Here is a 57,671-nt window from a genome sequence, read left to right as displayed (position 1 = left end):
CAACAAGACAAGAACAGCCAACTTTATTGACCAATCCACAACAGTCAGATGATGTGGATGGTGTGCCATATCAAACCAGTAGCCAAACGTCAGCGCCGATTATCAATAATTATTATATAACTAATAATTATGCTTGCCCTCACTGTATTTGTAAGGTGTCCGATACACCGAGTCGTTATGGTAGTGTGGCAACGACGGTAAATATTGACAGCGCGGCCTCTTTTCAGGCGGCGCCGAGTAAGACGATAGCGCAAAAAACCGCGACACCAGCGGCGGAAACCCCAACAACCTACCGAACTGAATTGCATGTTCAGCTCAGCGGTGACGGGAAAATTGTAAAACAGGATAGCCCGACACCGCCAAATAACGCCACTCAAGTTGATGATAGCGCCTCTCACCAGCCAGCGTTAAAAGATAAATCGAGTGGTGAAACATCAGAGAGCACTGAGCCACAAACAGGGGTCAATGAGGCGATTCTGCTGCAATCCAATCAAGAAAAAGAGGCTCCTGAACTTCCTCCTCGCCATCAAATGGGGGGGTATACACGCACAATGGATGGTAAATGGTTACCAAATACACAACAAACTGCCCCATTTGTGATCACCAGCGGGGGATTTAACCAAAGCACAAACCCTGTAGGCAGGTTGCAGTATAGCGCGAGTGATTCCAAGGTTGAGAGTGCAAAACCGACCGATCAACAGCTCATTGCAGCACAACGACAAAGAGCAGTAGATGGAATCGACTCTCAGTCGTTAGAAGAGCAAGTGACTCAACAGACAGATCATCTGTTTGATGCTCAGATACAACCGAATAGCCATTCACATTTAGTGGATGCGGCAAAGCAAGTGGCAACTGAATTAAGCAATATGCTGGATGTGGCAAATCGCTCTGCCATGGTGCTGAAAGACACGTCATTAGCGGCTGAACAAGCTACGCGCCAGTTAGATACACAACAATCACTAGATGATAAAGAGAAACCGGCTGTTCAATCGAAAGCAAGTTTTCCGTTGAGCAGCCATGCAAGTGGGATTTATCACGCTAAGGTGGCACAGGTTGTGGAAGAGCAGCCAACGGCAACAGTCGTTATTGAAAAAGAGAGTGCCGAACCGGTTGGAGCACTGCCTATTCATGATACTGAAACCACGGAGAAAAAAGCAGATAGCGATGTGACGAAGAAAAATTATCGTTGGCAGGTGAATACGGATAATCGGATATATACGACGTCAGGTGGGCAGGCTAGAGATTTGTCACAGAAAAAACGTTATATCGGCGATGATCAGCGATTTAAATTAGGGAATAGGTCATGAGTACAGATAATTTAATTCATCAAACATGGCTGACGGAGCAAATAAAAGCGATCCGTGCCTATTCGGGGATCCATAAACCCATTACGATGGATTCGACCTTAATTTTAGATCTACATATTGATTCATTGGAAATGCTTGAGCTAATCACCGCCATTGAAGATTACACTGGCCAACGATTAAACGATAATATCTGGGTAAAATGGCATCGATTACAGGATATTGTTGATTACCTTTCTCAAACGAAGACCTGAAATTATTTTTACATCATGACCTGATAACAAGGATGTTCAGGTCATATCCGTGGTAATCGTACTTGTTCTATATACAACATCTTTAACAGTAATTCTGTTTACTGCTTAATGTTAAATTCACATAATATTAGACCATCTGTTTATTCTATTAATACAAACGTCTTTGTGTTTATATTGAAAAATAGCCATCGACGAGTATTTTCTCAAAACAACATATCACAAAATAAATCTGATTTAGCCAGTTAAAGATAATCTCATGGCAAATCCAAAAACCAGTGGTACTTAGGCGAGCCATTAACAAAAGGCTCGTTAGCGTTATCGCTTAAAATCGGCATTGAGTCATCATAAAAAGATTTGTTTTTGGGTTGATTATGAAAAATTTGTTTTAAAAAAACAAAAAATAGAAAATGAAAAATAATGGGGTTAATTTGATAATTTTATTTATGTTCTTTTTACAACAATAAGTTATTAAAAATAAAATATATTTTATAAAATAAAAATTACATTAAATCATCATCTCATGAAATCGATCACAGAATGTACGATTCGTTAAATATATATTTCGAAACATTAATTTCACTATCTGGAGATGGGGATGAATGCGATTTCAGCGAGATATACGTTTATTCAACAAGTCGTTATTGAAGCCGGCAAATTAGCCGTATCTTACTATCATGACCGAAACCAATTAAATATTGAAAAGAAAAAAGAGGATGGGCAGGATTTAGTCACTATTGCGGATAAAAATACGGAACAATTTATTCGTGAGAAAATTCATCAGCAATACCCCCTCGATGCTCTATTTGGTGAAGAAGGGGGTTATACACAAGGCGCATCGCAATATACTTGGGTTGTTGATCCTATTGATGGCACAAGTGCATTTATTTTTGGATTGCCTTCTTGGTGTATTGCGATAGCCCTCTTGGATGAACAACAAAATACACAAATTGCGGTTGTGTATGATCCCGTACAGGAGGAGTTGTTTCATGCAATGGCGGGTCATGGCGCTTATTTAAACCAATCACCTATCCAAGTTAATGCTGTTCAATCCCTGAATAAAGGTTTATTTGGCGTTGGTATTTCAACGCGTCTATCGCCTGAATACATTATTCCTTTTCTCGATAAATTGCTCCACGCAAAAGGAATGTTTATACGCAATGGCTCTGCCGCATTAATGTTGGCTTATGTGGCGGCTGGGAAATTAATTGGTTATTACGAACCTCATTTAAATTCATGGGATTGCCTTGCGGGCTTATTGTTAATTCAAGAAGCTGGCGGTGTCATGAATAACTATAAAGAAAAGGACGATTTCTTGTTAAAAGGGAATTATGTGTTGGCATCTAGCCCTGGGGTATATCAGCAACTCGCCTCATTTAGAGATTAAAATAATAAAATTAGTAAAAGGTCAATAATATGAGTTCTAAATTTTCGTTTTTTGATATTAAAAGGCTACCGGCAGGAAAAATACCCCTCTCTGTACAACGTGATTTATGGTTAAGAAAGTTTATGGAGCCATTCATCGTGATGTGTTTGGCTTATACAGGGATCTATTTTCTTCGCTATAATTTCAAAGCAGCAACCCCATTTATTATTGAACAAACCAGTTTTACATTAAGTGATTTAGGCACAGTTGGCTTTGGGTTCTCTATTACATACAGTCTAGGCCGTGTATTACTCTCGTATTATATTGACGGTAAAAATACCAAGAAAATACTCAGTTTCTTATTAATGCTCTCGTGTGCCTCTTCATTTGCTATCGGGATGTTTTTACTTTCGTCAGGGCATTCTCTCGGGATCTTTATTTTCTTATGGGCGCTAACGGGTCTATTTCAAGCGCCGGGCGGCCCTTGCTCTAATTCAACCATAAACCGTTGGACGCCAAGAAAAAATCGAGGCCGTTTTATCTCTTGGTGGAATGCGTCACATAATATCGGGGCAATTTTAGCTGGGCCGATTGCATTATTTGGTATGGAATATGCCTTTAATGGCAATGTGGCAGGAATGTTTATTTTCCCAATTCTTTTTGCTGGGGTTATTGCTACATTTGGGATGTTTTTCGGTAAAGATGATCCGTCTGAGTTAGGGTGGAATACGCCAGAAGAGATTTTTGATGAACCAATCTCCAAAGATGATACCGCCGCGGAGAGTATGTCAAAATCTGAAATTTTTGTGAAATATGTGCTGAAAAATCCGGCGGTTTGGTTTTTATGTTTTGCCAACCTTTGTGTTTATACCATCCGTATTGGTGTTGATAACTGGAGTGTGGCATATGTCAAAATGGCGCTTGATTGGGATGATATTTCCGCGATAGGTACGATTACGGCATTAGAATTAGGCGGATTTCTAGGATCACTCACTTGGGGTTATGTGTCCGATAAAATGGGCGGTCGCCGCGCATTACTCGGTATGTTATGTATGATTTCAGTGATTTTCCCATTAATCGCTTATCAAAATATGTCCAGCGTATGGGGCATTTATATTGCATTGTTCTTTGAAGGATTCTTTATTTTTGGCCCTGTGATCTTAATCGGCATCTCTATCATTGGCTTTGCACCAAAATGTGCAACCGCGGTAGTGAACTCCATTCCAGGCTTCTTTGGTTATCTGTTTGGCGATGGAATGGCAAAAGTGTTAGTGTCTCGTATCGCTGATCCAACAGGGAAAGGTATCTCAGTGGGGGGCTTCACGTTTCATGGTTGGTCAGATACTTTCTATCTGTTATTTGCCGCAACCGCTGTAGGTATTGTGATGCTAGCGGTAGTCGCCTTCTATGAGGAGCGTAAAATTCGCCGTGACCGTAGCATCGGCCATTAAGTGATGTGTTTTCTACCCCATATACCTATGGGGTAGAGCATCATTCAATATTGAAGAAGCACTCATAGACATGTTGTAAATGGTTATGCATGCATTTGGCGGCTTCTTTAGGGTTTCTATCCAAAATTGCATTCACAATTAATTGATGGTCTTCATTCATGGTTTTGGGTAAATCAATATCCGCATAGTGTGACTCCATGCGAATAAAGCGTGTTGATTGTCGCATATCCCATAAGTGTTCCATCATGCTGTGTAATACTTCGTTGCCTGTCATTTCACTGATTAACAAATGGAAGCGTTTATCCTCGCGCAAAAAGTTTTCATCATTATCTTTTTGTTTGATGAGATCTTTCATAATCTCTTGTAATTCAGCACATTGTTCATCAGTTGCATTGCGGGCAGCAAGTTCTGCAATCATGGTTTCGAAAGATTGCCTCGCCTTCAATAAATCGCGTAAGCTAAATTCTGTTTCATCTTTTTCTGTTGCTGTACTGACCGCCTCTTTTTTGGGCTCAAACTGCGGTAACGGATTTGCCACATAGACCCCATTACCAACCCGAATTTCAATCCAACCCGTCATTTCCAGTGCAATAAAAGCTTCTCGGATGGATGATCGGCTGACTTCCATCTGTTTTGCCAGTTCTCGTTCAGAAGGCAACGGCTCTCCTGCGTTGAAATCGCCACGTTTTATACACTCAATAATAAGGTTTGAGATCTGGCGGTATAATCGTTCAACTTTCAGTGGGGCTAATGCCATGTTAATTCCTCGGTATGCTCATCCATATCGGCACATATCATACGCTTTAATCCTGATTGACTGCTAATCTGAATCACAAAAAAACAGATCTGTGAGCCATATCAAGTTAATTTTTTCTCAATTCAATAACTATAATACCGGCCTGACCACCTGACAATCAAGCCATCAGTCATTCAGGTCACATGACAACTATAATTACTTTTTGAGGATGTAACTATGCAGAGTTCAGCATCTGACATAACACCCGATAATATTGCAAAAACCGCCAGGATTAAGAAAATTCAACGGATCTCGTTACTGCTGCTGTTTCTAGCTGGGATCATTAACTTTCTTGACCGAGGCTCTCTTTCGGTCGCTAACGAAGCTATCCGAGCTGATTTAGGGCTTTCAGCAACTCAATTTGGTGTTTTGTTATCCGCTTTTTCATTATCTTACGGTATCTCACAGCTTCCTTCTGGTTTACTACTCGATAGGTTTGGCCCACGTATTGTGTTAGGAGCAGGATTAATTTTCTGGTCAACGATGCAAGGTATGGCAGGGTTGATCCAAAACTTCTGGCAATTTATTGCGCTGCGTATCGGCCTTGGGGTCGGCGAAGCTCCCTTTATGCCAAGTGGCGTTAAAGTGGTGAATGATTGGTTTAATGCCAAAGAGCGCGGCATTCCCATGGGGATATTCAACTCCTCGACCACAATTGGGCAGGCGTTTGCGCCACCTATCCTTGTGGCTCTCATGTTAGCGTTTGGCTGGCGAATGATGTTTATCATCATTGGTGTGGCTGGAATTTTAATCGGGGTGTGTTGGTATGCTTACTACCGTAACCGTGAATCATTAAAGCTCTCTGAAGAGGATTTGAAATATCTCAACTCAGGTCGTGAGGAGCAGCCAAAACAGAAAGTGACATTGAAAGAGTGGGGTGCTCTGTTTAAGAAACGTACAGTTTGGGGCATGATTTTGGGCTTCAGTGGCGTGAACTATACCGGCTGGTTATACCTTGCATGGTTACCAGGCTATTTACAGGCCGAACGTGGGTTGAGCTTGGCCAATACAGGGTGGGTCGCCGCTATTCCATTTTTATTCGGTTCGCTAGGGATGCTGGTCAATGGCATGGTGGCAGACCGACTGGCGAAAAAAGGTTATTCATTGATGAATAGCCGGAAAATCCTTATCTGCTTAGGGCTGATTTGCTCAGCGGCTTGCACTTTATTGGTCGTGCAATCGACATCTACCGCGATGGCAGTTGCTTTTATCAGCTTGGCGCTATTCTTTGTGCATTTTGCGGGCACTTCTTGCTGGGGACTCGTGCAAGTGGTGACACCAAGCAAAATGGTCGCTTCCGTAAGCAGTATTCAGAACTTTGGTAGCTTTGTTTTCGCATCATTCGCACCGATTGTTACAGGTTGGGTATTAGATACAACTGGTTCATTTAACTGGGCGCTCATTGTTTGCTCAATGGTGACCTTCGCGGGTGCATTAGCTTACTTCTTCATCGTTAAAACTCCGATTGAAGAAACCGTTACACAGTAATTTTTAGGGCACTTGTCTGTGCCCACATATTGAGGTGAGTAATATGGAACAAACATGGCGCTGGTATGGTCCTAACGACCCTGTTTCTTTGAGTGATATTCGCCAAGCAGGGGCGACAGGGGTGGTAACGGCTTTGCACCACATCCCAAATGGGCAAGTATGGACTATCGAAGAGATAGAAAAACGCAAGGCGGAAATCGAAGCTAAAGGCCTTGTCTGGTCAGTGGTAGAAAGTATTCCTGTTCATGAAGAGATCAAAACACATCGTGGTGATTATGAACAGCATATCGCTAATTACCAGCAATCGATTCGTAACCTCGCTGCATGCGGTATTGATACGGTGTGTTACAACTTTATGCCTGTACTGGATTGGACACGAACTGATTTGGAATACGAATTACCTGATGGTTCGAAGGCATTACGTTTTGATCAGATAGCATTTGCCGCTTTCGAACTGTATTTGTTACAGCGCGAGGGGGCTGAGCAAGATTACACGGCTGAAGAGCTTATTCAAGCCAAAGCTTATTATGAAGCAATGAGCCAAGCCGATAAGGATAAATTGGTTGGTAATATTATTGCGGGCCTGCCGGGAGCAGAAGAAGGCTATACCCTTGAACAATTCAAAGCACATTTACAAACTTATGCAGGCATTGATAAGGCTAAGTTGCGTGAGAATATGGCCTATTTTTTACGAGCCATTATCCCCGTAGCAGAAGAGGTTGGCGTGAAAATGGCCGTTCATCCTGACGATCCACCGCGGCCTATTTTAGGTTTACCGCGGATTGTTTCAACGATTGAAGATATGCAATGGCTAAAAGAGACGGTGGATAGCCTTCACAACGGTTTCACTATGTGTACAGGCTCTTACGGCGTGAGAAGCGATAATGATTTAGTCAAAATGATTGAGCAATTTGGTGATCGTATTCATTTTACACACTTGCGCTCGACGTGCCGTGAAGATAATCCAAAAACGTTCCATGAAGCAGCGCATTTAGGGGGCGATGTGGATATGTTTGCCGTGGTTAAAGCAATTTTGGCGGAAGAAGATCGTCGCCAAAAAGTCGGTAATATGCGGCGCATACCAATGCGTCCTGATCATGGGCATCAAATGTTGGATGATCTGCAAAAGAAAACAAATCCAGGTTATTCTGCGATTGGGCGTTTAAAAGGATTAGCGGAAGTTCGTGGTGTTGAATTGGCGATTAAACGAGTCTTTTTCCCTGATTTAAAATAATTCTGAGTACTAAGTGAGTTGGGTCTATCTAGGCCCAACTGGGTAATAAAGAGATTAAATTAGCCCTTCTTCCTGTAATGCGAGATGAAAGTGTTGCACTTCTTCCGGAGTGGCTTGAATTCTTTTTAATGATAAATCCAATATATAAGGAATGTTTTTTTGCGGTTCACAAACGGCTAAAGTATATTTTTTGCCATTTTCTTCGAAGACTATAGGGGATGTTTTTTTATTGCCTGAATAGCCAGTCGATATTTTTTTACCATCTAAATTGAATTTATAAGAAACCATCAATAGGCGGTTAGAATTAACAACTTTGGCAGGAACAGCGATAAGTTTTAGTGGCATTTTGCCGCTAGATAATAATACTTTTCTGATCTTATTGTTCGCTATGTAGCGGTAAATAATAAATACAAGGCTAAAAATTAATAATGCGATGATAATAATTGTAGTTACAAAGCGGAGCATCACATTTTCGACAGCCACATCAACCGTTAAGCGTGATAGATCATTGGCATCGGCGATTGGTTGCACGGCAACATTTCGTGAAGTTCCTAGGAAACCAAAGCTATGTGAAACAGTGTGGCCGCGGTATGTCACCTTAACATTACAATGGGTAATAACCATCAAACTTGATCTACAAGAGCCATTTATATTGGCATTAACAGGAACCGCATTTTGACCAATTTTATAGTCATACGCGATACCAGGTAATTGAAAAGCAACAAAAACGGTTAAACCGATAAGAACGAGAACAAGAAAAATTAAGCGTATTATGCCACCATCCCCTTTTAGTGGGGTTAACTGTAAGTCTCTTGTAGGAAATGCTTTTATTAATTTTTCAGGTAATTGAATATTATCTTGCATAGTAGTAGTGCTCATTGGAAATTAGAGGTATGAATTATAATAATTAAAAGAAACCTGATAATAGGATTACTACCAAAATAGTATTTTTGTGAGTACAAAAGGGATTGCAGATAGGATGAAATAATTTAGTGGCTAGATAAACAAGGGTATTCAATATCTGGTATCAGTTACACTACACATATTTAGCATAGCCGAAAGATAAATAAAAAATAGATTTAAAATAGGGTTAACATAATACAAGAATAAAAAGAGAGCCACATATACGAAACTCTCTTTTTAAGAGTAAAGATGATAGCATCTTAAATTAGCTTATTTGTTTTTTAATCGCGCCTGACGCTAAGCTCCCTTTGTGGAAACTGGCTTGCCTTGGCGAAATTCGGGCGACCGCCTCTGCGGAGCAGGATGCATCGACGAGTACAAAGCTGGCATCATCCCCAACTAATGGCCACACTTGTTTACCTTTGTCATCTAATGGCAACTTATTACCGGTGGCAATTGCCAGTGAACGTGATAGGGATAGTTCATCGGGGCGGGTATAGAGCTGGGCATATAAATTCGCTTTTTCTAACATATCACCGAGGCCAAATGGCGACCAATGATCAACCACGCTATCGGTTCCAGACATCACAAAGACACCGTTTTCATTGAGTGTTTTTAGTGGCATATGTAAGGTGCCAATAGGCACTGTGGTGGCGATAGTTATGTGTTGTTCGGCGAGTCGTTGTGCGGTTTCTTGTGCCTGCTCAGGTGTCAGTGTTGCAAGAGCAAAAGCATGGCTAATAGTCACTTTACCACGAAGAGTGCGGTTTTTATCGACGGTATCAATCATATAGTCGATAGCTGCGCGACCAGCTGGGCTTGTTTCATGCAAATGAATATCGACCCCTTTATTATAATCTAGCGCTATCTGGAACATGGTATCGAGCGATTTTTCCATTGCGCCATCAACGTTCGTGGGATCAAGTCCACCCACATAGTGCGCCCCTGCCTGCATTGCCTCTCGCATTAATGGCTCTGCTTTGGATAACAATAACCCATGTTGAGGAAAGGCAACAATTTCACAAGTTAGGTCTTGCTGGTGCTGATCAAGAACTTGAGTGAGCGCTTCAAGGTTCTTAAGACCGGAAACGGGTTCAATATTACAATGACTGCGGGCTATCGTTGATCCTTTGGATTGGATCAGTTTGATAAGCGCATGTGCGCGCTCTTGAGTATACGGCTGTAATTCCGGCAACAACTTTTGCTCAAGCGCTATCATATCAAGGATAGTTTTACCTTCTCGTGATTCGGGAGCTTGCCAAGGTCCACCATAAAAGGTTTTATCCAAGTGAATGTGCATATCACGAAAAGCGGGTAGCATGAGTTTACCATCTGCACTATAGGCTGCTAATTGCTTATCAATATGCTGTTTATTCGCGAGAAGTGCTGCAATTTTTCCATTTTTAATTTCAAGGGTGTGTAGGGCCGTTTTGGTGCCAATCACGCTCGCATCACGGTAACGAAAGCCTGTTTCCAGTAACACATCATCAAGATAGTAGTGATCATCTTTAATGGTGGTCGTGCTATTTAATGAGGTGGGGCCATTATCTGCGGCAGCAATACCGGATATCGCTCCAAATAGCGTGCAGGTGGCTGCCAGTTTTGCACTCGTTGAAAGAAACTCTCTTCTGTTGGATGGCATAAAAACTCCTTAATGAGAGGGTTGCAAGTTACTCGGCGTAACCTGCAATCGTGTGGGGCTAACCTTGAACAATGTGCGTGCCAGTTTCACCGCGTAAGGCTTGTGGCAATCTCTCAGGCGTTGTAATGATCACGCGTTTGCCACCATTGGCGAGAAATGACAGGCTAGCTTCAATTTTGGGTAACATACTTCCCGCTGGAAAATGCCCTTCACGCATATATTGCAGCATCTCTGTTGTTGTCGCCTCCCCAAGCGCTTGTTGCTCAGGTTTGCCAAAGTGAATACACACTTTCTCTACGCCAGTGGTGATAATCAAAATATCGGCTTTTAACTCTTTTGCTAGCAATGTGGTTGATAAATCTTTATCAATGACGGCGTCGACACTCTGGAAACCGCCATTCGTATTTTTAATAACAGGGATCCCCCCACCACCAGCCGCAATAACAACATAGTTATTTTCACTGAGCGTCCGAATAGCCGCTGATTCGATGACACTCTTAGGCGCCGGTGAGGCGACGACACGGCGGTAACCTCGGCCAGAATCTTCAACAAAATGCCAGTCGGGATTGGCTTTTTTTAACTTCTCAGCTTGTTCTAGGCTGAAAAATGCGCCGATAGGCTTGGTTGGTGAGTGGAAATTAGGATCATTTTTATCGACTTCAACTTGAGTCACAATGGTCACCGCTTGGCGGTGATGGCGTTTTGCCAAGGCGTTTGTCAGGGCTTGCTGGATCAAATAGCCAATACCACCTTGTGTATCAGCGACACAGTTTGCTAATGGTGTGAGTGGTAGCCCTTCAACGGTGTGAGCGATTTCGGCACGGCGTAAATCTAATCCCACTTGAGGGCCATTACCGTGAGTCAGAACAATATTGTAATTACCCTCAAGCATATCACAGACATGGGAAGCGACCTCTTGTACCGCTTTTTCTTGAGCTTCAATCGATTGGCCGTTGTTATCTTTGATAATACTGTTGCCCCCGATGGCAACAACCACGAGTTCTTTCATTGTTATTGTATCCTGATACAGAGTCTATAAGTCGATGTGCTCAGCACATCGACGATCGGAGGTTAATGGCATTACACTGATTTGCTGATTTTCTCAGCGGTTTCAGGTTGTTGCGCTTCTATTGATTTCCCTTTATCTAAGAAGTATTTCATCACAAATAAGCCCGACATCATGAGGTAAGCGTATACAAACATCAAGGCGGGTCCTTGTGCTATCCCTACCATCGGTGAGTGGATAATACCGAAGAATACCAGTAGCGCGCCTACGGCGGCTGTTATAGCCCCACGTAGTGGCTGATTGAGAATGGCAAAGATAGCGATACAGCCCCATAACATACTGGCTAATGGCGCACCATTCCCGAGATGGACTAAACCTTGGTAGTAAACACCTTTACTGAGTAAGACATCTGTGCCGATTTGTGCCGCAGAAGTTCCCGCCGCCCCCATCATGCTGTTCATCATGGTCAGTGCCCAGTTGGCAATCCAAGGGAACAGACAGATAAAGATGACAGGCACTTCCACTTTCGGTGTCTCTCGCACCACTTGGTTAGCAGTGACAACACCAATAAACACTAGGATAGGCACAATAGCCGTCATCGGAATTATGGCTAACATAAAAGCGCCTAGACCGAACAACGGTACGATGAACATGGTAATACCAGAGGCGAGTGTATAGCCGATACTGGCTCCCATAGCTTTCCAACCTGCATGACCCACATAGACAGTGACAGGGAATGGGTTACCCATAAAACAGCCTACAGTAGAGGATAATCCATTAGCTAACATCACTTTACGGGTATTGTATTCATCGCCAGCGGCATGGGCGCTTTCAATATTTTCAAGGTCGAAAATATAGTTTGCTAAGCCTAATGGTACGGCTGAAGCCAAGTAGGGTAAGGCATGTGGTAGACCCTGTAAGAAGCTATCAATATGAATACCGGGCGGGTTAAAGCCAAATGAAGCAACGGAGGCTTTAATGGCTTCAGGACTTTGTAAGCCAAAGACCCACGCCAGCACAGTTCCTGCAATAAGCAGTAATAACCCCGTTGGAATACGCGCAAAGATAGGTTTTTTACCAAACCAGTTGATAAAAATGAGCAGTAATACGATAAATGAAACGGTAGGCGCTTCAAAAGCCTGTAACATCGGGTTCATTGCCAGTAATAGCAAACCTAGCCCAGAGAGACAGGAGAGCAATACGGTGCGAGGGATCATTTTACGGATAGTTTCGCCGAGGAATGAGCCACCGACAAGGATCATCGATTCTACAAAACACCAAACCAGTGCGATTTGAATCGCAAACTCGGCATTTTGAGTCGTTTGGTAAACAGGCATGATGACCAAAAAGGTCACGGTAAAGATAGAGGGAGCGCTTGGGCCGGAAGGCAGTGCGGTGACATCATCGCGCCCAGTCTGTTTGGCGAGTTGCTGACCAAAATAGGCATAGCTGATACTCGCTAGCAATACGGCAAAACCAAATGCAGGTGCAATACGTCCATAAACAAGATCTTTAGGGATGCCGACGACAAAGATCAGTAATCCCATCATAGTGAGCAGATTGGTTAAGTTATTGGTCATCAGCCCGAAGTAGGCCGCCCAGTCACCACGTTTCCACTTTAGTTTCGTTACACTCATGGAATGTATCCTTCAAAGAAGAGACTGCGGGGGCAGTCATGATTAAAAACCCTATTGCTCAGGTGAATCACAGCGTATTATTAATTGCCCAACCGAAGTTGGGCTTATTATCGGCGACTAGGCGTATTTTTCGGCGTAAGCCAACATAGCTTTTTCAAAGCAGTCGAACGGGGGATGCACAATACCAGCCCCGATCATACCGATACCTGCGTCTTTGTGGGCGATGGCCGTATTGATGACCGGAAGGATACCGCTGGCGGCAACCTTGGTAATATCAATGGCTGTGGGGATCCCCATAAAACCTAACAGCGGGATCGTGACGTTAGGGTTTTCACCTAATGTGATCTCTCGCATTTGACGTGAGAAATCGATGGCCTCTTCAACGGTTCCTCCGACCAAAGCGACAATGGCAGGAGCGGTTGCCATGGCGAATCCGCCAATGCCATAAGTCTCGGTAATGGCGGAATCACCGATATCGAGGCCTGAATCTTCGGGTTTATAGCCAGCAAACATCGGGCCGATAACTTGCTGTGAAGGGCCTGTAAACCATTGACCCGGTAGCCCACTGATACGTAATCCGAATTCATAACCATTACGCGCCATGGTGGTAACGACGGTGCTGTATTCGATACCATGAGCCGCATCCATCGCCGCTTTACACATCACCATCCATGTAGGGCCAGAGAAGTAATCGCTGCTTGCGACAAAATCAAAAACGTCTTTTTGTTGAGCAACTGAGAAATCCGTTTGGATGATATAAGGGGTTAGTGCTTGGATAAGCAGCGTGGTGCCTGCGTTATTACGGTTATGGCACTCATCCCCCATATGCAGTGCTTGAGCCAACATCAGACGCAAGTCGATTTCGCCGGCCAGCTTCATAGCATCACGTAGCATTGGGCCTAAAACATCACGCATCCAGTTCAAGCGGTCAATCACACTTTGGTCGTTGGCTCCCATGCGTAAAATTTTTGCCATTTGCTCACTGAGGTTGGTAAATGCGCGGTTACCATAGGTTTTGTTTTCGACAATGTGCATAAACATTGAGGCAGAGGTCACACCCGCCATAGAGCCAACACAGTCGTGTTCATGACAAGGGGAAAAAATAATCTCGCCAGAAGCGGCTACGCGTTCGGCATCTACTAAATCTTTTGCTAGCCCTTCAAATACCAGTGCGCCAGTCACTGCACCTTTCATTGCGCCACACATGTCTTTCCATTCAACAGGCGGTCCAGCATGTAAGATGGTGTTTTTAGTCATCCCCGGTACGACGTTAATGGCTTGATCATAGCCAACAAGTACAGGTTGTGACTGAATAATGCGTTCTAAGGCCTGCGCATTGGCAGCGGCAATTTTCTCTTGTAATGCGCTATTACTTTCAATTTTATCTAATGCGTTGATCACGGCAATATTGCCTTGCCCGGGTGGCGTCCAATCTAAGTGCGTGACGGGAACATGCTGCTTTTTAAGGTCATCACTGAACATTTCGATGCCCACGTTAATCACATTTAATGGCTGTTTAAATAATGAAGTCATTACGCATTCTCCCCTTTCCAGACAAATTCGCGGGCTAACAAACCGGTGTTGGTGCTACTACTTGCCCAAATCACACCTGCATCGGTGAGCATTTTCACTTGGGCATCCATGGATGGAGTGTCTTGGTCAGTACCGAGAACATAACCAAGGATTTCCAGCTCTCGACCCTCTTGTTTGGCAATCTCTTTTGCTGCTTTGATGGCATCGATCATCACGCCAACAGGATCTTCATGGGAGCCGTATCCCAGCACAAAATCCATAACGATAACGCCGACTTCTGGGTCACGAGCCTCTTGCAGTAGTCGTTCGATACGGTTGGTCGGATCAATCATTGGATGGGGTTTACCATTGGTGAAGTCATCATCACCAAAATCTAAGAAGGTGTGTGCGATGCTCTGGTTAAGATCGCTTAAGCGATATTCAGGGTTTGGCTGGATATTACTGTAGACATCATCATATTTTTCTAAAGCGGCAAACATCGCTTCATCACATAAGGTGCCACCACAAAATAGACCGCGAATGTATTTTTGCTTTGGTGATAGTTTGGCTCTGACTTCTTCAATGAGAGGCCAATTGAGTGAGTGTAAATTCAGTTGTTCTTTTTTGATACCGGTGAGTAAAACCGCTTTCAATGCTGCCTCTTTGGTGCTTTTAGCAAAGCTTAAGCCAGGCTTATCGTCGGGGATTGGCTGATTACCGAGGAAACAGACCACCACAGGTTTATGGCATTTTTCGGCTTGTGCTAAAACTTTTTTAGCGACGGTGGCGGCTGGTGGCTTAGAAATTAACACAATGACGTGAGTTTCTTCATCAGCATCAAGCATTTTTAGGGCATCAATCATCATGATCCCGCCGATCTTTTCACTCAGATCGCGTCCTCCCGTTCCGATCAGTTGTGAAACGCCCGCGCCAAACTCATGAATACGTACACTCAGTTCTTGGCTGCCTGTACCGGAGGCGCCAACAATACCGATATTGCCGCGACGAACGTTATTCCCAAAACATAAAGCCGCGCCATTGATTATTGCGGTTCCACAGTCTGGCCCCATCATCAATAATCCTTTACGGCTAGCAAGCTGTTTTAAGGCTAGCTCATCATCAATAGAGACATTATCAGAGAACAGCATGACATTAAGGTCATTTTCAAGAGCAATACGGGCTTCACGAGCAGCAAACTGACCATTAACTGAAATGACCGCTAAGTTGCTTTCTGGAATATGGCTATGTGCCGAATGGAGAGTGGCATATTTGGCTTCGTGTTGTGACCCACCTTGATTTTTCTTATTAAATAGCGCTTCAATGGCAACAAGCGTCGCCTCATTCGCTTCATCACTGGCGCCTTTAATGACAATCATTAAATCGCCATTTTTTGCCGCTTCTAATTCTGGTGTTAATAACCCTAAATTTTTCAGCACGCCTTTATTCATCTCTGTTGCCATTGCCACAAATGCCTGCTCAACATTGTCGAGTTGATTGGCTTTAGTGGAGATAGACATCAGTGATACGGAATCAAAATACGTATTCTTTTTGATGACAACTTTAGTCGACATACTTTTCTCCAAAGTAGAGGGTCAGGTACAGTGCATCACGAATGCCTAATAACATGTCGCTGCCTGAGCTTGACCCGATATCTAAAATCTTTTGCAACTGCGAATAAGGCTTGGCGTCATTTGTATTTGCAGTCGCTAATATGTGTAGTAGTTGCAGCAAATTTTCTCGATAGTGACGGTTTACTGCTTTTTCTAAGGTAATGGCACTGACTTTAGTGGTTGCCTCTTTAGCATGGCGAATACCCTGTTCAAAAAACGGATGCAGACATTGAGCTGGATGATGTTTAAGTAATAAAAACGCCATTAATCCAACCAAATAATCATCCCCAGATGGGGTCAAACCAATACCTAGGCCAATAAACTGCCTAACCATTTCAGGCAATTTTTGATGGTCTTTTTTCTTTAATAAATTAATCAGTTCAATGCGTAATGAATTTAATTTTTTTGCTGCGGTTAAATAAAATAAATTATCTCCATGATAATGAAATAAAGAGTGTCCTTCTCTTTTTAGCAAAACATCGATTACGCTTATTTGTGTATTTAAAAAGGATAAATAGGTTTTTTTATTGATGTTTTCTGGGATAAAACACACATTATTGGGCTGCCATGGATGGCAAAAGCAAAACGATATAAAATAATATTTACCCAAATACAGTGTTTTATTACAGAAATAAATATATTCCCCTTCTTTTAAATTTAATTTAGATAAGTCGTTATTCAATAATCGACAACTGTTAGGGGCATTATCTAATTCAGCACTGAGTAAAGTAAAAAGCGTATTATTAATAGAGATATTAATTGCTTTACGAAAAACTTGCTCTATTTGTCCTGAAAATGTAGGCTGATCGAATAAATTTAAAAATGTCGCATCAGCCGAAAGCCCAAACAGTTGTTGCCTTTGAGTCTTGGTCTTGTTCACAAGCCTCCTTGTGATGCACTATGCGCCCGCTGCGATTAGTAATTCAGCAATTTCGTGATAGCCTTTTTCGCGTGCTAGTTCTAAGGGTGTTTTACCGTATTTATCCGTCATATGTGGGTTGGCGCCGTGGTCGAGTAACAGCTTGACGATCTGTTGCTGCTTTTCGCCGCCATCATTTAATACGATGGCTTCAAGCAGTGGCGTCCAACCGACAAAGTTGGTGTGATTCACATTGATATCTGTTTTTTCGAGTAATTCACGGACGATTTCAACATGGCCTTTTTCGCTGGCGGGGGTGATCCCTACACCACCAAAGCGAGTTAATAAATCAAGATTGGGCTTAGCGGGAAGGACGATACGTAATAGGGTTAAGTCATTATTCAAGCAACTTAACAAAAAGGGGTTGAAGCAAGTTTGGTCTTGCTTATTAATATCCGCACCGGCATTAATGAGGAAAGTGACGCATTCGTAATGTTTATTTAAACTCGCATTCACGATAGCTGTCCGGCCTTGGCGGTTGGTAGTATTGATGTCCACTCCTTTGTCGAGGCAGTGCTTCAATAACGCTAGGTTGCCTTGTTCTGCTGCGGATAAAAACTCTTGCTCTAATGTCATGGTTTTCCCCTTATTTGGTTATCTGCATTTCATTGACGACAACCAAAATAGATAAAGACAATTTTAAATGTAATACCCAATCCGCATTATGTATGAGAAGAATGGGTATTTTTATGATGGATTAAGCATAGCAAGCTGTTGAAATAAATAGAATCCATTTAAAATTCATTCATCAATAGCAGCCTTGATTATTGAATTAAAATCAACAAATTCGTTTTTTTGTGCGCGAAAGCATAATTTTTCATCAATTTCTAAGTTTTTTTGCGTAATAAATGACCGAAATAATCCAATTTCACTGGTCAATCAGATAGGAAATAAAGGATTTAGTCAGTTTTGTGATAAGCATCAAACTAAAGGTTTTGCAACTGTTAAAAATGTGAATTAATTGATCGAGATCAGCGAGATTGTTAAGGGGATGCTCTAGTATTTATTTCAATGTTATTAATTATTTTGATTATAAATTAATGGGCTTTCTTTGCAGTTAATTCATCTAAAAAAGACAGCTCTGATAAATGGCTCAGTATGATAAAAGATTTCTTTTAAACGTAATAAAATGGTTGATAAACAACCAATATCTATAGGTTATTAAATATAATTCACATATATTCTTCTTACTTTAAGCGACAGGGTTGTTGGCGGTATTCACGGATCTGAGTCTCGCAGTGATCGATGTTGCTAGTGACCCCGCTATGTTCTGCCTTTCTGTAGCTCGAATTATTTTGATTATAAATTTTTTAATTTCTTTCTATCCAATTTCGGGTCACCAGTATGAATTCAATATTTACCGAAGAAAATTTACTGACATATACAACGGCTGCAAAATATGCCAGTTTTAGTAAGGCGGCAGAAGAGTTGGGGATCACCACGTCTGCGGTTAGTTACACCATTAAACGTATCGAAACTTATTTAGACGTGGTGCTATTTATTCGTGATACACGGAATATTGAATTAACAGAAGCGGGTTACTACTTTTACCGCAAAGCCACGGATTTATTAAATAACTTTCATCTGATCAAAAAGAGTATTTACTCTATTGAGCAGGGGATTGAAGCTCGGGTGCGTATTTGTATTAATCAGTTGCTATATACGCCTTATCACACTGCAAAATTGCTGCAAATCCTTAAAAAACAATTTCCGACTTGCCAAATAACAGTGACCACTGAGGTGTATAACGGGGTATGGGATGCCATCATCAATAATCTCTCTGATATTGCGATTGGTGCACCAGGTACTTTGATGGATGGCGGAGGCATTGATTATACGGAAATCGGGACAATTCATTGGCAATTTGCCATTTCAGCAACGCATCCATTAGCGTTGATGCCTGAGCCTATCGCCGAAAGCCAGTTGCGCTTATATCCTAATATCATGGTAGAAGATACAGCACATACCATTAATAAGCGGGTTGGTTGGCTATTGCATGGGCAAGAAGCGATACAAGTTCCTGACTTCAATACCAAATGCCAATGTCAGATTTTAGGTGAGGGGATTGGTTTTTTGCCGGATTATATGGTGAAAGAGCATGTTAAGAATGGCCTGTTGGTCATAAAACAGATCCAAAACCCACGGCAAGACTCGCACATGTTATTAGCAACTCAGCATTCTGCGACGGGCCTCGTGACACAGTGGATCCGTAGGGAATTCACCGCAAATGGGATTCTAACGAAACTCTATAGTGATTTGTTAAAACCCATTAATTAGCCCGTCACATTTTACGTGTTTATTGAACGGTGACATCCAGAGCTTTATTGATAGCGTCAGGGATCACGCTGCCATGGCTTTGATTGGGGTAAAGTGTAAATTCACAATGGCGTCCATGGTCGCTGAGCATGGTGCATAATTGGCGTGAGGTTATCCAACTTGAGCGTGATTGATAATGCTTAATCTGCTCCTCGCTGAGACGCGATAAATCAGGCTTTTCTTCTAACTCTCCTAAGGTGATAAATAAAGGTGACGCATTTTGTTGTTGCGTTAACTGAGCCTTATCTATCATTGTGCCTTTTCCCCACCATAAAGAAGGGCTAGCAGAAACAAAAGATTGAAATGCCGTAGGATGCTTTTGATAAGCCATCAACGTAAATAGCCCACCAAATGAATGCCCAAATAGGGTCTGTTTTTGTTTATCAATAGCAAATTGCTGCTCCACCCAAGGGCGAATTTGGCTTGTCAGAAATTGAGATAGTTCCTCTGATCCACCACCTTGTGCGAAATCATCACCAGCAACGCGGGGCGTATAATCGTAGGTACGCAATTGCTTAGGAAAGGCTTCATGGATTGGATAACCGACCCCAATAATAATAGGCAGTTTATCTTTGGGGAGTTTTTGGATGGCGCGATTGACGACAAGCGGGAATATCCCATTGCCATCAAGCATATACAGCACAGGTCTTGGTGACTGCATCCCATGAGGCACAGCACTAAAAATTCGATAGGTACGGCTTCCCTTTGAGCTATGGGGATTTTCCATATCATGATGCTGAACATCATAAAATTGGCTGACTTGCTTATCCAATGCCGGAGGGGTTTGCGATGGGCGAGCATAGGCGGTCGTCAAAGCCATTGAAAAGAGTAAACTGGAGATAATAAGTTTATTTATCATTTGGTTATTATGTTTTTTAGTTGTTGACGGTGTCTATGGGGAGGCCTAGCGTCAGCATAGGCAAACAGCGAATATTGGCCGATGACGCCAAATATTCGCTGCCGATGGCTAAGATAACTTAGAAGCTAACATTGACGTTAGCCCAATAGCGGCGTCCGTCTTCAACATCCCAGTTGCCGCCTTTGGTATCAATTTTGGGGCCTTTTTCATTCGCAATATTCAATACTGCCAAATTGAGTTTGGTATTTTTCAGTAGCTGATACGTCATCCCAACATCCATGGTGGTGTAACCGCTACGGTAGCGTGGTGCGGTATAACCGTTACGCTGAGCGGCCCAAACCTGTTTGCCTTCATAATGGGCGCGGGTATAGAGGTTCAAGTCTTCGCTATATTGCCAGTCGAGTTTAGCGTTAGCGGTGTGTTTCGGCGTCTTATCTAGAGGGTAACCTTTCAATGACATGTTATTACTCAACTTTTCATCATCGCTTCGACGTTCAGAATCGACATATGTGTAGTTCATGCTCAGTTTCCAATCTTCTGCAAGAGGGATACCTGTTGCGACTTCAACACCCTTAATATTCGCTTTACCCACGTTATCAAAGGTGTAGAGTTTTAGGCCTGTGATAGGGTCTGGCTCACCCGTATAATAGCTGGTGAGTTTATTTTTAAAATCAGTATTAAATAGCGTCAGGCTCGCATTAAAGCCTGATTCGTGGTCATAGGCGATACTGATTTCTTCACTTAGGCTTTTTTCTGGTTTCAGATCACGGTTACCATAGATAATGCCTTCACCCTTTTCGGTTGACGTACCATAGCTTGGGCTGACTTCACGTAAAGTTGGGGCGCGGAAGGCTTGTGATACACCACCTTTGATGGTGATTTCATCGGTTAAGTAATAGATGGCATAACCACGAGGATTCCAGTGGTTACCATAAAATTCGTGGTGATCTAAACGCAAACCACCAGTCAGTATCAAATTATCTGTTGCTGTAAATTCATCTTCTAAGAAGAAAGCATATTGTTCAGCGCGGAGTGTTGTGTCTTCAGTGGTCTTTTTCCCTGTTGCAGAAGTATCTTTTAACCTAGCGTGTTGGAATTGACCACCTACTGTCAGAATATTATCGGGTAAGAACGCCACAACCTTACCATCAACGACAGTATTGGTAATTTCGGGTACGCGTGCCTCATAAACAAAGTGGTAATCGCCAGCGCTGTCTTTAACTTCTGATTTGGTATTTCGTTTCGTTTGCTCTTGGTACACACTCAATTCGGTGTTGAACAGATCCCAATCCCCTTTATAGGTAAGAGCGAAATGGTTTCTATCATTGTGTATCTCAGTTTTGGTATTTTTCTGTTTTGATTCGCCACGCATCGTATATTCAGCGAACGATTTACCCGGCGTTGAGGTGCGCTCTTGCGTTGTTCTACCCGCTTCAAGTAAAAAGGTTTGATTTTCGAGTGGGGTAAAAGTCAGTTTTGCTGTCAGGCTACGATTATCGCGTTTGTTATGGCCCTCAGTAATTTTATCTTCTTGGCGGTAATCGCCACCACCATACAGTTGTAGCCCTAATTTATCGTTGATCAATGGACCGGAGAGGTAGAAATTACCATCAGTAGAATCACCACTATCACGGTTTTCTTGTAAAATACCACCCAATGCTACATTGCCATGCCACTCATTGGTCACCTTTTTCGTGATGATATTGATAACCCCACCCATTGCATCTGAACCATACAAGGAAGACATGGGGCCGCGGATCACTTCGATACGTTCAATCGCTTCAACGGGAGGCATAAAGCCCGCTTCAAATCCACCACTACCATTTGGGCGAGATTCACGGCTATTTTGGCGGCGACCATCGACCAATATTAAGGTGTATTCGCCAGGTAGGCCGCGAATATTAATATCTTGTTTATTGGCACTACCAACAATACTCACGCCTTCGACATCTTTTACGGCATCAGCTAAGTCGCGAACGGGTTTATTTTGTAGCTGCTCTTTAGAGATAACCGTAATACTCGCGGGGGCATCGCGTAACTGTTGTGAATATCCCGATGCAGTCACAATCATTTTGTCTGGATCTTCTTGGGCGAAGGCAGGAAGAGATGAAATGGCAGCGATAACAGCCGCTGCGAGTTGTGTGTAGTGGCGTTGAATAGACATGGTAACCCTTAAAACAAAATACAAATGTAAATGAGAGTAATAATCATATTGAATACAAATAGTATCACCGAAATAGATGAAAAATAAATAAGTGATTTGCTAATTAAATGATAAAAATGAGCGGTTAACAGGGATGAAGTAAAATGATCAACAAGCTGCAACTTCTACGCTATTTAGACGTTACAATTGAGAAATAGAATATAGCCATAAAATAAATCTGGTTAAGGCGGGTTATATTAGAAAAATAATATTTATCAAATAGTTCATTAATAAAGTGTCAACTTGATTACAAAATAGAAATTTCAAAATTAACTTAATTGACATTGTTAATTCGCTCACCTAATGTCAGCAAATAAAAGCTATTCTGTGAATATGGGCATCCTCCAATTATGTCAGTATCAGCATCACACTCATCAATGCCATTATTTCGAATCTCTGCTGCCATGTTTTTTTCGTATATGACCGTTGGACTGCCATTAACGGTGATACCCCTATTTGTCCATCAAGAATTAGGCTTTAGCGATGTATGGGTCGGGGTGGTCGTTGGTATTCAGTTTCTGGCGACGGTGTTGACTCGAGGCTATGCAGGCCGCTTAGCTGACCAAAAAGGCGCTAAAAGAACCACGTTGCAAGGGATGTGTGCCTGTGGAATATCAGGGGGCTTCTGTTTGCTCGCGGTATTATTACCTCTCGCACCTTTGTACCAAATTCTATTATTGATGGTAGGACGTTTGGTTCTTGGTTTAGGGGAAAGCCAGCTGTTAACAGGTAATTTGACATGGGGTATGCGGCTGGTTGGGGCGACACAAGCGGGTAAAGTCATGTCATGGAATGGTATGGCGATTTATGGGTCGCTAGCGGTTGGCGCGCCACTCGGGCTTGTTATCTACCAACATTACGGTTTTGTCGCGGTGAGTGCGATGGTTATGTTGTTGCCCTGCATCTCTTTGCTGATTAATGGCACAGTACCTGCGGTGGCGCCTTTACATGGCAAATGGCTTCCTTTCTGGTCAGTGATCCGCAAAATTTGGAAAATGGGTATCATATTGGCGCTAAAAGGTATCGGTTTTGCGGCAATTGGTACCTTTATTTCCCTGTATTTTGTTTCTGAACAGTGGGGAAACGCTGGACTTGCCCTCAGTGCTTTCGGCTGTACTTTTGTATTAGTGCGGGTGCTGTGGGGCGGGCTGCCAGATAAAATGAATGGTTATCGCGTCGCAGTAGTCTCTCTTGCCGTAGAGTTTGTAGGGTTGCTCATATTATGGGCGGCACCAGTGTATGGGGTTGCACTCTTAGGTGCAGCCTTGACGGGGGCGGGGTGTTCATTAGTTTACCCTGCCGTGGGAACGGAAGTGGTTAAAACTGTGGCGCCTCAAATGCGTGGAACCGCATTAGGTGGTTATTCCGCTTTCCAAGATATCGCCTATGGTATTACTGGGCCGTTAGCGGGTATGGCGGTGGTTTATTTGGGATATCGAGGGATCTATTTTATTGCGGCACTCTGTGTACTATTTGCGTTGATAATGACGCTATCGGCAATTCGTCATACTCAAAAAGTGACGTGAGTATCTCGATAAGTTGCGTAGCCATAAGCTACGCAACGATATTAGTTGGCTTATTTTTTAGCGTTTTTTACTTGTTCAACAAAGTTAGCCTTCGTGTCTTTTTTACAGGCATCAATCACAACCGGTGTGAGTGTTTGGATACCATCAACATCTAAAACTGCATCTTCAACTTTATCTTTTTTAGTTAATAGCTCACCAAAGCCGACAGCCGTTGGGTAAAAATTATCATCGATAGCTAAAAACTCTTCACACGTCCACTCTGCTAAAGGCTTAGTATCGTTTTTTTTATCTTCAGCCATTGCTGAAAGGCTCGTTAATGAAGCTGCAATAATGCCGACAATAAAATATTTTTTCATAATTTCACCTTAATATTTAACGATCATTGGATGAGTTTTTCATAAAAGGTTCTAATATGGATATAGAAAAATATCCCTATTTCTTAATCATCATAGATGATGAAAAATAAAAAACAAAGAGCGCAAATCGATAGTATTTATATGATTATTTAAATACCATCGGTATTGATTCAATATTGGAAAATAAAACGCAAACTCATCATTTAATGACAATAAAAATTAAATACCAATTAAGTTTTATTTAATTAAAGGCGTTTTTACTTTTATTAAAACTATTTATAGGTATACTTTTTTTATCAACAAAAAATAAAATTCAACCTTGTTATCGATTATTGACTAATACCTATTTCGTTGCAGTTATTTCAACACCAGAAGGAAGAAAGTTGTTCGCTTAGGTCGCGTTATCATTTATCGACTTAAGCTCGGGGGTTTCCTGTAATACAACACCCATTGCCAACGTTGGCAAAGCGGAGAAAACTTTCTATGTCTTTAACGAGTAAAACATCTTGTGTTATTACAATTTCGGATGTTCCCACAACAAAGCGAATTTTAGTCATTGATGTTGGTGGTACTCATGTCAAGCTATATACCGCCCCCAACACCCCTGCCATTGAATTCGTTTCTGGGCACACCATGACACCAGAACAATTTATTCATGATGTGAATCAATGCGTTGATACCTCTCTGTTCGATGGCGTCAGTATTGGCTTTCCATCTCCTATCTCTGGAAATCGCGTCCTTAAGGAACCCGTTAATTTAGCCAGTGGTTGGGTCAACTTTGATTTAGCCGATGCGTTCCCTTGCCCTATTCGCCTAATTAATGATGCCGCAATGCAAGCCGTCGGTAGCTATGAAGGTGGCAGTATGTTGTTTTTAGGGCTTGGAACTGGATTGGGAAGCGCATTGATTGTTAATCAGCAGCTACAGCCAATGGAAGTCGCGCACCTGCCATACCTTGAACACGACTATGAATACTATGTCAGTGAACATTATCGTGAATCCGAAGGTGATGCCGTGTGGCGGCAGAGTGTACTGACGGTAGTAGACCTCTTTTATCAAGCATTTATGCCGGACTACATTGTTATCGGTGGCGGGAATGTGCATCAGTTTACGACGTTACCGGAACATGTACGGCGTGGAGATAATGACAAAGCTTTTCTTGGTGGAATCAGAATTTGGGGAAATAACTTATGAATCAATCATCTAACAATCAACTTCAACTCGGTTTTATAGGGCTAGGCAGAATGGGTGCAGCAATGGTTCGTCGCATCCAACAAGCAGGCATCTCGTGCGTTGTTTATGACCAAAATTCGGCTATCCGCCAGCAGCTACCTGACAGTGTTATCTTCAACCATTCATTGGAAGAATTAGTGAAGAACATGAAAGCACCACGGCATATTTGGTTAATGTTGCCCGCAGCGGTCGTGGATACTGTGATTGCTCAGCTCAAACCCTTATTGGAGAAGGGGGATACGCTGATCGATGGCGGTAACTCCCACTTTACAGAAGATATTCGCCGCGCCAATGCACTGAAAGCCGATGGAATTAACTATATGGATGTGGGAGTCAGCGGTGGTGTATGGGGTGAAGAGCGTGGTTATTGTCAGATGATTGGTGGTCCAAAAGAGCATTACCAATATTTAGAACCTGTTTTTCGTGCATTAGCACCCGGAGTCGATGCAGCGCCATGTACGGAAGGTAACCATGGTGAACCTTCACCAGCAGAGCAAGGATATCTGCACTGTGGGCCAAGTGGAGCAGGCCATTTTGTGAAGATGGTCCATAATGGCATCGAATACGGCTTAATGGCGGCTTATGCGGAAGGGCTGAATATTCTAAAACATGCGGATCAAGGGTTGCACCCAGTGGCAGCAGATGCAGAAACCGCACCACTTGAACATCCAGAGTATTATCAATATCAATTGCCTGTTGGTGAGATCAGTGAACTATGGCGTCGTGGGAGTGTGGTGGGATCGTGGTTACTCGATCTGATCGCACAAGAGATGCATCAATCCCCTGATCTGGAAAATTATGCAGGTCGTGTTTCAGATTCTGGGGAAGGCCGCTGGACCTCGACGGCGGCGATCGACCTCGGCGTGCCGGCACCAGTATTAACGAGTGCACTTTACTCACGTTTCACCTCTCGTGGCAATGACCTGTTTGCAGACCGAGTTCAGTCTGCCATGCGCCATGCTTTTGGTGGCCATAAAGAAAAAACTGAGGATCAAGGAGGGGCGAAATGAGTCGTTTCTCTTTGGTGATCTTGGGGGCAAGCGGCGATTTAACTAAACGTCTATTGATGCCTTCTCTATTTCGTTTACATCGATTAGGACTGATCCCTGATTTGAACATTATCGGGTATTCGATTGATAAATGGGATCATGACTCGTTTTTGCAACATATCCATGATGCATTGGCGGAGTTTATTACTGATTTTAATGAAACAGAATGGAAAGCGTTTAGCGAACATTTGGATTTCGTCAGTGGCTCATTAGAAGCGAATGATTTGAAGGCGTTGGAAAGTAAACTAACGCCATCTGCACTCTTTTATTTAGCCTTACCACCGACCTTATTTGGGCAAGCGGCGCAGGCGATAGGCGAAGCGGGGCTATCTAAAGAAAGTGGTGATAATTGGCGACGTATTTTAATTGAAAAACCGTTTGGTACTGATCTTGAATCGGCAGAGGTATTGCGCGGGCAAGTACATGCTTATTGGGATGAATCACAAGTTTACCGTATTGATCATTTCTTAGGAAAAGAGGCAACACAAAACTTGATGATTTTCCGTTTTGCTAACCGCGTCCTCGCCCCTGTTTGGAATGCTGAGCATATTGAGCAGGTGCAAATTACTTATGCAGAAACATTAGGTGTAGAAAACCGAGCTGTCTATTACGACCACTCTGGTGCGATGCGTGACATGCTGCAAAACCATCTTATGCAATTGCTGACATTAACGGCAATTGAGCCATTAGGGCGCTGGGATGGTGAGATTCTACGTGATCATAAAGTGGAAGTGTTGAAATCCATTCGACCAACAGATGATATGGATGCCAATGACTGGGCCGTTCGTGGGCAGTATTGTGCAGGGCAAGTGAATGGCGAAACTGCGACGGATTACTGCAACGAGCCAGGTATCCCTGTCGATACCAACACAGAAACGTTTGCCGCATTGCGAATAGAGATAGATAACTGGCGCTGGAAAGGTGTGCCTTTCTATTTACGAAGTGGTAAACGGTTAGCCAATAATTACGCTGAAATCGCTGTGCAATTTAAAGCTCCGGCCGGTGCATTACCGGGGGATATTCAGGTCGATAATAATTGGCTCGTCTTTAGATTATCCCCAACGATGGGGATGGATATGCATATGACGGCGAAGTTGCCAGGGATGAATTTAAATACGCATGGCATCGTGCTCAGCGCGCCTTATACCTTACCGGGGCAGTATGAAGTTTCGGCTTACGAGCAACTTTTAATTGATGCACTGCATGGTGAGCGTGCGCATTTCCTCCGCTTTGATGAAGTCGAATGGGCATGGCGGGTCATCGACCCTGCGCTAAAAGCGTGGCAGAAGGGAATGCCTGACCTGTATAAGGCGGGAACGGAAGGGCCAGATACGCAATCTCGGATCATGCGCCCCGGTCATCAATGGCGTTCACTGTTTGAACAGGAGGGTCGCGAATGATAGCACAGCAAGCCCCGGGCGCCCCGGGAAGCACTGCGACGTGGACAAGTAGTGCAAAAGACATGGTGGGAACGGCAATCGGTCAAGGACGAGTATGGTTTACCGTAGGTTATGGCATCTTAAATGAGGTGTATTGGCCTTCTTGCAGTACGCCACAAATTCGTGATTTAGGTTTTATTATTGCTGGGGATGACTTTTGGTCAGAGGTAAAGCGTGTCCACCAATACAGTATCACTACGCCGTCATCCTCCTTACCACTGCCAAAAATCGTGCATCAACATGAGCGTTATCGCCTTGAATTAGAGATTATCACTGATCCTGCGCGCGATGTCTTGCTGATCCATTATCATCTTGAAGGTGAAGGGCTGCGATTATATCCGCTATTAGCACCACATCTCGGCGGCGATGGTGACAATAATTATGGTTCGGTGACGTCTCAAGGGCTAGCGGCTCAGAAGAACGGGCAATATCTGATCTTGTCTGCTGAAAATGGCTTTGCAAGAGGCAGTGTGGGGTATGTTGGTAGCTCAGATGGTTGGCAGGATTTTAGTCAAAACGGTGGTATGAGTTGGGAATACCAGCAGGCTGGGCCAGGTAATATCGCGATGATAGGCGAGTTAAATCATAACTCAGGCGTATTGGCGTTAGCATTTTCTGCCAGTGCACAAGGTGCTGCAACCTTAGCTAATAGCGCCCTAGCAGAGGGCTACCAAGAAGCAAGGCGCCAGTATGCTTATTTGTGGGCGGCATGGAATGAAACGGTGAATTTCCCTGGGTTAGATAAGCTGCCTAAAACGTTATCGGATGCTGTTCGCACTTCGGTTGTGGTCTTGAAAACCCATGAGGGTAGAACATTCCCCGGCTCGCTGGTGGCGAGTTTAAGTACGCCATGGGGAGATACTCATAAGGATCCGGGAGGATATCACCTTGTTTGGCCTCGTGACTCCGTTGAAGTCGGTTTTGCCATGTTGGCGTGTGGTTTGATCACTGAGGTTCGAGCTTTACTGGCTTACTTGATTGCTATTCAACAGCCAGATGGTCATTGGATGCAAAACAATTTCACCGATGGTCGGCCTTATTGGCAGGGGATCCAATTAGATGAAGTGGCATTGCCTGTTTTATTTGCAGCGAAATTGCATGAACAGGGCTTACTGGGGGAAATGCAAGGTGCGGCAATCCGCATGGCGCGCAAAGCGTTAGCCTTTATTGCGCAATATGGCCCAGCCAGCCCACAAGACCGCTGGGAGGAGAATTCAGGGATCAACCCATTTACGCTGTCGGTTTCGATAGCAGCATTGGTGGCTGGCGCCAAAGCGGGCTTCCTTGAGGATGGAGATAAGCAGTATGCGCTTGACTTAGCGGATGATTGGAATGAGCGGTTAGAATCATGGGTGTATGTGGCTAACACGGAGTTAGATAAAGAGCTTGGTATCTCTGGGCATTACATCCGCTTGAATCCAAATTGCCATTCTGCACGTTTTGGTGAGGTGATGTTGCGCAACCGGAACAATGAAACCATCAATACGCGTGCGTTATTGGGGATGGAATATCTCTATCTTGTTCGCTTAGGTTTACGTAAGGCATCAGATAAGCGGATTGAAGAGACGACTAAACTTGTTGATGAGCAACTGTGTGTCAATTTACCCGCGGGGCCATATTATTATCGTTATAACGAGGATGGATATGGCGAGCATGAGGATGGGCGTGCTTTTGATGGTAGTGGTGTAGGTCGTCTTTGGCCGTTGCTCAGTGGGGAGAGAGGGCACTATGCCGCCGCCCGTAAAGAGGATATTAAGCCTTATTTAAATGCCATTTTGGCTTCAGCAAGTACAGGTGGTATGTTGCCGGAGCAAATTTGGGATAAGGAGAGTATACCTGAGAGGGGGCTATTAACGGGGAGGCCAAGCGGTAGTGCGATGCCACTGATTTGGGCTCATGCGGAGCTTATCAAGTTAATCTATGTGCAAAAGACGGGTGTGCCTATTGAGCAACTAAAATCGGTGAGTGAGCGTTATGGCAATAAGCCTCCAGCACCACGCGCACGTCATTGGCGTGATAATTTATCTTGTGGTGCGATACCCGCCAATCGCCAGTTATGGATTGAAGCACAAGAGCCATTTGTTTTGCATTATGGTTATGACAATTGGCAGGATATCAAGGAGCAGAGTAGCCAACCTCTCGGTTTAGGGTTATATGGTGTTGCGTTAGATGTCAGCGCATTGGCAGGAAAAACACTACAATTTACGCGTAGGTTTGATGCTAAGGGCTGGGAAGGACGTGACTGGCAAGTTGAGATAGAGGTGTAGTACTACTCCATTAATTAAACTAAATATCAATCGAGCACTTTATGGTGCTCGTTTTTTTGAATATAAAATCGTACTGCACCTAAAATATAGGTCAGCGTTACCTTCTCAAAGGGCAAATTAAAAAACTATTGTTTATAGGTAATAGTGACTAATTTATGGAATAATTATATATATAAATTATTTATTCTAGGTTTTAATAGGCTGTTAATAAGAACGACAAGAAAATTATCTAATCAACACCATTTATACTTATAAACACTTCACTCTTGACTAAGCCTAATCACTTATCACGTTATAAAATTTAGCTGTTGAGATTATACTCTAACTGCGGTTAATTATTTTTTTTATTATTTTGGTTAAATATTTTGTTAACCTTATAAAAAATTTTGTTTTATATTGTAGAAATTAATCAGACCAACTATAAACAGGGTTAACTATTTATCGCTGTTTATTTCTGAGATTAGTCTTATTTATTATTAATAATATGGTTCTTAATTGGATTTTTCTTATTTTTAATTTTTTTATCGTTTTGTTTAAAATAAGTTTAATCTAGATTATTATTTTGTTTTTATGAGCAAATTATATTTACTCAGCATATTTGAATGTTGAGAATAAGTTAATGCTGGATATCGCTACTTTTATTGTTTTATTATTAAATACGTACCTCCACATTAATTGCTTGTTAAATAATGATTTTTTCCTTGTTAACTCGTAAAAAGTTATAATGTTTTACTATTATATAGTCATTAACCAATGTTCTAAAAAAAATTAATTTTTTATTAAATTACGCCTGTTTTATCTTTTTTTAACGTTAAGGAGAGTTAGTTAATTAATTGACTTTTATGCTTTTTTTGCTGCTCTGTAACATATGATTGCAAAAAACATTTTCCTTAAGGTGAGTTTTGCTATTGACCATAAACAAAATTTATATATTATATCCCGATAAAAGCCAAAATAATCAGTATAAATAATTATACACCTATATTTTTGACCACCGGGACAAGTTAACTCTCTTAATGGGTATTCTGTACTCGTTAGGACTTCTATGCTCTGAATTTATTATTCATTATAATTTTGAGCAATTTTTAATCATGTAAGCAGGTTTAAGATTTTAAGCTAATAAGGGAGCTTAACTTATAATGAGTAAAAAAGATCTCGGTAGTGTTGCACCAAAAGAAAGGATTAATATCAAATATACACCTAATGATGGTGGAGCTAAATCTGAAATAGAATTGCCGCTTAATATGCTAATCGTGGGAGACATGATTGGTCGAACGGAGGAAACTCCGATTGAAGAGCGTAAAGCTATTTCCATTAACCAGAATAACTTTAATTCAGTCATGGAGAGTGCTGGAATAAGCTTAAATATCAATGTGGAAAATACACTTGATGAGAAAAGTGATTCTGATCTTAACGTGAATTTAGATATTAAATCCCTTCAAGATTTTTCTCCCGACAATGTTGCTCGCCAAGTTCCAGAATTGAAAAAATTACTTGAACTTAGAGAGGCATTAGTCGCTTTGAAAGGTCCTCTTGGCAATATTCCTGCTTTTAGAAAACGTCTGCAAGAGCTTCTAGATAATGAAGAAACTCGCGAACAGTTGCTGAAAGAACTTGATATTGCTAGCCAAAAATAATGTTTATAGAGGATTATTTCATGTCATTAAATAGCGAAACGCAGGAACAACAAGTTTCCTCATCCAATGTTTCATTGTTAGATGAGATTATGGCTCAATCTCGTATGTCTCCTGAGTCAGAAGCTTATGGTATTGCCAAACAAGGTGTTGCTGCATTTATTAGCAATCTTTTTGCTAGCCAAAATGAAGAAGAGCAAATCAATAAGCTATTGATTGATAAAATGCTTGTTGAGTTAGATAACAAGCTGAGTACACAAGTTGACCAAATTCTTCATGCACCAAAGTTCCAAGAGCTTGAGTCTTCATGGCGTTCACTGAAACTGTTAGTTGACCGCACCGATTTTAGAGAAAACATCAAAATTAATATTCTTCATGCAACGAAAGAAGAGTTATTGGAAGATTTTGAATTCTCTCCTGAAATCGTACAATCAGGCTTCTATCAGCATGTTTACTCATCCGGTTATGGCCAGTTTGGTGGTGAGCCAGTAGCTGCTGTAGTCGGTAACTATGCTTTCAATAACACCACACCTGATTTGAAATTAATGCAGTATGTGAGTGCTGTAGGCGCTATGGCGCATGCACCATTCCTTTCTTCCGTTTCACCTAATTTCTTTGGTATTAACAGCTATGCAGAATTACCTGCGATCAAAGATATTAAGTCTGTCTTTGAAGGCCCTGCACATACTAAGTGGCGTTCATTGCGTGAAGCAGAAGATTCCCGTTATCTTGGTTTAACAGCACCTCGCTTCTTGCTGCGTCTGCCATATTCACCAACAGAAAACCCGGTTAAGTTGTTTAACTATACTGAAAATGTTAAGCAGGATCATGACCATTACCTTTGGGGAAATACGGCATTTTTATTAGCAAGCTGTATCAATGACAGTTTTGCTAAGTACCGTTGGTGCCCAAATATTATTGGCCCACAAAGTGGTGGTACAGTTAGCGATCTTCCTGTACACGTGTTTGAAGCAATGGGCGAATTACAAGCTAAAATTCCAACTGAGGTTTTAGTTACTGATCGCCGTGAATTTGAATTGGCAGAAGAAGGCTTTATTACATTGACGATGCGTAAAGGCAGCGACAATGCCGCGTTTTTCTCTGCGAACTCAGTTCAGAAACCTAAAACTTTCCCAAATACTCATGAAGGTAAAATTGCCGAAACCAATTATAAATTGGGAACTCAGCTTCCTTACATGTTCATTATCAACCGCTTAGCACACTACATTAAAGTGTTACAGCGTGAACAAATCGGTTCATGGAAAGAACGTCAAGATTTGGAACGTGAACTGAACATTTGGTTGAAGCAATACATTGCTGATCAGGAAAACCCACCGGCTGATGTACGTAGCAAACGTCCATTACGTTCAGCACAGATCCAAGTTCTCGATGTTGAAGGGGATCCAGGTTGGTATCAAGTTGCGATTCAAGTCCGCCCTCATTTCAAATACATGGGTGCTAACTTTGAATTGTCACTTGTTGGTCGCCTAGACAAAGAGTAAGGCAATGGCTGCTAACTATAACTGGGATTCTTCAGAGACTGCCAGCTTATTTGAACGCATCCAAGGGAAGAGCTCCGGCTCTTCCCATCATGCTCGAATGGATGCCTTAGTGAGATCAATTAAGAACAATTTAAATCAAATCCTAAACAGTCGACCAGATGCTTGTCAAAGTTCGGCTAGCCTAGGAGTACCTGATTTAAATGATGCAACACAAGCAGCAACAGATTTTAGGCGGAGCCTAGAACATTCTATTACAACCTGCATTCAAGACTTCGAACCTCGGATCAGTAATGTCCGAGTGACATTTATCGAAAATGATGCAGATGCCTTGTTGCTCCAGTTCAGCATCACCGCTTTTATCGATCTCGACAGCCAGCGGCAGCTCATTGAATTTAATATGCAGCTCGATAACAACCGGCGATATCAGTTGAAACAATTCTAATATGTCTTCAAACCCGTATTTTGCGAATGAACAAGAGTACTTAAAAGAGCTTGCCAGTCATATAGCGATAGAAAAGCCTCATCTTGTTGATTTATTATCCAATAAGATTCAGGATCCTGATGGTGCACGCTTGATGGATGGGTTAGCCTATCTTTCAGGAAATCTTCGTGAACAGCTTGATAGGCAATTCTCTGAATTAACGAGCAGCCTAGTCAATATGCTGTGGCCTGCTTATGCTCGTCCTTTTCCCAGCATGACTATTGTTGAGTATCAAACAGATGCTCAGACACTCAGCTATGCAAGCAAAATAGCCGCGGGCCAACCTTTTGTAGCTAAGCCCTTGTATGTTCAAGGCGAAACCCCAAATGCAGATAGCCTGCACCAATGCCGATTTAGCCAATGCAGAGACCTTTGGTTATTACCTGCAAAAATTTCACATGTACGCCAACGAACCAAGTCCATTGAGATTGACTTCAAACTCGATAAACCCCGCGTATTAGCAGAAATTGGCTTAGATAAGTTGCGTATCCATTTGAATGGTGCAACCTATACGACACATCAATTATTTTATTTGTTGAGCCATCGCATTAAGCAAGTGACGCTTGTCACCGAACATCATCGGTTGCCTTTAGATAATTTTGCAGCATTGCCAGTGGGTTTCAAAAAAGAAGATGCTTTATTGCCGTACCCAAAAAATAGCTACGATGGGTATCGTATCTTGCAAGAGTACTTCTGTTTTCCTGAAGCCTTTATGTTTATGGATATTAAAGGCCTTGAAGACCTACCTTTAGCACTGAATACAGATTCCTTCACATTAGAGATTGTGTTTGAAACGGAGATCCCTGACGCGGTGGTGATCCGAGATGACAGCATCAAACTGAATTGTGTACCTATTGCCAATTTGTTCACTATTGACAGTGAAGCTATTGACCTTACAGGTAAAAATGATGACTACATCTTGAGCGCCAGTTACCGAACACCACTTTGTTATGACATTTTTTCGATTAACCAAGTACAAGGGTTAAGGTATCCACAAAATGCCTCTCCTTATGCCGTCAATTACACCGCATTTGAAAGCTTTCATCACCAAAGCCATAACCTGAAAGATAAAAATCATGGCTATTACAGGCTAAAAATCAATCAGATGAGAGAGGCGGTAGGCTATCGGCATACGCTCTCCTTTGTGCGTGACAATGAAACAAAACTACAAAACTGTGAAGAAACCGTTTCTGTGTCATTAAATTGCACAAATAGGAATGTTGCTTCAAGGCTTTCAACCCATTCGATTTCACTTGATAAAGCCTATCGACCGGAAGGTGCTTTATCTGCCACAAACTTGTTTAAGCCAACAGCGCCATTATACCCATTGTTGGGTCAAACATTGTATTGGTCTGAATTAACGAATCTTTCGTTAAATTATCAATCACTTTTGAATCTAACCTCGTTGAAGCAGATTCTTCAACTCTATGATTTACCGTCTGTTTTTAATCGTCAAACAGCAAGGCAATCTCAGCAGTGCTTAGATTCTCTCATTAGCTTAAACACAGAGCATATTGAGCATCTTTATCGTGGGTTACCAGTAAGAGGATTAAAAACGACATTAACGGTTCGTCAAAGTGCTTTTTTAAGTGAGGGTAGCTTGTACTTGTTTTGTACAGTTATTGCTCAATTTTTTGCTTTGTATACCAGCGTGAATATGTTTCATGAGCTGGAAGTAATCAATATTGATAATAAGGAAACCTACCGGTGGCCAGCACAAATCAATCAGCAAATACTGAAGTGATAGCGCGCTGGCTAGATGAAGCTGGCAATTCTGTTACTGAATATAGTTTTTATCAACTTGTTGAACTACTTAATAAGTTACAAGGTAAAAGCACAACCACGCAGGAAACAACGGATGAAATAATTCGTTTTAAGTCCTGTGCAAATATTGCTTTTCCTACGAGAGATGTCATCTCGGTCAAAAAGAATCAAAACGGGCAGTTTGAGCTTGAAGTCTCCTTCTTGGGGTTACACGGTAGTCAGTCTCCGTTACCGAGCTATTATCTGGATGATTTTGCTTGGGAAGATGCCCAACAACAACCTAGCGTGACAGATTATTTGAACCTTTTTAATCACCGTTTAGTCACGCTTTTACATCGTATTTGGCGTAAATACCGTTACTACATTTGCTTTGAAAATGAGGGAGTTGATTCATTTTCTCGCTATATGTTTTCGTTGGTTGGCTTAGGGAATGAAGTCAACAGAGAAAGAGTTCATATCAATCACAGTAAGATGTTGGCCTATGCTGGGCTTTTAGCGAGTCCAAGCCGTTCTCCCGATGTTATCAGTAGTTTAATTGCCCACTGTTTCGATCTCGAACACGTTGAAGTTATCGGTTGGGAAACTCGTAAAGTACCTATTCCTGAAAATCAACAAAATCGGTTAGGTGTGATTTCTCATCAGGCTGGGAAGAAATCGCAGCCCCGTATGTTATTGGGCGATAACTTTAGTTTGGGCGGGCATATCTATGATTGTAATGGCAAATGTACCGTCGAAATCAGTGAATTATCACTCGAGCGTTATATGTCCTTTCTGCCTAATGGAGCTAATTTTTTACCTCTTGTCGCTTTTGTCTCTTACATCTTCCATGAGCAGTTGGCATGGGACTTACGGCTCAATATTGCTGAAAAACAAGCTGAAGGGATCCGTTTAGGCCAGAAACAACACAATCAATTAGGGTGGCAAAGCTTTTTAGGTAAACCTGAGAAACAACCTAATGTCACCATTACTGTACTGGAATAAATCGCATGGATAAGTATTTACCGACAATTTCATTTCGCCTGATTAATAGTGAATTACTCGAAAGCGGTTATGTTTCGAGTATGACATTTTCACAAGATGGCGGGCAAATAGGCAGTAGCGCACAGTGCCAGTGGCAGATTCAAGATAACCAAAATTCCGTGGCACCAGTGCAATGCACTATTCTTTGGAAGGATAAGCACTTTTGCATTAAGACCAATACAGAATCAGTTTATGTCAATAATGCGATTGTACCTCTTCATCTTGATGCGGTACGGCTTGCTCATGGTGACCAGATCAAAATTGGTCAGCTTAAATTGTCTGTTAATGTGAATCTTACTGGACAACCAGCAGAAGACTTAATGGCTGTCACCCCTCAATCACTGGTTTCTAGCGATAGTAATCCATTAGATTCTCTATTTAATACCACACCGACTCAATCTTATGAGCAAGAGGAGTATGAGCTTGCTCCGACCGTTCAAGGGTCCCTAACGTATGATCCGCTTCAAGCCTTAGAAAATGAGAGTCTTAGCTTAATTTCTCAGAAAAATAAGCAAGCTTCAGACCCATTATTAATGAATGAAGCACACTTAACGCACTCAGTCACCTCCCCATTTTCAGATAATCAAGGGAATACCATGGTTCAGGAATTTATGGATTTACCAAAAATCACACCAACACTTGATGACACTATCACAGACATTGAGCATGTGGCTGTAAACCCTTTAATGCAAGGGCTTGGTATTCATTTAAATTTACAAACTTCACAACAAGCGAACGATTTTCTAGTGGAGCTAGGGAAGACTATTCGCTCCGCCATCGAAGGTTTATTGGCATTACAGCAACAGCAAGAAAGCCTGCAAGATAAGCAACTTAGACCAATTGAAGATAACCCATTGCGTTTAAACAGCAGTTATGAAGAAACAATGAAGTTGATGTTTACGGACGAACGTAGTCCCGTTCATTTATCAGCCCCTTCAGCGGTAGCAGAAAGTTTGCATAACATTCAGTTGCATTATCGAGCAAACCAAGAAGCTATTTCGACGGCACTTTCAACGATGTTGGCTGCTTTCTCTCCTGAACACCTTTTAAATCGTTTCGCGCACTATCGCCGTGCTTCAGATAACTCTTCGACAAACGATGCTTGGGCATGGGAAATGTACACCAACTACTATAAAGAGCTGTCATCTTCTCGCCAGCAAGGTTTTGAAAAGTTGTTCTATGAAGTCTATACCCATGCCTATGACAGAGCCTTAAGAAAAGGGCTTGAGGAAGCATAATATGCGTGCGAAAACCTTACTAGGATACCTATTTTTACTCTTTTCAATGATGGCGCTTAGTGGATGTACTAAGCCATTGGAAGCTGTATCCAAAATAGGTCAAGTCATATTAGACCCTTCGATTCCTATCGGGTCGCCACAAGATAGGCCATCAACGATATCGTTGACTATCTTGGCTGAGCCCAACATCAACCCAAATCAGGATGGTGAAGCAACGCCACTGAATCTACAGATTGTCTACATGAATGAAGATTCATTGTTTGCTGCGCTCGATTTTGACCAGATTGAAGAGAAAGATGGGGATCTCGAAAAGGTACTGAAAAAAAACTATATCGACCATCAGGACTACACCATTTTACCTGGGCAATACAAGCCGCTACCTGACATTGAGCTATATCCAGACAATCGTTATATCGGGTCATTGGTTACTACTCAGACCCTGATAACGCGGAATGGAAAAAAATTGTTAAGGCACGTGGAAAAGGACGCCATTACTTCCTCCTAGCTCATATCAGAGGAAATGAAATCGAATTTAGACAAGAGGAAGATGACTAATATGTCGACAAAAAATAGAGTGATTTGGCGTGAAGGTTTATTTATTAAGCCTCAGCATTTTCAGCAGCAACAGCGTCATCAAGACTATATTACTGAAAGCATACTGAAGAGCTATATTTCTCATTTTTGGGGGCTCAGTTCGTTAATTCTGAGTGATGAATTGTATAGCTTAGGTCGTATTGGTATCAAGGAAGCTTCAGGTGTGATGCCTGACGGCACGATCTTTTCTATGCCTCATCAAGATATTCTTCCTCAACCTATTGATATTAAAAATATTAGTGATGGTGATAACAATATCGTTTACCTTGCATTTCCCTTAGTGAATAGCACGGTCAATGAAGTGTCGACTGAACATAGTGGTAACCGCTTGTTATCACGTTATAGCGACAGTATGGAAGATGTTCGCGACCTGCATACGGAAGGTGGGGATGTCAGTACGATCAATGTGGCCAAATTAAGACCGATTCTGAAGCAAGGCTCCAAAGAGATGGATGCTTATGTCACTTTGCCTATTTGTAAAATTAGGGAACGTGGTGCTGATGGCAGCTTAACACTTGAGAATGACTTTATTCCGACATGTTTGAATGTGCGTATCTCACCAATGCTAAATGAGTTCCTGAATGAAATTCATGGTGCTTTATATGAGCGTGGTAAACAAATTGCGTTACGTATTGGCTCCCCAGGGCAACAAGGTGTCGCGGATGTAGCAGAATTTATGATGTTGCAGGTATTAAATCGTACCTATCCATTGTATTCGCATTATGCGCAAGAGCCGGTTATTCATCCGGAAAAACTGTTTAGAGATTTGCTCGAATTGTGTGGTGAATTACAAACGTTCACTAATACCTCTCGTTTACCTGATTCTGTGGCTAAATATAAACATTTCAATTTATCTGAAAGCTATATCCCACTCATCAAAGATATTAGGGAAGCACTGAGTGTGGTGTTAACACCTCGCGCAATTCCAATTCCATTAGATACGCAAGAGCACGGTATTCGTGTTGCGACGATCCATGATAAGCAGTTACTGCAAAAAGCAGAATTTATTATTGCGGTCAAAGCGAATATGCCACAAGAACAGTTACGTCAACTGTTCCCACAACAATCGAAGATCTCTTCAGTGAGCAATATTCGTAAAGTGGTCAGCGTGCAGATCCCAGGTGTGAAATTGATTCCATTATCAACGGCACCACGTCAATTACCTTATCACTCTGGTTATAACTACTTCGAATTAGATAGAAGTGGCGATGTTTGGCAGGAAATTAAGCAGCACTCCAATATGGCATTCCACGTTTCTGGCAATTTCCCTGAGCTTGATATTCAACTTTGGGCGGTAAGAGGCGGAATAGACAATGACTAATGCAGCTTTCCTTAATGACTATGCCGAACAGGGCAACTTGCAAAAAAATTATCAGTTGCCTTTGCGGGGGAATAGCATCAATCCAATGATTGATGCTGCGACGCCATTGCTTGGGATGGTTCTCAGAATGAAAGCGATGTCAGAAACCCCTCTTTCGGAAAAGTTATATCAGCAGGTGGTGACCGATATCACCTCAATAGAGCAACAACTACAAACCCAAGGTTATGAACCTGGGGCTATTGTTTCATTTCGCTATGTTCTATGCACCTTTATTGATGAAACAGCATTGGGATTAGGTTGGAACCAAGACAACGGCTGGGTTAAACAGTCGTTATTAGTACACTTCCATAATGAATCTTGGGGTGGTGAAAAGGTTTTTGTATTAATTGAGCGGTTACTCGGTGAGCCTAAACGCTATCTCGATTTGCTGGAATTTATCTATTTGTGTTTGTGCCTTGGCTATCGTGGTCGCTACAAAGTGACAACAGGGCATAGTGATGAATTTAACCATTTACTCAGACGGTTACAGAAACAGATTCAGCAACTTAGAGGCGAAGCAAAACCCGTTATCCTTTTTGATGAAGGGGGTAATAAACACCATCGCTACCGTTTAGGCCGGCGCTTTGGTGTTCGCTACGTCATTCTTGGCGCCGTTATCTTAGCGGCAATTATTTACAGCATTTATTCATCCCGACTGAATCATCAAACACTCAGTATCGTGGAACAGCTTAATACTTTACTCGGCTAGGATGCACTATGATTCAAATTGATCTTTCGACACTCGTTAACCGTCTTCACCCTATCGCGAAGCATGCGTTAGAAAGTGCTGCGGCTTATTGTGTGAGCCATCAGCAGCCTGAAATTACGGTATCGCAATTTTTGCAACAACTGGTCGAAACACCATTGACGGATATTCGCTTAATTAGCCATAAAGCGGATCTGGATTTAGTCGCACTTGTTGAATTGTTAGAAGTACAAATTCCGCCACATCATGCGATTACTCAAAGCTATCCGAGTTTTTCTCCGTTATTGATTGAATGGATGAAAGACAGTTGGTTATTAGCCTCGACAGAATATAACCACAGTGAATTACGCTCTGGTACTCTGTTTTTAACCCTTTTGCAGATGCCATTACGTTATCTGTCAAAACCAGTTGCTGACTTATTATCACAAGTAAATCGTGAACAACTGCGACTGAATTTTGATAGTTGGACTGCGGGTTCGGCTGAAGCACCACTGACTGAAGCAGAAAAACAATCTGGAGAGAGTCGTCCTGCGGACTCTTTACTGGCGAAGTTCACGCAAAATATGACTCAGCAAGCGCGTGATAACCAATTAGACCCTGTTTTATGTCGTGATCATGAAATTGATTTAATGATCGATATCTTGTGTCGTCGTCGTAAAAACAACCCCGTGGTTGTGGGAGAGCCGGGGGTAGGTAAAAGCGCCCTAATCGAAGGATTGGCATTGCGTATTATTGCAGGTGAAATCCCTGAAAAATTACGTGGATGTGAATTACTTACTTTAGACCTTGGTGCTTTACAAGCGGGTGCTGCGGTCAAAGGTGAATTTGAAAAACGCTTCAAAGGCATTATGCAGGAAGTGAGTCAATCACCTCATCCTATCATTTTGTTTATTGATGAAGCACATACCTTAATTGGTGCGGGTAACCAACAAGGTGGATTGGATGTCTCCAACCTATTAAAACCCGCCTTGGCTCGCGGTGAATTACGTACTATCGCGGCGACAACATGGAGTGAATACAAAAAGTATTTCGAAAAAGATGCTGCCCTTGCGCGCCGTTTCCAACTTGTTCAAGTTAAAGAGCCAACGGCGGCAGAAGCCGTCATCATCATGCGTGGCCTACGCTCTATTTATGAAAAAGCGCATAAGGTCTTTATTGATGATGAAGCATTGCGTGCGAGTGCTGAGTTAAGTGAGCGCTACCTATCAGGTCGCCAACTCCCAGATAAAGCGATTGATGTACTTGATACGGCGGGGGCTCGTGCGGCTATCAACTTATCTTCACCGCCGAAAAAGCTCTCGTTGCTGAAAACGGAACTTCATCAGATTGGTATGGAAACGGATGTGCTACAACGTGAACAACAATTGGGGCTTAATGACCATAGTTCGCGTCTGAGTGCACTAGCTGAACAGGCTGAAACTATCAATGCTCAGGTTGAGGAGCTACAAACCGCGTGGGAAACCCAGCAAGAGATTGTTTCTCAAATTATTGCATTAAGAGCTCAGCTACTGGACAGCGACCAAAGTGAAGAGCTTCCAACTAACGACAGTTTGGTATTAAAAGAGCAGCTTAAACAATTAAATGAGCAATTGAATGAGCTACATGAACAGCATTTATTAGTCTCGCCGCATGTCGATAAAAAACAAATTGCTGCCGTTATTGCTGAATGGACGGGGGTACCTTTAAATCGTTTATCGCAAGATGCTCTATCAGTGGTAACGGAGTTACCCGTTTATTTAGAACAAACAATCAAAGGGCAATCATTAGCGATTGAGTGCTTACATAAGCATTTGTTAACTGCTCGCGCTGACTTACGACGCCCAGGTCGACCGTTAGGTGCATTTTTATTGGCGGGGCCAAGTGGTGTCGGTAAAACAGAAACGGTTATTCAAATAGCACAACTGATGTTTGGTGGAACGCAATATTTAACGACAATCAATATGTCAGAGTTCCAAGAGAAACATACAGTTTCACGGCTGATCGGTTCACCTCCAGGTTATGTTGGTTATGGTGAAGGCGGCGTACTGACAGAAGCGATCCGCCAAAAGCCTTATTCTGTTGTTTTATTGGATGAAGTTGAAAAAGCCCATCCTGATGTTCTGAATCTATTTTATCAAGCCTTTGATAAAGGTGAATTAGCCGATGGGGAAGGGCGAATTATTGACTGCAAAAATGTCGCTTTCTTCCTAACGTCTAATCTAGGCGACCAAATCATTACTGCCTATGCAGATAAGCCTGATGAGTTGCAAGATGCGCTTTATCCGGAATTAACCGCATTTTTCAAACCTGCACTGCTGGCACGTATGGAAGTGGTTCCTTATTTACCATTATCTCAAGAGATCCTTCAGCAAATTGTCGGTGGCAAGTTAGCTCGTCTGACTTCGTTACTTGAACAGCGTTTTGGTGCGGAAGTTGTGGTCGATGACAGTGTACCTACAGAGATCTTACGTCGTGCTTCTCGTGCGGAGAATGGTGCGCGGATATTAGAATCCATCATCGATGGCGCACTGTTACCACCGTTATCGCTACTGCTACTACAGCACAGCGCAAAAAATGAAGACATTAATCACATTCAATTATCAACACAGAACGATGAGTTCGTTGCGACGGTGAATGCTGAACTATGAAATCACGACTGAAAAATGCCTTAGCCTTACTTGAATGCACTAATTTGGATGTGTTAGCGAGCCAATTTTTAACGTTTAGCTTTACACGCAGTCCATTTAGCGCACTGATTGTGTCATTAATTAACCGACCTGAAAATTGCTTACAGAGTTGGAGTATTAAGCAATCAAATGAAGTAGAACAAGGGCATTTGGATGTCGAGATCAGCGATGCTGACCACCCTTTGATTCAGTTGATATCAAGGGGTGAAAGTGTCCTATGGGAGAACCTGAATCAAGGAATTCACATCAATGATAATAGGTTTCGCCAATTTGTGGCTGAATTACCAATAGGTACAGGGCTGTATAGCCTCCCATTAACAGATTTACGTCATAAAATTTGCGGAGCTATTATTTTGTTTGGGAAATCACTCAATACGGAGAGTTATGAGCAAGGAATTTTCCCTATTTATTGTGCGTTATTTCACCATCAGTTGAAAAGTCTCCTCGAATTATCTTTGACTCAGCAGAAGATTTCTCACCTGCAATACCTTAATTCACTACAACAAGATCGTGAACGGCAACTACAGGCAGCTGTGAATATGTTAACGACGTCAGCTCCACCTGTTGCGAGTCACCATTTCTCTGATTTTAGAGAGATTGATGACTTAACCGTGGCAACTGAACGTTACGAAGAGCAAATTTTAAAAGACCGACAACAACAGGTTAATGGTGATTTAGATACGATGGCAACGAGTCTGAATTTATCGAAACGGTCCCTAATATACAAATTGAAAAAATACGGGTGCATGAGATGAATATTTCACCGCTTACATTGTGGTTGATGACCTCTTTATTCGTCGTCACCACTGCCTCAGCGGAAAAAACAAATCCGCAAGCACTGGCTCAGGCGCTTTCAGAGTGCCGCCTTGAGTCGTCTCAACTGATCCGTCTTGCATGCTATGACCAAATCATGGCCGACTCACCTGCACAGACACCTTTTGACCCGAGTCAAATGGGTAAAGCATGGCGCCAGGCAATGGAGCATGAAATGCAACGAGAAGATAATAGCGCGGGGTTTTTAGTCACCCTTCCTGAAACAGGAAATTACCCAGTTATTATGACTATCCCTGCGATTGGTTTTGCGCCGCCTCGCCCTGTCATGATGATCAGTTGTATCGACAATATTACTCGATTGCAGGTTGCCCTCCCTCGCCAACAGGAGGCGGGAAGTGTGATGTTAACGACAGACAAAACGCAATTCACTGCCGATTGGTTTCTTCGTGAAAACGGTTATGTATTGGAGTCGAGTCGTGGCATTCCCGGCATTGATGAAATTAAACGTTTATTAAACGGTGAAACACTGACGTTGAAATTAGCAAACAATGACCGGCTAACTTTCAATATTTCAGGTATTTCAACTGATATCAAACCGCTAAGAACGGCCTGTCACTGGTAAGCATCATGACGATTAATACACAATTAAAATGGAAAGAGCAGCTATTAGCTCCCCTTGAAGAAAGCCAGCAAGCAGCACCGATTGCCGATGATAACCCTGATTGGGAATACATTGACGGCGAAATGATTAAGTTTGGCTCACTTAGCCATGCTCAATTAAATATTGAGGAAATCCAGCGCAAGGCATTACAACTGTTTGCTAATGAAACGAAAGACTTCCGTTTATTAGTGCACTTATTGCGTACCTTACAACATGCAGGAGAGGCTGATGAGCTAGCTTTAGCCGCTGAATTATTGGCGGAGTTTGTTCGTCATTATTGGGAAAATAGCTATCCGCAAAATATAAAGCTTAAACAACGGCTTGCAGGGCAAATCCTTAAACGATTTGAAACTGTACAAGACAGTTTTTGCCGTCAAGCCGATATTAACTTGCGCGACAATATTCTTGGCTCCTTTGCCTTTTTGGCTAAATCTTGGCATGAAAAATGCCCAAATTTATCCGCTGAAGTCGATACATTAAGCCGTGGTTACAGCCGTATTGAACAAAGTGAACCTGTCATCGTTGTGGCAACGGAAGAGCCAACAACAGATAAAAAGGGAACAGTAGAAAATACTCAACAAGCACAGACTCCGGTGGCAGCAACAAAAGTACCTACAGTTGAGGTGAACCAAACGGATGAGCGTCAGTGGAAACAGACATTGCTTAAAGTGGCTGAGGCGTTATGTGAGCAAACGCCTTCGGATGCGGTAGGTTATTGCTTACGGCGCTATGCTATTTGGCACTCCATTCATGCGTTACCGATGGCAAATAATGATGGAAAAACGCCATTAGCCCCTGTTTCTCCTGACCGAGTGATTGATTACAAAAACCAAATGGCGCAACCATCAATGGCGTTGTTGAATAACATTGAACAAAGCTTAACGTTATCGCCTTATTGGCTGGAAGGCCATATGTTAGCTGCTCAAGTTGCAACAAAGTTAGGCTATCCGCTGGTGGGTGTTGCGATTGCTCAGGCGTTGCAACAGTTTTTAAACCGATTACCTGATTTAGCCAAACTGAGTTTTTCTGACATGACACCTTTCTTGCCTGAAGAGGTTCAGTCTTGGCTTTCAGCTTCTCAAAAATCAACGAGTCACGACGCCTCGACGAGTTCTCACAGTTTACAAGCTGAACAACAAGAAATTTTACATTGCTATGAACAGCATGGCTTAAGTGAAGCGTTAAAAATGGTCGAAAATTTTATCGCTTCTACGAACGAGCCGAGAGCTCGTTTTTATAGCCAATTGTTATCTGCCCAGTTATTTGAACAAGCGGGGATGCAGCATATGGCTGAGAACCTGTATCAGCAACTGCATACCGCAGCATTACATTACTTGTTATCGGACTGGGAACCCGATTTGCTCAATCGTTTAGCACAGAAGGTGCAAGACAAGCAGGAAATGACTTTTGATAGGAATTCACAACAATGAAATTATCTTTTCTATCCATACCAAAAATAACGGGTTCTCTTAAGAAGCTGTTTTTTGGCGATAAGCCCAAAATTAAATCATTCTTACTGCTGTGTTTGGCACTGCTCCCAGCGATTTTGATTATTTGGATTTGGTGGTGGGGACCCGATTTTAACTACAAGGGCAGTTATCCCCTTAAAGAGCTGAGCGCGCGTTGGTTAGCGACGATTATTATTCTTCTCATCATTGTGAGTTGGATTGGGATCGCGACATGGAAACGTGTAAAACGCCTTGAAAGCCTTAAATTAGACGTGGAATTAGCGGTTGTTGATCCTGTTCGTCACGATATTGAGTTTCAAAATCGTTATCTCGATTATTGGAAATCGCAATTTGTTCGTCACCTCAACGGACATACTCAATCCGTATATTTACGTCCTTGGTATTTCGTATTGGGGGCCGATGAGAGTGGTAAGCATACATTACTAAAAAATAGCCTTAATACTTTAGATATTGCACCAACAGAAAATGTTGTTAGTGACCAGAAACTCCCTCTGCATATTCAATGTCTACTCGCGGATAATGCCGTCCTTTTTGTGCCAGATGGGAAATTATTGACCCAGCCAGTGAGTGAGGAGGATAAGCCCCAGCTATATCATCGTTTATGGAATGAACTTTTACACTGGTTAAGCAAAAACCGTTCAAGACAACCAATGAATGGCATTGTTTTAACCGTGGATACTTTGTCATTACTGACAAATTCGAAGGAAAAAAATAGCCAGCTCATTGCTGACCTACATATGCGTATTGAAGAAGTCCGTATGACATTCAATAGTCAATTACCACTCTATATTGTGTTGACTAAACTGGACTTGTTACGTGGTTTTGATGCGATGTTCCAATCCCTTGATGCTCAACAGCGTAATCAGGTATTAGGGGTATCTTTTAGCTCAAAAGAAAATGTTAATTGGGAAAAACAGCTCAATCACTTTTGGAGCCAATGGGTTAGCCAAATGAACAGTGCTTTACCTGAAATGATGTTAAATCGTTCAGAAGGAAGCCAAAGAAGCGACTTATTTAGTTTTGTTCGCCAAATTGAAGGGTTACAAAGCAGTGTAGCAAAATTAATCTCTGCATTGGTCGCTAACAATGAACAGAAAAATATCCGTTTAAGAGGGGTTTATCTCACCTCTGCGACTCAAGTTGGTCAGATTGACGACGTCTTTAGCCAAACGGCGTCAGTTCAATACCATTTACCAACAGCACCACTAACAACTTGGCCTATTTCAGATACACATCCCTATTTTACGCACAACTTATTCAGTGATGTGCTGTTTAGCGAGCCAAACTTAGCAGCGGAAAACCATTATTGGCTGAAAAAACATCGTACCAGACTTTTAGTTGCTTCAACTGTCAGCATTGTTGGTTTGATATTGGCTTGGAATGGCTGGAGCCATTACTACAACAAAAACTATCGTGCGGGCGAGAATGTGCTTAATGAAGTTAAAGCATTTAAAGCGATTGAATCAACGACAACTAAAGATACTGACGGTAGTAAACAACTTCCTGTTTTGAACCCACTTAGAGAAGCAACATTAGCTTACGGAAACCATCGTGATAAAAATGGCATTCTGTCTGAAATGGGGTTATATCAGGGGCAAAAAGTTGGACCACAAGTTGAAAATGTCTACTTGCAATTGTTAACGGAACGCTTTTTACCCGCCATTATGGCAGGGTTACTTATTGAGCTGGATAATGCTGAAAAAGGCAGTGAAGAGAAGCTCGAAATCTTACGTGTTATGCGCATGCTTGAAGATAAAAGTGGGCGTAATAACGGGTTGGTTGAAGATTATATGGCAAACTACTGGAGCCAGCTATTTACAGGGCAACGAGATATCCAAGCTCAGCTTCGCGGCCATTTACATTATGCGTTAGAGCACACTGACTGGAAAACTGAGCGTAATCAAGGTTCAGCGATTGCCAATAAAGTCTTTGGGCCATTTGCCAAACCAATCAGTGACGCTCAAAAAGAGCTGAGCACGCTGTCGCTATACCAACGTGTTTATCAAACACTGAGGCTGAAAGCGAATCAAACACTGTCATCACCATTAAACCTCCGTCATCAAATAGGCCCTGGTTTTAACTCAGTGTTTACTGTGAACGATGAAGATAAGCTCGAAATCCCTCAGTTTCTCACCCGTTCTGGGCTGATTAACTACTTTATTAGGCAAAATGATGAATTGGTCGATCTGACATTACTTGATGCTTGGGTGCTAAATTTATCAAGCAATACACAGTATAGCGAGAGTGACCGTAAAGAGATCCAACGTCAAATTAGCGAACAATATCTGAATGACTATACTGCGCAATGGCGTGGAGCGATGAGTAATTTAGAGATTCGTGAATTTGACACAATTCAAGATGAAATCAATGCATTAGAACAGATAATCAGTGGTGAGCAGCCGTTAAGACGTGCATTACAGGTACTGAGAGATAACACTTCTTTACCTACCATTGATAGTTCGCTGTCTTCACAAGAGCAGCAAAAATTGATGGCAGAGCCGAAATACAGGTTGCTTAGCAGGCTGGATAGAGAGTTTTCACCCGAAACTGAGATCTTAGTGAGTAACAATGGTGAAAACCTACAAAATCTCAATCAGAAGCTAAATGAATTGCATCGTTATTTATTAAGTATTCAAAACTCACCAGTACCAGGTAAAGCTGCACTAAAAGCGGTGTCTATGCGTTTGAATGATAATAACCGTGATGTCATTTTTGAGCTATCACAAATGGCGAAAACATTACCAGAACCATTAAATCGTTGGGTAGGAGACCTCTCGGACCAAGCATGGAATGTGGTACAAAAAGAAGCTATTCGTTATATGGAAGTCGAGTGGAATGAAAACGTTGTCAAACAGTACAACGCGTACATCGCTGGACGTTATCCATTTAATCCGAAATCTAAACAAGATGTGCCATTAAGCGAATTTGAACGTTTCTTCAAACCAAATGGCACCATCGATAGTTTCTATCAACAGAATCTACGTTTATTTGTTGAAAATAACTTGATTGAAAATATGGAAGGCCAATCGCTGATTCGCCCTGATGTATTGGAGCAAATTGAGATTGCTAACCGCATTCGAGACACCTTCTTTACTGCTCAAGGTAATCTTGAAACACAATTTGCGGTAGAACCGTTGTCACTGTCAGGTAATAAACGTCGCAGTATCTTGAACCTTGATGGGCAGATTATTGACTACTCTCATGGGCGCAGTAACACCGTACATATGGTGTGGCCAAACTCAATGCGTTCAAACATTGAAAGTAAGCTGACATTAGTGCCTCTTTCTGGTGATAAATCCCCTCGTTCGCTCAGCTTTAGCGGACCTTGGGCGCAATTACGCCTTATCGATAGCGGCAGGTTAATGAATGTGAAACCAAACTCTTTTGAAGTTCGCTTCACAATTGATGGCGGAGATATGACTTATCGCGTGCAAATTGATGAATCTAACAACCCGTTCTTCGGAGGATTATTTACCCGATTCCGTTTACCTGAAACGCTTTATTAATATGATTTTTCAGTATTAATACGAGGGAATAGAACAATAAATGAGTACGCAATCAGAAAACTTGGTGATTAAAGTAGGAGGGTCTCCCTTGGAGACCCCAGAATTTATCGCGCTAAAAACCGAGTTCAATAAACTTAACCATCCAGCCCGCCCTGAAGTGAGCTGGACTTTAATTGAGTCATTGTGTTTAACGCTATTTAAAACCCATGGTATTGATTTACAAAGTGGAATTTATTACACCATCGCGCGTTTACAATTACATGGTTTAAACGGTTTTACCGAGGGATGTGAACTATTAGCAAGTGTTGTTGTGACACAATGGGATCATTTGTGGCCAGAACAGCCCCATCATCGTGCTGATATTTTGAATTGGTTTAATAGCCGTGCTGGTTCAGCATTGCGGCAAATCAGTTTTAAAACCAGTGATCTACGGTTAATCTATCGTTCCGAGCGTGCGCTACAGCTCATTATCGATAAGCTTGCCCAAACAACGTGGACAAAAGTACCGAAATTAGAAAACCTTTTGTGGTTTTTCCAAAACTCAGCGAAAAACCTCGAACAGCGCGAAAATGCATTAAATCAAAATAAAGGTCAAACGGTAAAGCTGCCGCCTTTAGTTTATATCCAGCAGCCGAAAACGGAGCAAGAGCCACCAGCACAATCAATCGTGATTGAAACAGCGGCTCAAAAACGGCCTTCTTCACCTATGCCTACTCAGGAAAAAATGAGTGCGACAAAAGGGTTTTTTTTAGGGTTATTATCAAGCGCAGTCATCTTTTCTGGTATCGGCTATGCGTTGTATTACTCGACCCAGCAAGAAGTTATTGCAATGGCTTCTGTTCCTGAAGGCGCGGCGGCTCAATGGCTATATAAACCTGAACTTACAACCTACGCGGATAACTTAGGGTTATTAGAGAAGCAGTCACCTATTTTTACCTTAAAGCTCGCTGATTCATTAGTGGATGTAGCCAAAAAACAGTGGCCTAACAATGCGGATCAAGCTTATGCCAGCCGTAACTGGCAAAACTTGATAACAACTCGGTTAGAAAATGCGCCAATTAGCGATAGTTGGTCAGAAACAGCGACATTATTACAGCAGCTATCAGACAAAATTGTGATGCAAGAGCGCAATCGCGGGAGTTTTACTCTCTCTTATTTGAAAACTGCTATCTATGATATTCAAAAGCAGCATAACAAGAGTACACCTGTTGAAGAAAGACTACGTGAATTCTCTTTACAAATTGAAAATGACCAACCTATCTCACCAACATTAATTAGTAATATCGATTCACAAATTAATGGCTTATTAGCACGTTACTATGATTTGCAAAAACAGGCAGAAGAACGCGGTTTAAAACCAAACTCATATTAAAAGGATATTATCATGGCGAATATGATCTATTTGACATTAAAAGGCAGCAAACAAGGTGCAATTTCTCAAGGATGTGGAAGTTTAGACTCGATCGGTAATAAGTATCAAAACGGTCATGAAGATGAAATTTTTGTCCTACGATTAGGAAATGGCTTTAGTCGTACTCAAAATATTAATTTTCAACCTGTTACATTAATTAAGTTGTTAGATAAATCATCTCCACTGTTGGCAAATGCAATTGCCAATAATGAAACACTTGAGATGACATTTAATTTTTATCGGACTTCACAAACAGGCTCTCAAGAAAAGTATTACACCATTACTCTGAGAGAAGCGTCCATTATTAATTTAGAGTCAGACTATCCTCATTCATCGAATAATAATGAGCAATTACCAGAGGAAACACTAACTGTGAAATATAAAGATATTATATTTCAGCATGTTATGGCTGGGACTTCAGGCTACTGTAGCTGGCAAGAAAATACAATTTAATGGATGTTGAGCCTAAAAGATGAGTGAAATAAAGTATCTACAAGAAAAGCAATATTTACAAAAACTCGCTGACGATTATGCGAGAGAGAAGCCGCATTTGGTTCACGTATTAGATCCACAAGATCCTCATACGGGTTATTTACTTGAAGGGTTTGCTTTTCTTTCGGCACGCCTACAAGAAAAAATTGATGACGCTTTTCCTGAAATTACCTTACCTTTACTACAACGTTTAGGCTCACAAGCGATTAAGGGGCTACCTTCAACAACAATTATTCAGGTTGACCAAGATGGGGTCATTGATTATCCATATTATCTTTCAGAAAATAATTTGATTCTAGGTCCTAAAGGTGCCAGTTTTAGTCTTTGTTATGGAGTGACCCTACAACCTTATTCTATTGTTGAGCGAAAAATTACTCATCAGCCTAATCGGAGTTGTATCTCATTACGAGTAAAATACCGAGGCATAATAAAAGAATATGATACAGCATCGCTAAACCTCTTTTTGAGTAAACAAAAAGCTATTGCAGATACTTTGATGCTCGGGTTTAGCCAATATTTTGATTATATAGAGCTGAATCATGATGGAAAAAGCTATCGTGGGAACAGCCTTGATTTTTATTTTGAGCCGAAGATAGGTAAAAAATTTCAAATTTTCCAGCAAACAGATAATCAATTATCAGCCCCTCAACAGCTACTGGAAGGGTTTTATTTACCACATGTTCATCATTTTATCGATATTAATGTACCGTTGATCACTAAGCAGCTTAATTGGCAAGATGATGATACGTTTGTGATCAATATCTATTTCAATAAGCAGCTTTCGATTACTCAGGCACAGTGTGAAGAGAGTTTTTATTTAAACTGTGTACCTGCAATTGATAAAGAAAAGCAAAATGAACTGAAAATAGATTTTAAATATAATCAATCGTCGTATTTATTACCTATACCTGATAATCACTATTTGGCGCATTTATCAGATATTCAGTTGTCATTAGAGCCTCACGAAAAGGTTCGTGGCTTATATTGTGATTTTTATCCGATGACGGATTTTACTGCGGCATCACGTCTGCTGCCCCAATATCAACAAGCGTTGTTTTATGCACTCACTATTGATAACGATATTCGAGGAAGGACACTATATTATTTAAATTTTTATGATAATAAAGGTACACCGATGGTAGTGCCTCCTAGTTTACGTTTTTCATGTAATTATGTGAGTTTTGAACAATATCAAGAAAGCCGCATAGGGGTCTTAAACAGCCATAGTGAGAAGGTGCCAGAAGGAGTAAAAACAGCAAATATCACCGAGTTATCAAACTGTTATCCACCGATTGTGAATGATAAATATTATTGGCAATTACTATCACACTATAGTGCTAATGCTTTTATGTTGATGTCTCTTGATACTATCAAGCAGATGTTGACGGAATATATTTTATATCGTGAAAACGATAGACAAGTTACACGCAAACTTGAACGGTTATTATCAGGTTGTATTGCGCTTAAAACGAATTTATATGATCACATTTTAAAAGGAAAGCCATATCGCTGCTTATCCCTTGTGGTGACATTAGACATTCAAAAATTTGAAAATGAAGGTGAGGCATTTATGTTTGTCACTCACCTATATCATTTTTTCCCTTTTTGTTTATCTGAAAATATGTTGTTGGAAATGTCAGTGAATTTCAATGATGCTGATTTACCGACATGGTATTTATCACCCTCACCATTACAAGGATATAAATCACTGTTATAAAAAACCATGGCGCAACAATTGAGTGCGCCATTTTGCAAGGTTAAGTCTATGTCTTCAAATATCTCGAGAAAAAATGTATCTGATGCTGAAAAAGCGGGCCAACATTGGCAATCTCTATTAAACAGGCCAGAGCCACAGCGCCTTAAATCGGCTTCTGACGCCAGCGGATCTCAGCCCTCTCAATCTAAGAAAATAGATATTTACGATGCAATTGCTAATCGTAAGCTGTATTCCGGACTCGTATTTACCTGCCAAATTGGTGATCTTCCTGTAGAGACCTTTCAGGTCACCCAATTTGATTTGCACGAAGGGTTATCCGAGTTATTTACGCTGAACATTCAAGCCGTCAGCTCACAATCAGAGATTGATTTTCAAGATGTATTGGGGATGGCTTCCTCCATCACCATCATGCGTGAAGGTATTGTTACCCGTTGTGTACAAGGGATTTTAGCTAGCGCCGAGCAAGGCAATACCGATGGCGTGAAAACGTGGTATCAGTTTGTTATCCGCCCTGAAATGTGGATCATGACGCTTAAGCAAGATAGTCGTATTTTCCAAGACACTACCGTTCCCAACATACTAGAAACCTTGCTGAATGAATCCCATGTTAAACACGATAAATTATTTTATCACCCTGAAGAGCATTTGCAGCGCTCTTATATCACGCAAAAACGTGAAACCCTGTATGAGTTTTGGTGTCGCCTCGCTGCCGAAGAAGGGATTAACTACTGGTTCGAGGAAGGCCCACAATTATTCTATAGCGATCGCCACTTGGGTATGAAAGCGGGGATCCATTTAACTTATAATCCCCAATCAGAAACCGATATTACCGACAGCACGGTCACCGCATGGCGTTATGCAGAACGCTTATGTAGTGATATTCGTATTGATAAAGATTACAATCAGTTACGTCCTTCTTACCCATTGAGCCATCAGGTAACGGGTGAAGTACATCAACAACACGAAGTATTTGAAAGTTATGGGCGCTTCCAAGAAGATGCTGAAGGTCAGTCGTTTAATCAAATCCGCTACGAACAATCGCAAAATAACCGCCAAACAGGCACTGCTAATACCAATTGTATTGAATTAGCACCTGGACGAATATTCAGCTTATCTAATCATCCCAGTAGCCGTATGAATGATAGCTGGCAAGTGATTACGGCACACCATCACGGGGTACAGCCCCTCGCTGACAACAGTGGCGGTGAAGGTACGCAATTGAGTAATACCATCACCTTTATTCCAAGTACCCAAGAATGGCGTCCACCGTACCGCTATAAGCCGACTGCTGATGGGGATGAGCTGGCTACAGTCGTTGGGCCACCAGGAGAAGAAATTTACACCAACAGTAAAGGGGAAGTTATAGTCTATTTTCATTGGGATAGACGAGGTATACCTGACTACGGTGCTTCATGCTGGGTACCTGTTTCACATGGTTGGAGTGGTAATGGGTACGGATTTATGAGTATCCCACACATAGGTCAGCAAGTCCTTATTAGCTACTTGAATGGGGATATTGATAGGCCTATTGTTACGGGGTGTACTTATAACGGGAGTAATAAGCCTCCGTTAGATTTACCAAAAGAAAAAACACGAACGACCTTTAAAACCTGTACTCACAAAGGCGAAGGATTTAACGAACTACGTTTTGAAGATCAAAGTGGGCAAGAGGAAGTATATCTTCATGCTCAACGTGACCTAAATGTGCATATTGAAAACGATAGCCATTGGCATATACAGCGTGATTCGAAACAGCGTGTTGACCAACATCGTTATACAGAGATTGAGGGGGATGATCACTCCCATATCAAAGGTACACAAAAATCTCTTGTTGAAGGTGATAGCTCCCTACAAGTACTTGGCAGTCATCACCAGAAAGTTAATGCCGTAATGGTTAGTGAAAGTGGTCAAGAAACCCATATCACTAGCCAAGGTAAAGTGGTAATTGATGCCGCCACAGAAATTACTCTTAAGGTAGGGGGGAGCTTTGTACGTGTGACGCCAAGTAATGTGTTTACCTCGGGTAATGTTGTCATTGGTGACAGTGCGGGAGGAACAGGACAAGCGGTTAATATCCAGTTGCCAGAAGGTGTTGCGCCATTTGTGTCACCACCTTACCCAATCAAACCATACTGTGCGATGCAAGCACAAGCAACAGGCAGCTGGGTAATTAAACTTAAAGGAGGGAAAGCATGAAATCGAATGATTGGACACGTTGGTTGACTGAACCCTCGACTGTCCCCGTATATTTGATGCTCAATACGTTATCGTCCCCAAACCCGACAGATTTATTGTTTGCCAATGATTGGGTTGAGCAATCTTTTCCACTGTATAATGGCACGTCACTGGCACATTTGATCGCACAAAGTCCATGGCTCGTACAGTTAAAGGTAAAGGCTTACGCACCATTAGGGCAACTTCTTGACCGCAAAGCATTAAGTGATAAATCATGGGGGTGGGTATACCGGAGCTCGTTAGGTTGGGCATATCAACTAAAGCATTGGCAAAACCGACAACTGGTATTACTTAATAATGAATTAGTGGTACTGCGTTTGATGGATAGTCGTATTGCTACAGTCTTGATACCCAAAATGAATATTCATGATTGGCATGTTTTAATGACTCCAGTACATGAAGTGATGCTCGATACACCAAATGGAGCAAACTTATTCGAATCACAGGCACGTCATGAGTCATTGCCGTATCCCGAAACCCAAGCTCGCCCGTTTGTGATAGGACATCATTTACAAATTGCGTGGGAAGACTCAGAAACCTTTATCCAGTTGACAGCAGAAAATATGGCTTGTGAACTGTGGGAAAATGTTCCCAATGATGCCATGAAACTTGATACCCCCGAAGGTCAACTTCACCGACGTTTAGTTGATTGGTTACATATTCATCCCTCATTGGCTGGAGATGTTACATCCCGTACCATCGGACAATTTTTGAACTATTCCCAACAGCAGGGATGGTTGACTTTGACAATGGAGCTGTCATGAATCAAAAAACAGAATCTTGTATTATCTGTGAAAATTATCGGTTCTGGCTTGAGCTACAACTGGTGGATGATAAAGGGCAGCCGTTAGCAAATGTACCTTATATGTTGTCAGAGCGGGGAACCGACCGCATCCTACAAGGTAGTAGTGATCCACAAGGACTTATTCATGTCGAAGGTCTTACCGCACGCCCTTATACATTAACTTTAGAAGCTCAATCCCTTGCTGATGCGCTCACAGCTATTTCACCTCCAGCAGCTATCCAAGGAAAAGAGAAAATGTTGAGTGATTTTTGCCGTGAGCAAAATTATATACTCAGTGAAAACAATCGTGCAGGGGCGTTTAACTCAGTGTTACCTGAGACGGTTCACCGTATGACGGCAGGGCAAATTAAACGCTCTCTACACTATCAGCAGCTAGATACTGGTTACCCACTATTATTTCCGTATGACCAGCGCCGTGTGATTGCCATTAAGAGTATCGCCGAACCGGTGTTTGCCAAATCTATCTTGCGCGGTGAAGGCAATACCGATGCGGGTGACGCGGTCGAAGTCAGTAACTATTTTGGCTCGACTGTGGTGTATCAGGTACAACCCAAACTGATACCGTCCGAACAAGCTAAACCTACAGAATTTACCATTGCGTCTTTATTTGGTATTTCGACGGCTGAAGCCAATCCATTGATACTCATCCCGTTAGCGATGATATTTCTTCAGCAAATGGCGGTATCGGGCGGCGCAGCTCAGAGTCAAAATACCTGGCAATCCTCGGATAAGTTTTTTGATGATTACTCAACATCTCGTGTATCACCTACAATAAAAGTGAATGCTCCTTCACTATCAGCACTGAGTATCCTTGTGAGTATGGGATATGTAGGGGTTTTTACTCGTACAGAATCGAGTGACTCGAGTGATTTACTGACTTATGAGGATTTAAAAGAAAAGGCGCTCGCTAAGGGAACCGCGACTACACGAATACGCATGGGTCGACGAAGATGGCCAAGTGGTCGGCTATCATACCTCTACGGAGAGCGGGCAAGACCAAGTTCCTGTAAGGATGATGGAACTCGCTTCAGAAGCGGAAACACAAAAAGTCCGTTCATTGGCGGTCTATCAAGCAACAGAAGGCTTACGATATGCAGGTAGTACAGCAGATGTGTACAAATTTACCACCGATGACGGAGACGACGTTTTTATCAGTTATGCGAAAAATGGTAATTTTGTAGGCGTTCAATCGCAAATCCATGAGGGGGAAGGCCGAATTCATACAGGGCATCCGCCGTCACAACCTTTAGATGTTAGACCGCATACGGG

43 protein-coding genes and 1 pseudogene (1 of these 44 running past the window's edge) are annotated in these 57,671 nt (G+C 42.1%); 32 read left to right on the top strand and 12 right to left on the bottom strand.

Features of this window, described 5'->3' with window-relative positions; all coding sequences use genetic code 11:
• The 4 genes from PR833_RS15090 to uhpT form a co-directional block, all read left to right on the top strand.
• On the top strand, positions 1-1,307 hold the 3' portion of the coding sequence (locus PR833_RS15090) for a hypothetical protein (protein ID WP_040132649.1). The gene continues 829 nt to the left of window position 1, outside the view; the window shows 1,307 of its 2,136 coding nt (coding positions 830-2,136); its start codon lies off the left edge, out of view; the stop codon is at positions 1,305-1,307.
• Positions 1,304-1,558 (top strand): acyl carrier protein, encoded by a 255-nt coding sequence (locus tag PR833_RS15085; RefSeq protein WP_004926263.1) that lies wholly within the window; start codon positions 1,304-1,306, stop codon positions 1,556-1,558. Before PR833_RS15090 ends, PR833_RS15085 begins: the two co-directional genes overlap by 4 nt.
• Positions 1,559-2,153: 595 nt before the next feature.
• The gene (locus PR833_RS15080; protein ID WP_272526307.1) at positions 2,154-2,942 is read left to right on the top strand and encodes an inositol monophosphatase family protein; all 789 of its coding nucleotides are present in this window, start codon (positions 2,154-2,156) and stop codon (positions 2,940-2,942) included.
• Between the two features lie 29 nt (positions 2,943-2,971).
• A complete protein-coding gene (gene uhpT, locus PR833_RS15075; protein WP_004926266.1) occupies positions 2,972-4,372 on the top strand; it encodes a hexose-6-phosphate:phosphate antiporter in 1,401 nt (466 codons plus the stop codon).
• A 40-nt stretch (positions 4,373-4,412) separates the two neighbouring features.
• Here the strand turns inward: uhpT and PR833_RS15070 are convergent, their stop codons facing one another.
• Positions 4,413-5,129 (bottom strand): FadR/GntR family transcriptional regulator, encoded by a 717-nt coding sequence (locus PR833_RS15070; RefSeq protein ID WP_004926269.1) that lies wholly within the window; start codon positions 5,127-5,129, stop codon positions 4,413-4,415.
• A 216-nt stretch (positions 5,130-5,345) separates the two neighbouring features.
• On the opposite strand from PR833_RS15070, the gene PR833_RS15065 reads away from it, so the two are divergent.
• Positions 5,346-6,656, top strand: coding sequence for an MFS transporter (locus PR833_RS15065; RefSeq protein WP_004926270.1), 1,311 nt, complete (start codon positions 5,346-5,348; stop codon positions 6,654-6,656).
• 43 nt (positions 6,657-6,699) lie between these two features.
• Complete coding sequence (gene uxuA, locus PR833_RS15060) at positions 6,700-7,890, top strand: mannonate dehydratase (protein WP_004926272.1); 1,191 nt, start codon at positions 6,700-6,702, stop codon at positions 7,888-7,890.
• Between the two features lie 54 nt (positions 7,891-7,944).
• Here the strand turns inward: uxuA and PR833_RS15055 are convergent, their stop codons facing one another.
• The 8 genes from PR833_RS15055 to PR833_RS15020 form a co-directional block, all read right to left on the bottom strand.
• Positions 7,945-8,754, bottom strand: a complete 810-nt coding sequence (locus tag PR833_RS15055; RefSeq protein ID WP_272526304.1) for a hypothetical protein — start codon at positions 8,752-8,754, stop codon at positions 7,945-7,947.
• A 304-nt stretch (positions 8,755-9,058) separates the two neighbouring features.
• Positions 9,059-10,435 carry an amidohydrolase family protein gene (locus PR833_RS15050; RefSeq protein WP_060561532.1) on the bottom strand — a complete coding sequence of 459 codons (1,377 nt, stop codon included), beginning with the start codon at positions 10,433-10,435 and terminating at the stop codon, positions 9,059-9,061.
• A 58-nt stretch (positions 10,436-10,493) separates the two neighbouring features.
• Positions 10,494-11,444: a carbamate kinase family protein gene (locus PR833_RS15045; RefSeq protein ID WP_040132653.1), complete on the bottom strand. Its 951-nt coding sequence runs from the start codon at positions 11,442-11,444 to the stop codon at positions 10,494-10,496.
• A 71-nt stretch (positions 11,445-11,515) separates the two neighbouring features.
• Positions 11,516-13,078, bottom strand: a complete 1,563-nt coding sequence (locus PR833_RS15040; protein WP_272526303.1) for a xanthine permease — start codon at positions 13,076-13,078, stop codon at positions 11,516-11,518.
• 117 nt (positions 13,079-13,195) lie between these two features.
• Positions 13,196-14,611 (bottom strand): DUF1116 domain-containing protein, encoded by a 1,416-nt coding sequence (locus PR833_RS15035; RefSeq protein WP_272526302.1) that lies wholly within the window; start codon positions 14,609-14,611, stop codon positions 13,196-13,198.
• Positions 14,611-16,161 (bottom strand): acyl-CoA synthetase FdrA, encoded by a 1,551-nt coding sequence (fdrA, locus tag PR833_RS15030; RefSeq protein ID WP_004926280.1) that lies wholly within the window; start codon positions 16,159-16,161, stop codon positions 14,611-14,613. Before fdrA ends, PR833_RS15035 begins: the two co-directional genes overlap by 1 nt.
• Entirely contained in the window at positions 16,151-17,080 is a 930-nt protein-coding gene (locus PR833_RS15025; protein WP_163761894.1) for a DUF2877 domain-containing protein, read from the bottom strand. The genes fdrA and PR833_RS15025 overlap by 11 nt, the downstream gene beginning before the upstream one ends.
• A gap of 18 nt (positions 17,081-17,098) precedes the next feature.
• Positions 17,099-17,695, bottom strand: a complete 597-nt coding sequence (locus tag PR833_RS15020) for an ankyrin repeat domain-containing protein (protein ID WP_004926285.1) — start codon at positions 17,693-17,695, stop codon at positions 17,099-17,101.
• 768 nt (positions 17,696-18,463) lie between these two features.
• Between PR833_RS15020 and PR833_RS15015 the strand changes: the two genes are divergently transcribed.
• Entirely contained in the window at positions 18,464-19,396 is a 933-nt protein-coding gene (locus PR833_RS15015) for a LysR substrate-binding domain-containing protein (RefSeq protein WP_272526300.1), read from the top strand.
• A gap of 19 nt (positions 19,397-19,415) precedes the next feature.
• Here PR833_RS15015 and PR833_RS15010 read toward each other — a convergent pair whose 3' ends face one another.
• Both PR833_RS15010 and PR833_RS15005 read right to left on the bottom strand, forming a co-directional pair.
• On the bottom strand, positions 19,416-20,294 hold the full coding sequence (locus PR833_RS15010) for an alpha/beta hydrolase (protein ID WP_004926374.1): 879 nt from the start codon (positions 20,292-20,294) through the stop codon (positions 19,416-19,418).
• A gap of 118 nt (positions 20,295-20,412) precedes the next feature.
• Positions 20,413-22,458 carry a TonB-dependent receptor domain-containing protein gene (locus tag PR833_RS15005; RefSeq protein WP_004926288.1) on the bottom strand — a complete coding sequence of 682 codons (2,046 nt, stop codon included), beginning with the start codon at positions 22,456-22,458 and terminating at the stop codon, positions 20,413-20,415.
• A 389-nt stretch (positions 22,459-22,847) separates the two neighbouring features.
• Here PR833_RS15005 and PR833_RS15000 point away from each other — a divergent pair, with 389 nt between their 5' ends.
• Entirely contained in the window at positions 22,848-24,023 is a 1,176-nt protein-coding gene (locus PR833_RS15000; RefSeq protein ID WP_036942320.1) for an MFS transporter, read from the top strand.
• Between the two features lie 50 nt (positions 24,024-24,073).
• Here the strand turns inward: PR833_RS15000 and hdeA are convergent, their stop codons facing one another.
• Positions 24,074-24,379 carry an acid-activated periplasmic chaperone HdeA gene (gene hdeA / locus PR833_RS14995; protein ID WP_004926290.1) on the bottom strand — a complete coding sequence of 102 codons (306 nt, stop codon included), beginning with the start codon at positions 24,377-24,379 and terminating at the stop codon, positions 24,074-24,076.
• Positions 24,380-24,862: 483 nt separating this feature from the next.
• Between hdeA and PR833_RS14990 the strand changes: the two genes are divergently transcribed.
• The 24 genes and pseudogenes from PR833_RS14990 to PR833_RS14875 all read left to right on the top strand — a co-directional run bounded on the left by PR833_RS14990 (position 24,863) and on the right by PR833_RS14875 (position 57,503).
• Positions 24,863-25,573: an ROK family protein gene (locus tag PR833_RS14990; RefSeq protein ID WP_196715656.1), complete on the top strand. Its 711-nt coding sequence runs from the start codon at positions 24,863-24,865 to the stop codon at positions 25,571-25,573.
• The gene (gene gnd, locus PR833_RS14985) at positions 25,570-26,622 is read left to right on the top strand and encodes a phosphogluconate dehydrogenase (NAD(+)-dependent, decarboxylating) (RefSeq protein ID WP_272526298.1); all 1,053 of its coding nucleotides are present in this window, start codon (positions 25,570-25,572) and stop codon (positions 26,620-26,622) included. The genes PR833_RS14990 and gnd overlap by 4 nt, the downstream gene beginning before the upstream one ends.
• Positions 26,619-28,061 (top strand): glucose-6-phosphate dehydrogenase, encoded by a 1,443-nt coding sequence (gene zwf / locus PR833_RS14980; protein ID WP_004926295.1) that lies wholly within the window; start codon positions 26,619-26,621, stop codon positions 28,059-28,061. The genes gnd and zwf overlap by 4 nt, the downstream gene beginning before the upstream one ends.
• Positions 28,058-30,367, top strand: a complete 2,310-nt coding sequence (locus PR833_RS14975; protein WP_104873076.1) for a glycoside hydrolase family 15 protein — start codon at positions 28,058-28,060, stop codon at positions 30,365-30,367. The genes zwf and PR833_RS14975 overlap by 4 nt, the downstream gene beginning before the upstream one ends.
• Positions 30,368-31,506: 1,139 nt before the next feature.
• On the top strand, positions 31,507-32,004 hold the full coding sequence (gene tssB, locus PR833_RS14970) for a type VI secretion system contractile sheath small subunit (RefSeq protein ID WP_004926301.1): 498 nt from the start codon (positions 31,507-31,509) through the stop codon (positions 32,002-32,004).
• A gap of 20 nt (positions 32,005-32,024) precedes the next feature.
• Positions 32,025-33,503, top strand: a complete 1,479-nt coding sequence (gene tssC / locus PR833_RS14965; protein WP_014657067.1) for a type VI secretion system contractile sheath large subunit — start codon at positions 32,025-32,027, stop codon at positions 33,501-33,503.
• 4 nt (positions 33,504-33,507) lie between these two features.
• Positions 33,508-33,945, top strand: a complete 438-nt coding sequence (gene tssE, locus PR833_RS14960; protein WP_004926302.1) for a type VI secretion system baseplate subunit TssE — start codon at positions 33,508-33,510, stop codon at positions 33,943-33,945.
• Between the two features lies 1 nt (position 33,946).
• Positions 33,947-35,728: a type VI secretion system baseplate subunit TssF gene (tssF, locus tag PR833_RS14955; protein ID WP_004926305.1), complete on the top strand. Its 1,782-nt coding sequence runs from the start codon at positions 33,947-33,949 to the stop codon at positions 35,726-35,728.
• On the top strand, positions 35,692-36,729 hold the full coding sequence (gene tssG / locus PR833_RS14950) for a type VI secretion system baseplate subunit TssG (RefSeq protein WP_040132661.1): 1,038 nt from the start codon (positions 35,692-35,694) through the stop codon (positions 36,727-36,729). Before tssF ends, tssG begins: the two co-directional genes overlap by 37 nt.
• Before the next feature lie 5 nt (positions 36,730-36,734).
• Complete coding sequence (gene tagH, locus PR833_RS14945) at positions 36,735-38,006, top strand: type VI secretion system-associated FHA domain protein TagH (protein WP_014657065.1); 1,272 nt, start codon at positions 36,735-36,737, stop codon at positions 38,004-38,006.
• Between the two features lies 1 nt (position 38,007).
• A pseudogene (gene tssJ, locus PR833_RS14940) lies at positions 38,008-38,561 on the top strand (type VI secretion system lipoprotein TssJ).
• A gap of 1 nt (position 38,562) precedes the next feature.
• Positions 38,563-39,921, top strand: a complete 1,359-nt coding sequence (gene tssK, locus PR833_RS14935) for a type VI secretion system baseplate subunit TssK (protein ID WP_036942310.1) — start codon at positions 38,563-38,565, stop codon at positions 39,919-39,921.
• Positions 39,914-40,669 (top strand): type IVB secretion system protein IcmH/DotU, encoded by a 756-nt coding sequence (gene icmH, locus PR833_RS14930; protein WP_004926314.1) that lies wholly within the window; start codon positions 39,914-39,916, stop codon positions 40,667-40,669. The genes tssK and icmH overlap by 8 nt, the downstream gene beginning before the upstream one ends.
• Positions 40,670-40,677: 8 nt before the next feature.
• Positions 40,678-43,293: a type VI secretion system ATPase TssH gene (gene tssH, locus PR833_RS14925; protein ID WP_014657061.1), complete on the top strand. Its 2,616-nt coding sequence runs from the start codon at positions 40,678-40,680 to the stop codon at positions 43,291-43,293.
• Positions 43,290-44,087: a hypothetical protein gene (locus PR833_RS14920; protein ID WP_004926317.1), complete on the top strand. Its 798-nt coding sequence runs from the start codon at positions 43,290-43,292 to the stop codon at positions 44,085-44,087. The genes tssH and PR833_RS14920 overlap by 4 nt, the downstream gene beginning before the upstream one ends.
• Positions 44,084-44,728, top strand: coding sequence for a type VI secretion system-associated protein VasI (gene vasI, locus PR833_RS14915; protein ID WP_004926319.1), 645 nt, complete (start codon positions 44,084-44,086; stop codon positions 44,726-44,728). Before PR833_RS14920 ends, vasI begins: the two co-directional genes overlap by 4 nt.
• Before the next feature lie 5 nt (positions 44,729-44,733).
• Positions 44,734-46,197 (top strand): type VI secretion system protein TssA, encoded by a 1,464-nt coding sequence (tssA, locus tag PR833_RS14910; protein WP_014657060.1) that lies wholly within the window; start codon positions 44,734-44,736, stop codon positions 46,195-46,197.
• Positions 46,194-49,742, top strand: coding sequence for a type VI secretion system membrane subunit TssM (tssM, locus tag PR833_RS14905; RefSeq protein ID WP_272526296.1), 3,549 nt, complete (start codon positions 46,194-46,196; stop codon positions 49,740-49,742). Before tssA ends, tssM begins: the two co-directional genes overlap by 4 nt.
• A 40-nt stretch (positions 49,743-49,782) precedes the next feature.
• Positions 49,783-51,114, top strand: coding sequence for a VasL domain-containing protein (locus PR833_RS14900; RefSeq protein ID WP_272526295.1), 1,332 nt, complete (start codon positions 49,783-49,785; stop codon positions 51,112-51,114).
• 12 nt (positions 51,115-51,126) lie between these two features.
• Positions 51,127-51,606 (top strand): Hcp family type VI secretion system effector, encoded by a 480-nt coding sequence (locus PR833_RS14895; RefSeq protein WP_004926326.1) that lies wholly within the window; start codon positions 51,127-51,129, stop codon positions 51,604-51,606.
• 19 nt (positions 51,607-51,625) lie between these two features.
• Positions 51,626-53,362 carry a type VI secretion system baseplate subunit TssF gene (locus PR833_RS14890; protein WP_272526293.1) on the top strand — a complete coding sequence of 579 codons (1,737 nt, stop codon included), beginning with the start codon at positions 51,626-51,628 and terminating at the stop codon, positions 53,360-53,362.
• Positions 53,363-53,410: 48 nt separating this feature from the next.
• Positions 53,411-55,558 (top strand): type VI secretion system Vgr family protein, encoded by a 2,148-nt coding sequence (locus PR833_RS14885; protein WP_014657056.1) that lies wholly within the window; start codon positions 53,411-53,413, stop codon positions 55,556-55,558.
• Complete coding sequence (locus tag PR833_RS14880) at positions 55,555-56,361, top strand: DUF4123 domain-containing protein (protein ID WP_272526292.1); 807 nt, start codon at positions 55,555-55,557, stop codon at positions 56,359-56,361. Before PR833_RS14885 ends, PR833_RS14880 begins: the two co-directional genes overlap by 4 nt.
• Positions 56,358-57,503, top strand: a complete 1,146-nt coding sequence (locus PR833_RS14875; RefSeq protein ID WP_272526291.1) for a hypothetical protein — start codon at positions 56,358-56,360, stop codon at positions 57,501-57,503. Before PR833_RS14880 ends, PR833_RS14875 begins: the two co-directional genes overlap by 4 nt.
• Positions 57,504-57,671 lie beyond the last annotated feature (168 nt).

Source organism: Providencia sp. PROV189, assembly GCF_028480065.1.
In the GTDB taxonomy this organism is placed as follows: domain Bacteria; phylum Pseudomonadota; class Gammaproteobacteria; order Enterobacterales; family Enterobacteriaceae; genus Providencia; species Providencia stuartii.
Note: the sequence above shows the minus strand (reverse complement) of the source record. Positions and strands in the feature narration are given on the sequence as shown.

Coding starts and splice junctions, on each gene's coding strand:
- PR833_RS15085 (WP_004926263.1), top strand. CDS start 1,304: ATGAGTACAGATAATTTAATTCATCAAACATGGCTGACGGAGCAAATA.
- PR833_RS15080 (WP_272526307.1), top strand. CDS start 2,154: ATGAATGCGATTTCAGCGAGATATACGTTTATTCAACAAGTCGTTATT.
- uhpT (WP_004926266.1), top strand. CDS start 2,972: ATGAGTTCTAAATTTTCGTTTTTTGATATTAAAAGGCTACCGGCAGGA.
- PR833_RS15070 (WP_004926269.1), bottom strand. CDS start 5,129: ATGGCATTAGCCCCACTGAAAGTTGAACGATTATACCGCCAGATCTCA.
- PR833_RS15065 (WP_004926270.1), top strand. CDS start 5,346: ATGCAGAGTTCAGCATCTGACATAACACCCGATAATATTGCAAAAACC.
- uxuA (WP_004926272.1), top strand. CDS start 6,700: ATGGAACAAACATGGCGCTGGTATGGTCCTAACGACCCTGTTTCTTTG.
- PR833_RS15055 (WP_272526304.1), bottom strand. CDS start 8,754: ATGCAAGATAATATTCAATTACCTGAAAAATTAATAAAAGCATTTCCT.
- PR833_RS15050 (WP_060561532.1), bottom strand. CDS start 10,435: ATGCCATCCAACAGAAGAGAGTTTCTTTCAACGAGTGCAAAACTGGCA.
- PR833_RS15045 (WP_040132653.1), bottom strand. CDS start 11,444: ATGAAAGAACTCGTGGTTGTTGCCATCGGGGGCAACAGTATTATCAAA.
- PR833_RS15040 (WP_272526303.1), bottom strand. CDS start 13,078: ATGAGTGTAACGAAACTAAAGTGGAAACGTGGTGACTGGGCGGCCTAC.
- PR833_RS15035 (WP_272526302.1), bottom strand. CDS start 14,611: ATGACTTCATTATTTAAACAGCCATTAAATGTGATTAACGTGGGCATC.
- fdrA (WP_004926280.1), bottom strand. CDS start 16,161: ATGTCGACTAAAGTTGTCATCAAAAAGAATACGTATTTTGATTCCGTA.
- PR833_RS15020 (WP_004926285.1), bottom strand. CDS start 17,695: ATGACATTAGAGCAAGAGTTTTTATCCGCAGCAGAACAAGGCAACCTA.
- PR833_RS15015 (WP_272526300.1), top strand. CDS start 18,464: ATGAATTCAATATTTACCGAAGAAAATTTACTGACATATACAACGGCT.
- PR833_RS15010 (WP_004926374.1), bottom strand. CDS start 20,294: ATGATAAATAAACTTATTATCTCCAGTTTACTCTTTTCAATGGCTTTG.
- PR833_RS15005 (WP_004926288.1), bottom strand. CDS start 22,458: ATGTCTATTCAACGCCACTACACACAACTCGCAGCGGCTGTTATCGCT.
- PR833_RS15000 (WP_036942320.1), top strand. CDS start 22,848: ATGTCAGTATCAGCATCACACTCATCAATGCCATTATTTCGAATCTCT.
- hdeA (WP_004926290.1), bottom strand. CDS start 24,379: ATGAAAAAATATTTTATTGTCGGCATTATTGCAGCTTCATTAACGAGC.
- PR833_RS14990 (WP_196715656.1), top strand. CDS start 24,863: ATGTCTTTAACGAGTAAAACATCTTGTGTTATTACAATTTCGGATGTT.
- gnd (WP_272526298.1), top strand. CDS start 25,570: ATGAATCAATCATCTAACAATCAACTTCAACTCGGTTTTATAGGGCTA.
- zwf (WP_004926295.1), top strand. CDS start 26,619: ATGAGTCGTTTCTCTTTGGTGATCTTGGGGGCAAGCGGCGATTTAACT.
- PR833_RS14975 (WP_104873076.1), top strand. CDS start 28,058: ATGATAGCACAGCAAGCCCCGGGCGCCCCGGGAAGCACTGCGACGTGG.
- tssB (WP_004926301.1), top strand. CDS start 31,507: ATGAGTAAAAAAGATCTCGGTAGTGTTGCACCAAAAGAAAGGATTAAT.
- tssC (WP_014657067.1), top strand. CDS start 32,025: ATGTCATTAAATAGCGAAACGCAGGAACAACAAGTTTCCTCATCCAAT.
- tssE (WP_004926302.1), top strand. CDS start 33,508: ATGGCTGCTAACTATAACTGGGATTCTTCAGAGACTGCCAGCTTATTT.
- tssF (WP_004926305.1), top strand. CDS start 33,947: ATGTCTTCAAACCCGTATTTTGCGAATGAACAAGAGTACTTAAAAGAG.
- tagH (WP_014657065.1), top strand. CDS start 36,735: ATGGATAAGTATTTACCGACAATTTCATTTCGCCTGATTAATAGTGAA.
- tssK (WP_036942310.1), top strand. CDS start 38,563: ATGTCGACAAAAAATAGAGTGATTTGGCGTGAAGGTTTATTTATTAAG.
- icmH (WP_004926314.1), top strand. CDS start 39,914: ATGACTAATGCAGCTTTCCTTAATGACTATGCCGAACAGGGCAACTTG.
- tssH (WP_014657061.1), top strand. CDS start 40,678: ATGATTCAAATTGATCTTTCGACACTCGTTAACCGTCTTCACCCTATC.
- PR833_RS14920 (WP_004926317.1), top strand. CDS start 43,290: ATGAAATCACGACTGAAAAATGCCTTAGCCTTACTTGAATGCACTAAT.
- vasI (WP_004926319.1), top strand. CDS start 44,084: ATGAATATTTCACCGCTTACATTGTGGTTGATGACCTCTTTATTCGTC.
- tssA (WP_014657060.1), top strand. CDS start 44,734: ATGACGATTAATACACAATTAAAATGGAAAGAGCAGCTATTAGCTCCC.
- tssM (WP_272526296.1), top strand. CDS start 46,194: ATGAAATTATCTTTTCTATCCATACCAAAAATAACGGGTTCTCTTAAG.
- PR833_RS14900 (WP_272526295.1), top strand. CDS start 49,783: ATGAGTACGCAATCAGAAAACTTGGTGATTAAAGTAGGAGGGTCTCCC.
- PR833_RS14895 (WP_004926326.1), top strand. CDS start 51,127: ATGGCGAATATGATCTATTTGACATTAAAAGGCAGCAAACAAGGTGCA.
- PR833_RS14890 (WP_272526293.1), top strand. CDS start 51,626: ATGAGTGAAATAAAGTATCTACAAGAAAAGCAATATTTACAAAAACTC.
- PR833_RS14885 (WP_014657056.1), top strand. CDS start 53,411: ATGTCTTCAAATATCTCGAGAAAAAATGTATCTGATGCTGAAAAAGCG.
- PR833_RS14880 (WP_272526292.1), top strand. CDS start 55,555: ATGAAATCGAATGATTGGACACGTTGGTTGACTGAACCCTCGACTGTC.
- PR833_RS14875 (WP_272526291.1), top strand. CDS start 56,358: ATGAATCAAAAAACAGAATCTTGTATTATCTGTGAAAATTATCGGTTC.